General features: G+C 44.0%; 41 protein-coding genes, 2 tRNA genes and 1 pseudogene (2 of these 44 only partly in view). 17 read left to right on the top strand and 27 right to left on the bottom strand.

The window, feature by feature from the left end:
• The 9 genes and pseudogenes from JHU38_RS02430 to ileS all read right to left on the bottom strand — a co-directional run.
• Window positions 1-48, bottom strand: partial view of a TonB-dependent receptor gene (locus JHU38_RS02430; protein ID WP_107582612.1) — the start only. It extends 3,507 nt beyond the left edge of the window; only the first 48 of its 3,555 coding nucleotides appear in the window; its start codon is at window positions 46-48; its stop codon lies off the left edge, out of view.
• Window positions 49-216: 168 nt separating this feature from the next.
• Complete coding sequence (locus JHU38_RS02425) at window positions 217-1,434, bottom strand: FecR family protein (protein WP_107583158.1); 1,218 nt, start codon at window positions 1,432-1,434, stop codon at window positions 217-219.
• 102 nt (window positions 1,435-1,536) lie between these two features.
• Entirely contained in the window at window positions 1,537-2,205 is a 669-nt protein-coding gene (locus JHU38_RS02420) for an RNA polymerase sigma factor (RefSeq protein ID WP_232369807.1), read from the bottom strand.
• 282 nt (window positions 2,206-2,487) lie between these two features.
• Window positions 2,488-4,137, bottom strand: coding sequence for a dipeptidase (locus tag JHU38_RS02415; RefSeq protein WP_107582613.1), 1,650 nt, complete (start codon window positions 4,135-4,137; stop codon window positions 2,488-2,490).
• A 1-nt stretch (window position 4,138) separates the two neighbouring features.
• A complete protein-coding gene (gene nadC, locus JHU38_RS02410) occupies window positions 4,139-4,987 on the bottom strand; it encodes a carboxylating nicotinate-nucleotide diphosphorylase (protein WP_107582614.1) in 849 nt (282 codons plus the stop codon).
• A gap of 21 nt (window positions 4,988-5,008) precedes the next feature.
• Entirely contained in the window at window positions 5,009-5,842 is an 834-nt protein-coding gene (locus JHU38_RS12370) for a DUF4296 domain-containing protein (RefSeq protein ID WP_262897263.1), read from the bottom strand.
• Between the two features lie 60 nt (window positions 5,843-5,902).
• Window positions 5,903-6,523: pseudogene (locus JHU38_RS12365) on the bottom strand (lipoprotein signal peptidase); the annotation flags it as partial.
• Window positions 6,516-6,905 (bottom strand): TraR/DksA family transcriptional regulator, encoded by a 390-nt coding sequence (locus JHU38_RS02400; protein ID WP_107582616.1) that lies wholly within the window; start codon window positions 6,903-6,905, stop codon window positions 6,516-6,518. The gene JHU38_RS02400 and the pseudogene JHU38_RS12365, both read right to left, overlap by 8 nt.
• 94 nt (window positions 6,906-6,999) lie before the next feature.
• Entirely contained in the window at window positions 7,000-10,635 is a 3,636-nt protein-coding gene (ileS, locus tag JHU38_RS02395; RefSeq protein WP_107582617.1) for an isoleucine--tRNA ligase, read from the bottom strand.
• Between the two features lie 171 nt (window positions 10,636-10,806).
• On the opposite strand from ileS, the gene JHU38_RS02390 reads away from it, so the two are divergent.
• Entirely contained in the window at window positions 10,807-12,501 is a 1,695-nt protein-coding gene (locus JHU38_RS02390) for a putative transporter (RefSeq protein ID WP_107582618.1), read from the top strand.
• A gap of 585 nt (window positions 12,502-13,086) precedes the next feature.
• Here the strand turns inward: JHU38_RS02390 and JHU38_RS02385 are convergent.
• The 11 genes from JHU38_RS02385 to JHU38_RS02335 form a co-directional block, all read right to left on the bottom strand.
• Window positions 13,087-14,625 (bottom strand): calcineurin-like phosphoesterase C-terminal domain-containing protein, encoded by a 1,539-nt coding sequence (locus JHU38_RS02385; RefSeq protein ID WP_107582621.1) that lies wholly within the window; start codon window positions 14,623-14,625, stop codon window positions 13,087-13,089.
• A gap of 11 nt (window positions 14,626-14,636) precedes the next feature.
• Window positions 14,637-15,884 (bottom strand): BACON domain-containing protein, encoded by a 1,248-nt coding sequence (locus JHU38_RS02380; RefSeq protein WP_107582622.1) that lies wholly within the window; start codon window positions 15,882-15,884, stop codon window positions 14,637-14,639.
• Window positions 15,885-15,961: 77 nt separating this feature from the next.
• Window positions 15,962-17,737, bottom strand: a complete 1,776-nt coding sequence (locus tag JHU38_RS02375) for a RagB/SusD family nutrient uptake outer membrane protein (protein WP_107582623.1) — start codon at window positions 17,735-17,737, stop codon at window positions 15,962-15,964.
• Window positions 17,738-17,769: 32 nt separating this feature from the next.
• A complete protein-coding gene (locus JHU38_RS02370) occupies window positions 17,770-21,075 on the bottom strand; it encodes a SusC/RagA family TonB-linked outer membrane protein (protein ID WP_107582624.1) in 3,306 nt (1,101 codons plus the stop codon).
• A gap of 46 nt (window positions 21,076-21,121) precedes the next feature.
• Window positions 21,122-22,468, bottom strand: coding sequence for a sn-glycerol-1-phosphate dehydrogenase (locus tag JHU38_RS02365; RefSeq protein WP_107582625.1), 1,347 nt, complete (start codon window positions 22,466-22,468; stop codon window positions 21,122-21,124).
• A 68-nt stretch (window positions 22,469-22,536) separates the two neighbouring features.
• Complete coding sequence (locus tag JHU38_RS02360; protein ID WP_232369806.1) at window positions 22,537-23,730, bottom strand: hypothetical protein; 1,194 nt, start codon at window positions 23,728-23,730, stop codon at window positions 22,537-22,539.
• Window positions 23,731-24,016: 286 nt separating this feature from the next.
• Window positions 24,017-24,550, bottom strand: a complete 534-nt coding sequence (locus JHU38_RS02355) for a hypothetical protein (protein ID WP_107582626.1) — start codon at window positions 24,548-24,550, stop codon at window positions 24,017-24,019.
• A gap of 47 nt (window positions 24,551-24,597) precedes the next feature.
• A complete protein-coding gene (locus JHU38_RS02350) occupies window positions 24,598-25,662 on the bottom strand; it encodes a Gfo/Idh/MocA family protein (RefSeq protein WP_107582627.1) in 1,065 nt (354 codons plus the stop codon).
• A gap of 9 nt (window positions 25,663-25,671) precedes the next feature.
• A complete protein-coding gene (locus tag JHU38_RS02345) occupies window positions 25,672-26,739 on the bottom strand; it encodes a radical SAM protein (protein ID WP_107582628.1) in 1,068 nt (355 codons plus the stop codon).
• Window positions 26,740-27,104: 365 nt separating this feature from the next.
• Entirely contained in the window at window positions 27,105-27,923 is an 819-nt protein-coding gene (locus JHU38_RS02340) for a DUF4738 domain-containing protein (RefSeq protein ID WP_232369805.1), read from the bottom strand.
• A gap of 9 nt (window positions 27,924-27,932) precedes the next feature.
• Window positions 27,933-29,246 carry a UDP-glucose dehydrogenase family protein gene (locus JHU38_RS02335; protein WP_107582629.1) on the bottom strand — a complete coding sequence of 438 codons (1,314 nt, stop codon included), beginning with the start codon at window positions 29,244-29,246 and terminating at the stop codon, window positions 27,933-27,935.
• Window positions 29,247-29,450: 204 nt separating this feature from the next.
• On the opposite strand from JHU38_RS02335, the gene JHU38_RS02330 reads away from it, so the two are divergent.
• The 12 genes from JHU38_RS02330 to JHU38_RS02275 all read left to right on the top strand — a co-directional run bounded on the left by JHU38_RS02330 (window position 29,451) and on the right by JHU38_RS02275 (window position 41,404).
• A complete protein-coding gene (locus JHU38_RS02330; RefSeq protein WP_107583165.1) occupies window positions 29,451-30,545 on the top strand; it encodes an HU domain-containing protein in 1,095 nt (364 codons plus the stop codon).
• A gap of 21 nt (window positions 30,546-30,566) precedes the next feature.
• Entirely contained in the window at window positions 30,567-31,085 is a 519-nt protein-coding gene (locus tag JHU38_RS02325; RefSeq protein ID WP_107582630.1) for an FHA domain-containing protein, read from the top strand.
• A gap of 277 nt (window positions 31,086-31,362) precedes the next feature.
• The gene (gene hisH / locus JHU38_RS02320) at window positions 31,363-31,953 is read left to right on the top strand and encodes an imidazole glycerol phosphate synthase subunit HisH (RefSeq protein WP_107582631.1); all 591 of its coding nucleotides are present in this window, start codon (window positions 31,363-31,365) and stop codon (window positions 31,951-31,953) included.
• On the top strand, window positions 31,950-32,666 hold the full coding sequence (gene hisA / locus JHU38_RS02315) for a 1-(5-phosphoribosyl)-5-[(5-phosphoribosylamino)methylideneamino]imidazole-4-carboxamide isomerase (protein ID WP_107582632.1): 717 nt from the start codon (window positions 31,950-31,952) through the stop codon (window positions 32,664-32,666). Before hisH ends, hisA begins: the two co-directional genes overlap by 4 nt.
• Window positions 32,663-33,430: an imidazole glycerol phosphate synthase subunit HisF gene (gene hisF / locus JHU38_RS02310; protein WP_107582633.1), complete on the top strand. Its 768-nt coding sequence runs from the start codon at window positions 32,663-32,665 to the stop codon at window positions 33,428-33,430. The genes hisA and hisF overlap by 4 nt, the downstream gene beginning before the upstream one ends.
• A gap of 22 nt (window positions 33,431-33,452) precedes the next feature.
• The gene (gene hisIE / locus JHU38_RS02305; protein ID WP_107582634.1) at window positions 33,453-34,100 is read left to right on the top strand and encodes a bifunctional phosphoribosyl-AMP cyclohydrolase/phosphoribosyl-ATP diphosphatase HisIE; all 648 of its coding nucleotides are present in this window, start codon (window positions 33,453-33,455) and stop codon (window positions 34,098-34,100) included.
• A gap of 22 nt (window positions 34,101-34,122) precedes the next feature.
• Window positions 34,123-34,839, top strand: coding sequence for a cell division ATP-binding protein FtsE (locus tag JHU38_RS02300; RefSeq protein WP_107582635.1), 717 nt, complete (start codon window positions 34,123-34,125; stop codon window positions 34,837-34,839).
• A gap of 69 nt (window positions 34,840-34,908) precedes the next feature.
• Window positions 34,909-36,228 (top strand): aspartate kinase, encoded by a 1,320-nt coding sequence (locus JHU38_RS02295; protein WP_107582636.1) that lies wholly within the window; start codon window positions 34,909-34,911, stop codon window positions 36,226-36,228.
• A gap of 9 nt (window positions 36,229-36,237) precedes the next feature.
• Complete coding sequence (lysA, locus tag JHU38_RS02290; RefSeq protein WP_107582637.1) at window positions 36,238-37,395, top strand: diaminopimelate decarboxylase; 1,158 nt, start codon at window positions 36,238-36,240, stop codon at window positions 37,393-37,395.
• On the top strand, window positions 37,392-38,552 hold the full coding sequence (locus JHU38_RS02285) for a glycosyltransferase (RefSeq protein WP_107582638.1): 1,161 nt from the start codon (window positions 37,392-37,394) through the stop codon (window positions 38,550-38,552). Before lysA ends, JHU38_RS02285 begins: the two co-directional genes overlap by 4 nt.
• A gap of 37 nt (window positions 38,553-38,589) precedes the next feature.
• Window positions 38,590-39,363 (top strand): glycosyltransferase family protein, encoded by a 774-nt coding sequence (locus JHU38_RS02280; protein ID WP_107582639.1) that lies wholly within the window; start codon window positions 38,590-38,592, stop codon window positions 39,361-39,363.
• Between the two features lie 61 nt (window positions 39,364-39,424).
• Window positions 39,425-41,404, top strand: a complete 1,980-nt coding sequence (locus JHU38_RS02275) for a fructose-1,6-bisphosphatase (protein ID WP_107582640.1) — start codon at window positions 39,425-39,427, stop codon at window positions 41,402-41,404.
• A gap of 758 nt (window positions 41,405-42,162) precedes the next feature.
• On the opposite strand, the gene JHU38_RS02270 is transcribed toward JHU38_RS02275, so the two are convergent.
• Window positions 42,163-43,434, bottom strand: a complete 1,272-nt coding sequence (locus tag JHU38_RS02270) for a hypothetical protein (RefSeq protein WP_158267315.1) — start codon at window positions 43,432-43,434, stop codon at window positions 42,163-42,165.
• On the opposite strand from JHU38_RS02270, the gene JHU38_RS02265 reads away from it, so the two are divergent.
• Both JHU38_RS02265 and nifJ read left to right on the top strand, forming a co-directional pair.
• Complete coding sequence (locus tag JHU38_RS02265; RefSeq protein ID WP_107582642.1) at window positions 43,411-44,598, top strand: ATP-binding protein; 1,188 nt, start codon at window positions 43,411-43,413, stop codon at window positions 44,596-44,598. The two genes, JHU38_RS02270 and JHU38_RS02265, sit on opposite strands and share 24 nt — an antisense overlap.
• A 67-nt stretch (window positions 44,599-44,665) precedes the next feature.
• Window positions 44,666-48,253, top strand: coding sequence for a pyruvate:ferredoxin (flavodoxin) oxidoreductase (gene nifJ / locus JHU38_RS02260; protein ID WP_107582643.1), 3,588 nt, complete (start codon window positions 44,666-44,668; stop codon window positions 48,251-48,253).
• A 133-nt stretch (window positions 48,254-48,386) separates the two neighbouring features.
• Here the strand turns inward: nifJ and JHU38_RS02255 are convergent, their stop codons facing one another.
• From JHU38_RS02255 to JHU38_RS02240, 4 genes are read right to left on the bottom strand one after another with little or no spacing between them, the layout of a single operon-like run.
• Window positions 48,387-49,928, bottom strand: a complete 1,542-nt coding sequence (locus JHU38_RS02255) for a PKD-like family lipoprotein (protein ID WP_107582644.1) — start codon at window positions 49,926-49,928, stop codon at window positions 48,387-48,389.
• Window positions 49,929-49,947: 19 nt separating this feature from the next.
• A complete protein-coding gene (locus tag JHU38_RS02250; protein WP_107582645.1) occupies window positions 49,948-50,712 on the bottom strand; it encodes a DUF4843 domain-containing protein in 765 nt (254 codons plus the stop codon).
• A gap of 11 nt (window positions 50,713-50,723) precedes the next feature.
• The gene (locus tag JHU38_RS02245; protein ID WP_107582646.1) at window positions 50,724-52,247 is read right to left on the bottom strand and encodes a RagB/SusD family nutrient uptake outer membrane protein; all 1,524 of its coding nucleotides are present in this window, start codon (window positions 52,245-52,247) and stop codon (window positions 50,724-50,726) included.
• Between the two features lie 15 nt (window positions 52,248-52,262).
• Window positions 52,263-55,586, bottom strand: coding sequence for a SusC/RagA family TonB-linked outer membrane protein (locus JHU38_RS02240; protein WP_107582647.1), 3,324 nt, complete (start codon window positions 55,584-55,586; stop codon window positions 52,263-52,265).
• Window positions 55,587-55,805: 219 nt separating this feature from the next.
• On the opposite strand from JHU38_RS02240, the gene JHU38_RS02235 reads away from it, so the two are divergent.
• Both JHU38_RS02235 and JHU38_RS02230 read left to right on the top strand, forming a co-directional pair.
• Window positions 55,806-56,303, top strand: a complete 498-nt coding sequence (locus tag JHU38_RS02235; protein WP_207859292.1) for an RNA polymerase sigma-70 factor — start codon at window positions 55,806-55,808, stop codon at window positions 56,301-56,303.
• A 48-nt stretch (window positions 56,304-56,351) separates the two neighbouring features.
• Window positions 56,352-57,440: a FecR family protein gene (locus JHU38_RS02230; protein WP_107582649.1), complete on the top strand. Its 1,089-nt coding sequence runs from the start codon at window positions 56,352-56,354 to the stop codon at window positions 57,438-57,440.
• Window positions 57,441-57,520: 80 nt separating this feature from the next.
• Here JHU38_RS02230 and JHU38_RS02225 read toward each other — a convergent pair.
• A tRNA-Asp gene (locus JHU38_RS02225) sits at window positions 57,521-57,594 on the bottom strand.
• A 24-nt stretch (window positions 57,595-57,618) separates the two neighbouring features.
• A tRNA-Asp gene (locus JHU38_RS02220) sits at window positions 57,619-57,671 on the bottom strand (it continues 121 nt past the right edge of the window).

Genomic DNA, 57,671 nt, shown 5'->3' with positions numbered 1-57,671 from the left:
GAAGGTCGGTTTTTCACGTTTACTCCTCGTTTGAGAATATTTTTTCATATTTTGGTATTAAAGATTGGTGACAACTATAATGAGTTATTTTCAATTAACTTGAAAGCAGCCGTATGATATTTCTCAGGTATTGGCTATATTTTAAGATGGTTGTTTCTTTTTCATTTTTTATATTTTAAAGTTAAACATCTATTCGTTAGGTTTGATTTTCTTGTCTTATTCTTTAGGTTTGATATAAAAAACATCATTCCTTTTAACGATTTGCAAAGGCGTTGTTAAAGAGATTGTAGATAAAACATCTTCTATTGTACGATTCAAATCAAGATTACCATAGTACAATTCTTCTTTCAAATTACCACTCACTTCTATTTTCACGGCATAGTATCTGGCCAATGATTTTAATATATCGTTTAATTTTTGTCCATTAAAATTCATCAAATCATCTTTCCAACAAATATACTTATCAACATCTACCTGATCTACATTCACCTTTCCATGATCATTAGAAAGCCGCTGATTGGGAACTAAACGTGTTCTAACGGTATTCCCTATATTCACATCCACGCTACCTTGTACAAGAACAACTGCCGACTCGCTATCACTTGCGTAATCAGTCACGTTAAACGAAGTCCCCAATACCGTTACTTCTAAACGATTTGTCTTTACCACGAATGGATGAGCTACGTCTTTCTTAACTTCAAGATACACTTCACCTTGTACATTCAGAATTCTGTTTGTCGAAAAATTAGACGCGTAAGATATTAAAGAGCCAGAATTAATCCACAAAGTAGACCCATCAGGTAAGAAAAGCTTTGAGCGCTTCCCATACGGAACAACAATCTGATTTACAGAAACTTTCCCTAATCGAGAATCAGCGACTAACTGATCGTCTACACTTACGGCACCATCCTCTCCAACCTTAATTGAAGCATTGTTTTTATTTAATCCTACGACTTGCTTTCCATTTAAGAACACCTTCACTTGTTTAGAATGGTATAAAGAGTCCATTTCCAAAGCGATTGAATTATGCGTCGTATAAGTAGTCTGAGAACTAACCATCCAATAATATGTACACAAACAAAGTAAAAATACAGCAGCCACACTTGCAACAGACATCATCCATCGATAACGAAGAGACGTCGAATGTCTCGAAATAGGTGTCACTAAGTTGTGTGAATCTCCCTTGCGAGCCTTACTCATCATTACGTCAAAACTATGCGTTTTATAAGAGAGACTCGTATTTTTACCATCCTCAATCACTCTAACACCTCGAATAATAGTGATAGCTAAATCAATCTTAGCTTCACAACCTGGATATCTAAGTTTATAAGATTGCAAATCAAAACCATTGGCCAAAGTTCCATACTTTGTCCATTGAAACAGTTCGTCATCTAATAAAAATAATTCTATGTCTTTATAAGTATATTGAGTCATTTGCATCCCTCGTTTATTCTATGACAAATTAGAATGCACTTTTATACTCACAAGATATGTTCTTTTTATAAAAATATGCAAAATAAAAAGGCATAATGACTGTTACAACTGTACAGTAATTACTTGTAAAACAGATAAAAAAGAAACCATCGATGTTTCTTTGCGAATTTTTCCTATTGAGCGAAATAAAAGATTACGAGCTGACTGTACATGAATATCCATTATTTCTGAAATTTCTTCAAAACTCATTTCATGTACAAATCTAAGATAAATAATTTCCTTTTGACGACCAGTGAGTCCTTTCATAATACAATGTATTTCGTCAGAAAGCTGCTGAGCTTGATTAGAAAACATCTCATCATCAATGGTATAATTCAAATCAAAAGGAAAATCATAATCCTCAAGTGAACGAAGTTTAGAATGGCGAAGAAGTTGATTATAAATTTGATTTTTTAAAGCACGAAATAAAAAAGAGCGTAATTTGGTATTGTCATTTAACTCCATTTTTTTTTGATACAACTTAACAAACAAATCCTGAATCACATCTTCTACCATTTCATCATCACCCCCCACACGACGACCATACATTAACAAATCATCAAAGAATAGAAGATAGAGACGAGAAAAAGCTAATTCGTTTCCATCCAAAAAGTCCATCCAAAGAGTAATAATTTGTTGTTGTTCGCTAAGCGTCATAATTCCTTTTTTAAAACCGATACTAAAGTGATTTAAACTAATTGATGTTGAAAAACAACGTACAAATAGCCACATTTGTTATATTATGGGTGACCAAACTGATCTCATAACAAAATAACTATATACGCTGTATTGGACAAATATAGATATTTTTTTTCAGTTCTAAGCCAGTTGAGATAAAAAATAGAAATATTTCGGGGATCTCATCTTCCCGTTCATAGATAGTAGACATTAGCAGACTAAGATTCTATTTTTCAAAAAAAGATTAGCGAACAGCAACAAAACAAAATCCCTCGTATCCAAACTGATACGAGGGAGGAGTTAGAGATTAACAATCTACAGTATTACTGTGATTGATTATTTCTTTTCGGGAACCGCGAACTTTGTACCGGTCGCCTGAACCAGTTTTTTAGCAAAGGAAGTAGGATAACCGGGACGTTTCACCTTGGCTCCAAGCCCGGTATCCGTACGCAAGAATCGGCCATCTTTCGTTGGTTTTACAGCCATGTCATTGTATTTCACTATGAGATACACAGCCAATTCGTTCCAACGGTTGAGCATACGCTGCGCCTGGAGATTGCTGTAATCATTCAGATACTTCAGAGCCGCAGCCTTATCGGTAGTATAAAGCGCCTTAGCATGTGCTTCCACTTCTTCCTGCTGTACAAAATAACGATGTTCCAGACTGTCACGAACTGCTTTCAGCTCCGGAAATAGCAGACTGTAACGAGGATAAACCATATTGCTGACCCAATTACAAACCCAATAAGCATTTTTCATGGAGAATGTTACGGCGTCGACATCAGGCGTATTGTAGCACTCCGGTTGAACAGTATTGCCACAATAAACAGGCGTATAGGCAACCATATTGCCATCATCGTTGCCAAACCAAAGAACACCTCCTATCTCACGAGGCAACCATGAACGCATTTCGCTGACATAGGAGAAACCTGTCTGCTGGGTACTCGTAGGACGTTCATTGAAATAGCTCTTGCCATCCACTTTGAACGTCAATGGTGTTGGGCGGTAAGGCATTTGCCAGATTCCGCCACCAAAATCGAGGGTATCGGTAGCCAAAGGCGTACCTTCATAATGGTCGCGCATGGCCATTTGTACATCTTGAATACTCAGCTTATGATCAGGCACAACCCAAAGTGGCATATCCTCTGCATGAAGATCCTTGCCTTCTGCCCAAGGCAGATAGCGGTCGAAGCCACTCTTGAAGTGATTGAAGAAAGCCCAAACACGCGCGTCGCAGAAACGGCGACCGGAGAAATCAGGAGCAGCATAAACCATCTTCCATGAAAAATCAGCATCCTTGCCACTGAACCAACCTTTCTGACGAGCAAACTTAATAACATCCTTTGAATAAAGAACATTTTGTTTATCCTTCATGTTGAACTTGCCAATGCGGCTTTGGTTGGCGTGAGCGCATATCGCATTATCAGGAATGCGCTGCGCAACCCAAACTACGCCTTTAGAACCAGGGCCCTTACCCATCATTTCCATAATCCAGGCTTCATTAGGATCGCAGATTGTGAAGGTTTCGCCCTCGCTATTATAACCATAAGTCTCAGCCAATGTCGTCATGACATAAATGGCCTGACGAGCTGTTTTAGAACGTTGAAGCGCGATATAGATAAGACTGCCGTAGTCAAGAATACCCGTTGAATCGACCATCTCTTCACGCCCCCCATAGGTTGTCTCGCCTATCGTAACTTGATATTCATTAATGTTACCTATAACATTATAGGTTACAGGTGCTTCGGGTATCTGCCCATGATACACTTTGGTATCCCAATCATATACCTGACGCATTTCTCCTTTCTTATGGATTCCGGCAGGATAATGAGCCAGACCAATGAACATACCATAATCATCGGCATTGTATGTACAGATAACACTACCATTGACACTCGCCCCCTTGCCTACAATAAAATTGGTACAGGCCAGTGAATAACTTGCAACAAACAGCAAGCTTAGCATTAATAAATAAATTTTCTTCATATCAGCAAGCTTTAAAACTCATATCCAATCCCTTGACGCTATGGGTTAGCGCTCCAACGCTTATGAAATCAACACCCTGCTCAGCATAAGCCCTGAGCATTTCGAAAGTAATACCACCACTCGATTCGGTTTCAAAGCGATGGTTAACCAATTCGACCGCCTTCTTTGTATCTGCTACAGAGAAGTTATCGAGCATGATACGGTCAACGCCGCCATGATCAAGTACACGTTGAAGTTCTGCAAAATTACGAACTTCAATTTCAATCTTCAAATCAAGATTCTTATCTTTCAAATAAGCATGGCAACGATCAATGGCATTCTCTATTCCGCCGGCAAAATCGATATGATTATCTTTCAGAAGAATCATATCGAAAAGTCCAATTCGATGATTCATTCCCCCACCAATCTTTACAGCTTGCTTCTCTAACATGCGCAATCCCGGTGTTGTCTTCCGAGTATCAAGCACACGCGTTTGCGTTCCTTCAAGCTGTCGGACATACTTACGGGTCATTGTCGCGATGCCACTCATACGCTGCATGATATTAAGCATGAGACGCTCTGTCTGAAGCAAAGAACGTGTTTTACCGGCAACAATCATAGCTATATCACCTGGTTTCACATCACTGCCGTCTTCTATCAGCACGTTTACACGCAAAGTTGGATCAAAACGCGCAAAGACTTTCTTTGCCATTTCTATTCCTGCCAGTACACCTTCTTCCTTAATAAGCAAATGGGACTGGCCTTGCGCGTCTTCGGGGATACAGCATAAGGTTGTATGATCACCATCACCGATATCCTCCGCAAAAGCGAGATCAATCAGTTTGTCTTCTAATTCATCTACTGACAACATAATATTCTCTTCAATCTATAATTATTTCTCAAGTCTTATTTCTCTTTCTGTCATAGTACCTCCGTCTTGACTCCTTTTAGAAGACGCAGAATCATTGGGAACGGAACTACTTTGAGGTTTACTCTCTCTTTTCGCATGCATTCTTATCAACTGGATGTTCTGAATAAACATCAACTTCAAAGTGGATTGATTCTGGCTCACGCCTACGTTTCCATTAAGGAGAAAGAAACCACTGATCTGTTTAATGCCAAGCCGTCGATCGTCGCTGATACTCATGCTATAATGCGATGAACTGGAAACATGAACATTTTGTGTTGCAACACTGTCATTTTTAAACTCAACAACCATCACGCCGAGGCCATCACGCATGCCATCTTGGAAAAGGAACTGTGCGTCAAAATTCAGCATAATTCGATCTCCGGCATGGTATGCCGTATCTGTCTCAAACTTGAAATTATAAAGATTTGACGGTTTGATTGTTGAAAGTACTATCGACCGATCGCCATTCCATACATTCGCTGTGTCACCAGTAGACGTCAGAATAATGCTATTAGTGGAAGTGGCACCCAATCCCGCCGCTTCCAAGCTCATCCGATCCGATAGTTTCTGATAAATAGCATGGAGTAAATCTGCATGTCTCATATAATAGACCATCGAAGAATCAAAGTCTGCCTTCGTAATATCATATTTATGAAACACAGCCTGGCGGTATGACATTAAACTGGTTGTATCTGCGTCAGGAAGTTGAGCCATGCCGTCAGCAATATGATAGTCATATAAAATATCTTCCATCTTACCGGGCTGAATGTATTTTGAGGGAACACCTGGTTTACAAGAGACAACGAATTCTACCAAGATACATAGTAGAAATATGTTTTTCAACTTATCAATATTAGGCTTTTTAAAATGGAAGACCTCAGAAAGTGACTCCAGATCATGACGAAAAAAAAGCAACATGATTACAACGCCCACAGAAATACATGCGTCGGCAAAGTTAAAGACCGGCGAAAAGAAGATAAACTCTTCACCTCCTTTAAAAGGGACCCATTCCGGCCAGGTTGTAACAATCAATGGGAAATAGAACATATCAACCACCTTTCCCTGTAATAACGGCGCATACCCACTTCCAAAGTTGGTAAACTCTGAAATATAAAAGGGTGACGATGCGGTAAATATCTGGCCATAAAATACACAATCAAAGATATTTCCGGCCGCACCTGCAGTGATCAGCGCCAAACATAGCAAATAGCTTAAGCGATGGGTCGTCCTTGACAGTTTGATCATATACCAAATAAGAAACACAACTGCAACCAAACGCATGGATGTCAAGAATATCTTGTTGATAAAAGTCATACCATAGGCCATGCCGTTGTTCTCTATAAATGTAATATAAAACCAGTCAGTTACATGTATAGAATCACCTAAATGCATATTTGTCTTGACCTCTATTTTGATGAATTGATCAATAACGACAATTATAAACACCAAAATAAAGGCCAAAACAGAGTGTGAAAAAAGTTTCTTTGACTTATTCATTATTCTTTCTTGCATTCTTAGAGGCAACGCTCAACGTAGCATGAGGCACGATGCGGAGACGTTCTTTCGGAATCAGTTCGCCAGTAATACGATCAATTCCATACGTTTTGTTTTCGATTCGAATCAGGGCGGCCTCAAGCCCCTTAATAAACTTTTGCTGACGCTGTGCCAGTTGAATCATTTCCTCTTTACTTTGATTCGCTCCCCCCTCTTCCAGCATTTTATTATAAGTAGGCGAAGTGTCGTCTACTCCATTACCTTCTTGATTCATCAGCTGTTTCATCATCGACTGATAGTCGCGACGAGCAATCACTAATTTATCATTGATGATTTGGCGGAATTCGCCCAAATCCTCATCACTGTATCTTACTTTCGTTTCCATAAATATTAAGATTACATATTCAATGTTATAAATTTAGAGGTGTATGATTAGAAATGTAATAACAATCTCAAATCATGACACCTTTATTACCTATTTAATCTTTTTCTACTTTGATCTTTAATGTAAAATCATCAAATTCTGTTTCTACACCATCATTATCCGCAATCTTAATTGCATTGGCAAGAACCTGACTCTTTATCATATCACCGAATGACTCTATTGCGTCATTTGTTTCTTTACACGAAGCAATAGTAACTATAATGCGATCCGTTATCTCAAGTCCTGTCTCTTTACGAAGATTCTGAATTCGGTTAATCAATTCACGGGCCATGCCTTCACGCTTCAACTCATCAGTCAATTCCACCTCGAGTGCAACCGTCAAGTTGCCTTCATTACCAACTAACCATCCGGGAATATCTTCGCTAATAATTTCAACATCACTCAATTCAACCGCCACATGCTGTCCTTCGATATCAAAATCAATTGCTCCAGAAACTTCCAATGTTGCAATTTCATCCTGGCTCAGCGCATCCATTCTGGCCGCAACAAGCTTCATTAACTTGCCAAACTTCTTGCCCATTACGCGAAAGTTACATTTTACTTTCTTAACAAGAATACCTTGACCTTCAACGAATTTCAGTTCCTTGACATTCACCTCACTCTTAATCAAGTCGGCAACAGCCATGATATGATTCTTCTGTTCAGCGTCAACGGCTGGAACCATGATCTGTGCCAATGGTTGACGCACCTTGATATTAACTTTACGGCGTAGAGCAAGTGTCATGGAAGTAATCTTCTGTGCCATGCCCATCCGAATTTCGAGATCAGCATCTATTGCCGTTACATCTGCTGTTGGGAATTTATCAAGATGCACACTTTCCAGCTTTCCACCTAAATCATGATAAAGCTCATCTGCATAGAACGGCGCAAACGGTGCCAAAAGCTTAGTCACTACCATCAAACAAGTATAAAGAGTCTGGTAAGCAGATAGCTTGTCTTCACTCATATCCGTACCCCAGAAACGTTTACGGTTAAGGCGCACATACCAGTTGCTCAAGTCATCATTGACAAAAGTGTCGATCAGACGGCCTGCACGAGTCGGATCATAGCTCTCAAGTTCGTTCTCAACGTTCTTAATCAGAGTATTTACCTTCGAGATAATCCAACGATCAATCTCCGGACGCTTGTCCAACGCAATCAAAGGCAACTCGGGATCAAAACCGTCAACATTTGCATAAAGCGCAAAGAAGCTATAAGTATTATATAAAGTGCCAAAGAACTTACGACGAATTTCATCAACGCCGTTAGGATCAAACTTTAAGTTATCCCAAGGTTCAGAGTTAGTCACCATATAGAATCGGACAGGATCAGCACCATATTTCTCAATCATCTCAAAAGGATTGGTCACATTACCGACATGCTTGCTCATCTTATTTCCCTTGGCGTCTAATACCAGACCTGTGGAAATTACATTCTTAAAAGCAACGTGATCAAATACCATTGTAGATATAGCATGCAAGGTAAAGAACCAACCGCGTGTCTGGTCTACTCCCTCATTAATAAAATCTGCAGGATAGAATGCAGGGGGAATAGGAATTCCCTCGTAAGTAGAGGTAACTAACTGATGACGATATTCTGTCTCCTCCATACCTGTAGCTTTCAATCCCTTTTCCGCAATTTCGCCCTCAAAAGGATAATGCTGCTGGGCATAGGGCATAGCGCCAGAATCAAACCAAACATCGATCAGGTCGCTTTCGCGTTTCATCGGCTCACCCGCCTCGTTGACCAATACGATATTATCAACATACGGACGATGCAAGTCTATCTTATCATAATTTTCCTTAGAATAATCGCCAGGCACAAAACCATTGTTTTTCAAAGAATTCGCCTTCATCACGCCGGCAGCCACACTCTTTTCTATTTCTTGATACAATTCCTCCAGGCTACCTATACACTTTTCATTACGTTTATCATCACGCCAAATCGGAAGAGGTGTTCCCCAGAAACGAGAACGAGATAGATTCCAGTCATTCAGATTTTCCAGCCAATTGCCAAAACGACCCGTTCCGGTCGATTCCGGCTGCCAACGAATCCTTTTATTTAATTCTACCATTCGCTCTTTCTTGGCTGTGTCTTTAATAAACCAACTATCAAGCGGATAATAAAGAATCGGTTTATCAGTACGCCAACAATGCGGGTAGTTATGCACATGTTTCTCTATCTTGAATGCAGAGCCCTCCTGCTTCATCTCCATACAGATGACAACATTGAGGTCTTCATCCTTTTCACTTGCTTTTTTATCCCACACGCCATCCGGATTATACTTAGGATCATAAGAATTCTTAACATAATCGCCGGCATGATTTGAATAGGCTTTTACGTTAACACAGGCCTTTACGAAGTTTTCATCCAGATCTTCAATGAGATAATATTTACCTTGAAGATCAACCATGGGTCTCGTTTCGCCTTGTTTATTAATCAAGTATAAAGCCGGGATATTCGCGTCCTTTGCCACTTTAGCGTCATCAGCACCAAATGTAGGCGCAATGTGGACAATACCCGTACCATCTTCCGTGGTAACGTAATCGCCAAGAATCACTCGGAATGCCTCGCTATCCATTTCTACAAACCGGTCACGACCGTCCGCGCTTGTAAACACCTTTTCAGAATGTGCTGCCGCATATTTTTTCACGAAATCCGGCGCGAAGCTGTCAACCTTCTCGCAAGGCTTCACCCAAGGCATTAGTTGCCGATAATGAAGTCCCTCCAATTCGGTTCCCTTCACTCTGTCGACAATACGCCAAGGACATTGCTTTCTTTCTTTATCAAATGCTCCCAGTTCACTTCCTTTTACTTCTTGCTCAGGATCCAGATAAGCATGGACACGACTTTCTGCCATAACGAGCGTAACCGGCTCACCGTCATAAAGATTATACGTCTCCACCGCAACGTAATCAATCTTGGGGCCTACACACAATGCTACGTTCGACGCCAGTGTCCATGGTGTCGTCGTCCAAGCAATAAAATATGGCTTCCCATGATTAGTCCATTCGACTTTCGGATCCTTAATCAGAAATTGTGCTGTTACGGTCGTATCCTTTACGTCACGGTAGCATCCCGGCTGATTCAGCTCATGACTTGACAAGCCGGTACCGGCAGCCGGAGAATATGGTTGTATCGTATAGCCTTTGTACAACAAGCCTTTGTTATAAAGCTGCTTCAAAAGCCACCAAAGAGTTTCTATATATTTGTTGTCATAAGTAATATAGGGATTATCAATATCCACAAAGTATCCCATCTTCTCCGTCAGTTCACGCCATTCTGCCGTGAACTTCATCACGTTCTCACGACATTTTTTATTATAATCCTCTGTAGAGATATATTTTTCAGAAGCCTTGTTGTCAATATCTTTCTTTGTAATACCAAGTTCCTTCTCTACACCAAGTTCTACAGGCAGTCCATGCGTGTCCCATCCTGCTTTTCTCAGGACCTGATAACCACGCATCGTTTTATAACGATTGAATGTATCCTTGATGGCACGCGCCAGCACATGATGAATACCGGGATGGCCGTTTGCTGAAGGAGGACCTTCAAAGAAAATAAATTGCGGACATCCTTCGCGTTGATCTATTGATTTATGGAACACGTCTTTCTGTTCCCATGCTGCCAGTATTTCCTTGTTGGTTTGACTCAGATCCAAACCTCTATGCTCGGCAAATTTCTTAGCCATATTCTACTATCCTTACTTGATTAAAATAATGGGCGCAAAGGTAAGAAAAAAATATCTCAATGCCAAAATGAAGGAAAGAAAAGTGAAATGTGAAGCTACATTTTGCAAATTGAGTAGAAATATGTATTTTTGCACGCAAAATCATAATAACAATAAAACTGACAAAGTGAAATGGATTGGTTAATAAATCTTTTTACAACCCAAGACTCTGTAGCCCACATTGCGTTACTCTACTCTTTCGTTATCGCCGTCGGTGTCTTACTTGGAAAAGTAAAGATCGGCGGTATTTCTTTGGGAGTTACTTTCGTTTTATTTGCGGGAATCGTCGCCGGACACATTGGCTTTACGGCACCGACGAACATTCTTACTTTCGTACAAGACTTTGGCTTAATACTTTTTGTTTTTTGCATCGGCCTCCAAGTCGGCCCCGGCTTTTTCGAGAGCTTCCGCAAAGGTGGCGTGGCGCTCAACGGCCTTGCTTCAGCAATGATCATACTCAACATTCTGGTAATGTTCGGTTGTTACTATATTCTTTTTGACACCAGCGACATCAAAAATCTGCCTATGATGATAGGAACCTTGTATGGTGCCGTTACCAATACGCCCGGTCTCGGTGCGGCTAATGAGGCTTTGACGAGTATTTTCGGCAAAGGTGATGTTCCGCAAATCGCGTCAGGATATGCCTGTGCCTATCCTTTGGGTGTGCTAGGAATCATTGGTGCAACCATAGCTGTCAGATATATATGCCGAGTGAGACTCGAAGATGAGGAAAAAGCGCTCGAGGAACAAGAAGCGGAAAATCCCCATGCCAAGCCCCATCAGATGCACCTGAAAGTAACCAACGCTTATATTGCCGGCCGTACGTTGGGTGAAATTTCCGAATTCTTAAATCGCGACATGGTCTGTTCACGCTTGCTTCACGACGGTCAAGTGACCATCCCCACGCGTGATACCGTGTTTGCGCTCGATGACGAACTTTTCATTGTTTGTGCCGAAGCCGACTCCGAAGCAATCCAGGCATTCATCGGCCCCGCGCTCGATACTCCTTGGAATGTTGAAGCGGAAAAGCAGCCGATGATTTCAAAACGCATCGTAGTAACACGTCCATCCATGAATGGAAAGACACTGGGTAAAATGCACTTCAACAGTGTCTATGGTGTCAACGTAACCAGAATCACCCGTCAGGGCATGGATCTTTTTGCCAGCCGTGACCACCATTTCCATGTAGGCGACCGCATTATGGTCGTCGGCCCTGAAGACAACGTGAATCGTGTGGCCGAAATGATGGGCAACTCCATAAAGCGCTTAGACGCTCCCAACATCGCGACAATCTTTATCGGTATCTTGGTCGGAATCCTCTTCGGTAGCATTCCACTCTCAATGCCGGGCATGCCGGTACCCTTGAAGTTAGGTATTGCCGGTGGTCCGCTGATTATCGCCATCCTCATCGGGCGCTTTGGCTACCGCGTCAAACTCGTCACCTATACCACCACGTCAGCCAATATGATGCTGCGCGAATTCGGACTGGCCCTCTTCCTCGCCTCCGTCGGAATCAAGGCCGGAGCCGGTTTCTGGGACACCGTGATAGCGGGCGACGGTTTAAAATACGTATATACAGGCTTTTTAATAACCATCATTCCCATTTTAATTATCGGTCCGATTGCCCGAATGAAGTTCAAGTTCAACTATTTCACCATCATGGGTATGATTTCCGGAACCTACACCGACCCACCCGCACTCGCCTATGCCAACAGCATCTGCTCTAAAGAGGCGCCGGCCGTAGGCTATAGCACGGTCTATCCATTGAGTATGTTCCTCAGAATTTTCACGGCACAGATCATGGTCCTGTTCTTCTGCGGAGCCTGACCAAGCGGGCATTCCCCCTTTCATCATCATGCGTAATTGAAAGCCGGAAGGAAAGCAGCCATCAAGGCAGCGTATTCCTGACATATTTCAATTACGCATTTTTCTTTAATGGATTTCTTCACAACACATTTGTGATTATTGCCAACCCGGATAAACGCCACGGCAAACGGCGGCAGCCTTGCCGAGCTTCGGCAAGCGCCAAAGCAAAACAGATGTTAAATGCCGAGCTTCAGCAAACGCCAAAGCAAAACAGATGTTAAATTCCGGACTTCGGCAAACGCCAAAACAAAAACAGGTGTTAAATGCCGGACTTCGGCAAACGCCAAAACAAAACAGGTGTTAAATGCCGGACTTCGGCAAACGCCAAAGCAAAACAGGTGTTAAATGCCGAGCTTCAGCAAACGCCAAAGCAAAACAGATGTTAAACGCCGAAGCTCGGCAAACGACGGCTGCTTTCGGAGTGTCGGAGATGTAAGACGATATTTCGACAAGGGCTTCGACGGGAATCTTTTTGAGGCATAACCTTGCGCCAACTTATAAAGCTAATTATAAGACTAAATGGTGGAAAGTTATGCCTCGTTTGTATCATTTATAAATGTGTGCCGACTCCAAATCGTCGGTAAATACGGTTTGTTCATATTGGTTGCCATAGTTGTCAATGGCAACCACGCGCACCTTGGCCTCCGGATTCTTGAGCTTGTAGACGAAGTCATGGGTGGACGTCTGGCTGTAGGTGGCGGGATTACGTCCGACCACTCCGATATGATAAGCTTGTGCCCAAGCGTCGGTTTTGAAGTAATCGGCATACGACAACGTCATGTCACCACTGTAGAAGCCGTCTTCATACACCTGTATTTTCCAATTCGTGTCGTAGTTCCAAACGTTGGCAACGATATAGTCTCTTTTCAATTCGTAACCATACGTGCCATGGTCGCCGCCCCATGTGCCGTCTCCGTGGTGCAACCTGATTTGGAAACTTTTGTCGAACCTGGTACTCTTATAGTAGTTGTTGACGATTTTGTTTCCGTCAATCTCATACACCTGATAACCGTTGGGCGTTCCTTCCCCGCAGATATTCGAATGCCACCATGCGCCACATGCCGCACCGTGAATGCGCTCGGCGAAGTTGTAAGGCTTCGTTCCGTGGAAGTTTTCTTGGTAATGCGTATGTCCCGACAACATGAGCAGGTTGGCATAGCCTTCGAGAAGTTGCATCATCTGCGTACGATTCTTGTTGTTGGTCTGCCGCCATGGAATATGATAGTAGACCACGATCATCTTGTCTTTTGACACATATTGCAGGTCGCTTTTCATCCATGCCAGCACTTCATCGGTAATTCCGCCTTTATAGTCCTTGGAGGTGTTATAGAGAATGTTATCTAAGCAGATGAAGTGCACGTTGCCCCGATTAAACGAGTAATTGAGCGGACCGAAATTTTCACGGAAGGTTTTGGTAACGTCGTTCCCGCTCTTGCCCGATTCTTTGTCGTGGTTGCCTATGGTCACGAAGAAAGGCATGGAGGTGGACTGCAAAAGCACTCGCATGGAGTTGGTAAGTTCCGGATGCCCTTCATCGACGATATCGCCAAGACAGAGTCCGTAGATGGGGAGTTTGCTGCCGTCAACGGTCTGCTTAACGTCGGGCATCGTCTCCGTGCGAAAACGCTCCACGTCGCTGTTGCTTTTTACCTGCGGATCGGCCATGACGAGCAAGTTGAAATGGTTCTCGTCACCGCTCAGCCGGGTCAGCTTGAAATCATATTGCTTCTCGTTGCCCGTCAGTGATTTATAGAAAGCCGTAGAACTGGCCTTATACCCCTTGGGTATGGAGTAGCTCACATACAGCGCGCCACTTCGGCGTTTCATCTGATACCATCCTTTGTCATTGGTAACGACACTCTGAAAGCCATCGCTCACGACTACATCTGCGACTCCCGCTCCCCGATCGTCGATAATCTGTCCGTAGAGGTCGTTGCCGGCATTGGGCTTGAAGGTTCCTGAATTGCCTCCGTTGTCAGGCGGAGCGGGAGATGGCGTGTCACCGGGCGAACCGCACGAAGCAACCGGAAAAGTTATCATTACCAGCAGTGACAGCAAAAAGATATTCTTAATTTTATTCTTCATAATGCGTTTGATTATTTTACAGAAACTACGATATCGTCGATGGCAAAACGTTTATTGCCCTTGGTCGTGAAGATAATACGCGTATCGGCAGAGGCGTCGCGGATGGTGAACCGTACGTCCTCCCATTCACTGCCGGCCTTGGCCTTTACGTGCTTGTAAGTGTATGTGGCGATAGAAGGTGTTCCCGATCCTTCGAAGCTGATGACGAGGCTTCCGCCCTCCTCATCTACCCATTCGGCCACTCTTAAAGCCACTTCTACGTTGCTCTTGTCCTTGCCGAGCGCGCCAAAGGCCGGGGTCACGATCTTTCCTACAGCGCTTGCCGTACCAAGCTTGATATACCCGGGACGCTCATATACCTTGGAGCCTTCCCAATCTTCGAGTCCCTTGGAGATAAGATAAGAATGGGCCATTGTGGCAAAGAGGTCGTTGGAACCGTCCTGGTTGGCTGTGCGTGACTGCAAGTTGCCAAGTGGCTCGGGAGGAATGTTCTTGCCGTTGCCGTCTTTAATCCATGTCGGCATCGTTCCGGGGTGTCCCCCAACGAAGTCTCCGCCATAGACGCAAAGGTCGAAATGCTGTTCAAGTATAATTCGGTCGTTCACCGTCGTATTTAAACTGACGGGCGCAACGTCCGCCTGATCCGTGCTGATGGTGACCGTGAGTTTTCCTGATCTGGCAGGCGTGCCGCCGATGGGAATGGAGAATGTCCCGGTGGCGGCCTCAAGTGTTATGGTTTCGTCTTCCACGGTCAGTCCTTCGGCAGCTTCCCCGCCAAGACTGACGTGAAGCCCGAGCTTCATGCCCTTATAACCGTACTCGTAAGGAATATTGACGGATACGCCTGTGGCAGACTGCCCCACCTGCAGGGAAGAGGAAAGGCTGGCCGTACCCAGCTTGAAGGGATGTCCCTCTTCTTGCTCACAGTTCACGACAAGTGTCTTTCCGGCGGCAGACAACTGAAAGGAGGCTTGCCGCGCCGCGCCTGTGTTGTGGGCCGCTGAGACGATAATCCGTTCACGCGTCCGGCCGTCGCCTTCGCCATTGCTCTTGCTGAACGAAAGCCACTGGACCTCCGTCGTAATCTGCCATGCGCCCGAAGCGCATACAGTGAAAGTCCGCCCATCTTCCGCGCTTGAGAAGTACAACCGGTCGTCACTTCCCAAAAGAATCGACTCGCTGTTGTCACTGCACGCCCCCAGAACAGCTATGAGTGCCATTGTACACACTACATATTTGAATATGCTGTATTTTTTCATACTGATTGTTTGCTAAATGGTTTGTCAAAAAGTTTTCTTTAGTCCTTTTACGCATCGGACTCGAATGAATCAAGGCCTCATTCCCATCCGTAGTTCTGCTTGAGATTAGGGTTCTTGACCCGTGCCGCCGTCGGGATGGGATGCACGTATTTCTTATTCTCCCAGACATTGTCGTTGGCGACATAGAGGCGACCATCCTTAAAGGTATAGAAACGAGTCTTGCTCAAATCTATGTACGTGACGTTCTTGTCTTTCTTGCCCGGAGCCTTGTCTACGACCATAAGGTCGGGAGTGCCATCGCCGTCGGTATCTACTGCTCGGTTTTTCTCTCCGATATAGATGGACCCTAAGCTCTTGGTGAGCATCTCTCCTTCTTTCCATCGCATGAGATCGTCGTAACGTAGCCCGGCGGCTTCAAAGAAGAGTTCAATAGCACGCTCACGACGGATTTCCAGAATCCATTTGTCGTTCACCATTTCGTTATAATAGCTTATGAGGTAAGGGTCGGCGGCGGCAGGCACGCTACCATTGACGCCGGCACGCTCACGGAGAGGACGTATGGTCTGATTCCAAACCTTTTCGGTCATTTGCCCCAGTTCGGCTTTAGCTTCCGCCTCGTTGAGCAAAATTTCCGCGTAGCGAATCACGGGAACCGCGTTGCTGCAATGGTTGGTCACTTCATAATACGTGCCGTCCATATTGTACTTGATAACTTGATATCCGGTCATCGTGACACTCCAATTAGGGGCGGCTGCTATCTGCACTCCGTTGTTATTGGCCTTTGTATAACCCGGAGCCATCATCACTTGAGCCAGCCGGCAATCACGGTTGGCGCAGTTTTCCACAAAAGTCTTGGTGGAATAATCAGGTGAGTCGGTAAACCGGCTGCCATCACGATTAAGATAAGTGTTGACAAACTCCTGTGTAGGCGACCAGCGGTTCGACAGATTCCCGGAAGACACGAATATCTGCGTCAGGTTATGGAGCGAGCTGAGGTCGGCGCTATATTCCTTTGCCCAAATCACCTCTTGCCTGACGGGCGTTTCCTGTTGGAAAACGTGTCGGTAATCGGTTTCAGGTTTACCCGTATTATAGAGTTTAAATTGTCCCGAATCTATGATTTTCTCGGAAGCGTCGATACATTCCCTAAGGTATCTTTGGAACGCGTTCTGCTCCTTCCAGGGCTGACCGGTGGAGGGGTTGACTGCATGATATTTGCGGTAAGTACCCTCAAAGAGGCATATACGCGACTTCATGGCAAGAGCCATCCACGGTGTAACGGTGGTCTCGCTGCGATTCGTGATATGATCACAGGCGTAGTTGATGTCCCGGAGCACACTGTCCATAACAACCTCTCGGTCGTCACGGAGCTTGTAGAGAGCCGTCGTATCCTTGGCATCTATCGTATGGTTGTACCAAGGCACGTCGCCATAAGTCTTCACTTTTTCAAAGTAGAAAAGCGCACGCCAGAATCGTGCAATGCCACGGTAGTGATTAATCACTTCAACAGGGCATTCTGCCTTACCCATATGCTCCAAGAAGTAGTTGACACGGAAGAGGTCTTTCCAGGCGCCTATCGTCCAGCCGGACATCTGGCTTGCGGTGAAATTCTTTTGAAGAAGAGCGTCGGTGGTGTTGCGGGCCAGATAGTCGCATGTGGATCCGCCTGTGGTCAGTCCCTCAGCGCCAGGGGTCATATTGAGGTATAGCCCGTTGGCATAGAGCTGGAGTTGTTCTTCGTTGGCGAAGAACCGCTCCGAATCCATCCTGGAGATAGGCTTCTTGTCTAAGTAGTCGTCACAAGAGCTGCAAGACAACGCGACGAGTGCCAGGCATATATATATCTTTTTCATATAGTTATTATTTCTATGTGTAGTTATTTTGATTAGAAAGTGATGTTGAGTCCCAAAGACAGACTCTTGAGCATAGGATAGCTGTAACCGTCGCCGGCTACGCCTGTCTGTCCGTTCCACCCGGAGGCATCGCCTGAACTGATTACTTCAGGATCGAAATTCTTGGCCCACTTATGCAACGGTGTGATGGTAAGGAGGTTTTCACCCGAAACATAGACCATGAGATTGGTGAGGCCTATCCTTGAGACGAGGCTGCGCTGGAAGGTGTAAGACAAGCTGACGGTCTTTAAGCGCAGGTAAGCCGCATTCTGCAGATAACGGTTATTTCTGCGGGCAAGAGTACCTTTGCCGTCTTCCGCGATATAGCCGCGCAGACGGGGCCAATAAGCCGTAGGATTGGTTATATTTCCGTTTTCGTCGACTCCAGCACGGTTGGCCGCGTTCTGCCAAGGCAGGTCATATCCATAGACGCGCGCGTAATTACCCCAGAAGAGGCCTGCCTCGCTGTTTGGGTACCAGTCGCGTTTGCCCACTCCCTGCCAGAACATAGATATTCCAACACCTTTCCAGTCGGCACCGTAGCTGAAACTATAGCAATAGCGAGGCGTAGTGTTGCCTATTTTGATAAAGTCACCATGATTTTCCAACGTGTTATTGCCTATATCTATCTTCTTATCATCATTAATATCTCTGAACTTCAAGTCACCTGCTTCCCATACCTGACCTGAACGGTTATAATTGTGGAGCCAGCTCTGGTCCGGGGAGTTCTGCACGTCCTCTTTGCTCTGGAAGAATCCAAGGCAGTCGAAACCCCATATTTCACCCACTTCCTTACCTTTATAATATGAGGTGATGGTATTCGTGGTAGCGGTATATTTCGTAATTTTGCTATTGGCATTCCACAGGGCGGCTTTGACATGATAGTTGAGAGGGCTACCGGCCACCATTACACGGTCTCTCCATCCGAGGCTGATTTCCCATCCGTCGGTGCGCATATCCGCGTTATTGCCTTTGGGAGCACTGTTACCGTATACCGCGGGAAGCTCATCGCCGACGACATACATGTCCTTCGTATTCTTGCGGTAGATATCAAATGAAAAGGTGAACCGGTTCTTGAACATGTCAATGTCGACACCCAAGTTATAGGTGATGACCTTTTCCCAAGTAAGTCCACTCGGCACCGGTGCGGGCGCCTGTGTATAGTTGGCAAGTTTCCCGTTGATAACGCTGGTACCGCGGCTGATACTCATAGTGGAAAGATACTGATAGGGAGATACAAGTCCGTTACCGGCCTCTCCTACCGAGACACGCAACTTGAGGTTGTCGAGGAAACGCTTGCGCAGCGATTCCATCCAAGGCTCTTCGCTGATGCGCCATCCCAAGGAGGCTGAAGGAAAGAAGCCCCACTGCTGGTTAGTCGGGAACTTAGAACTGCCGTCATAACGTCCGCTTGTTTCAAACAAATAACGTCCTTTCCAATTATAGTTCAAACGATAGAATAAGCCTACAAATGCCCAATCATAGGAGCCATTGTCATTAATATAATAGGTATCGCCATCCGCGAAATTGAAGTTAGGCATGTCCGGCTCCAGCAACCCCTGGCGCATAACACGCGTAGAGCGATACATCTCCTGTTCGAGATTCCAGCCACCCATGGCCTTGAGATTATGTCCACCGAGAAGTTTCGGAGTATAGGTAAGGGTGGCGCTACCGGCCATGTATTCCGTGTCGTAGTAGCGATGTTCAAGATGGCTATAGTTATACCATGACCATTTTTCCGTGGGTGATATCATGGCATCGTAAACATTGCCTACTTGCTCCCGGCGCTGATGATTACGCTTGTAGGTGAAGTCCGCTTTACCTTGGAGCACGTCTTTGACGATGTCGGCATAGAGCGTTGTCGTATTGGCGACGTTAGACCATTTGTTCCGGCGCCACGAGGTTCCTTCCGCAAATCCCGCATAACCTGTATATACAGCAGCCTGCGTCCAAGTACCATCGGTGTTGCGGAGCGTGGCAACGGGGAACCCCTGTGTCTCTATCTGCCGCTGGATGGGGATTCGGGTATCCAGGTTGTTGCGGTCGTAAGCGTACATGACGATAGGCTCATGGTAATCCTGCAAAAATACGTCGGTATTATTCTCCAAACGAAGCCAGCGATTGATTTTCAGCATGCCTTTCGCACGGATATTATAGCGGTTGAAATGCTCATTGCCAACCTTGTAGATACCGTTATTGCCGTTATATCTGCCACTGACGTAAAAAGTGGCGCGATCAGAACCGCCACTGATGGATACATTGTGCTGGGTGGCGAAGTTATTGTTGCGATAAAGGGCGCCAAACCAGTCGGTATTACCATAGTATTCGTAATAACCGTTGTCATTGGTACGCTGTTTTTCAAGCAACGGATTGGCATTGCGCCGCTGCAATTCCGAATACCATTCGCTCCAACTTCTATTATGGGCATTGAACACATTATTGATAGTGCTGGGCTCGGTTCCCCGATATCCCATGTAAGCCTCATAGAAATCGTTAGTCCATTGTAGCCCGTTAGTGACGACATCATATTTTACGGTGCGGCGTACCAGCGATACCTGACCGGAATATTTCACGACGGTTTTTCCGGCTTTCGCACTTTTGGTAGTGACAAGAATGACACCGAAAGCTCCGCGTGCACCGTAGACAGCTGCCGACGACGCGTCTTTCAGCACGGAAACGCTCTCCACGTCGTCGGGGTTAACCTGCGAAAGGCTTCCTTCCACCCCGTCGATGAGTACGAGCGCGGAACCACCGGCTCCGATGGAGTTCACGTTGCCACGAATATGGATATTACCGCCACGGGTGGAACGTCCGTCCGCCTGTGTAATGGTAAGCCCTGGAATTTGTCCTTGTAGTGACCGTGTTATGTTGGTATTGGCACGGTTCTCCACAACATCGCCGGACACTTTATCTATTGCGCCTACAATGTCTCGTTTCTTTTGTACGCCATAACCCACCACGACGAGTTCGTCGAGCGAGCTGACACTTTCTTTCAGCATAATGGCCATATGCCCTCCTGAAGCACGGAGGCTCTGTGCCAAATACCCCACGTATGACACTTTCAACAGATCGCCCTTTTGGGCCTGAACCGAAAAGTTACCGTCCACATCAGTGACGGCGCCTTGTTTCGTAGAAGTGTTTTGCACGGTAACACCAATGAGCGGATTGCCATTGGTATCCGTTACAGTACCTTTGACGAGGGACTGTGCTTGGATGGTCATCGCATTAATCAGTAATGCCAAAAGAGCTATGAATCGGAAGCGTCTTGTGTTTCTTCCTACATTTTTGTACTTTTTCATTGCTTATTCAGTTAGATTAAAGTAATCGGATTTTTAAACGGCGGACTTATTTTATTTCCCATATTCCTCCCTTGCCGAAAAGAGCGTCGGTCCATTTGTCAAGCAGACACATGCGGAGGCCCTGGTCGAGGATGGTGTAACGACGACGTATTTTCTGGGCAAGGATAACGCTGTCACGCATGCGTCGACGGTTGAGTCCAATGTCTTCCGGCTGTGTCGGGGCACCAACGAGACGCAACCTGCGTATCGCCTCCTCTACAGGAATGAGCTGACATTCCAGTCTCCGCCGGGTTTCCGGCCATTTTTCCTTAAACGTGGTCAATTCACGTCGTAGACTATCATGGTCAACATACTTTGCCTTCACCTCCGTAGCCCCGAGCATGGGGAAGTCGGTAGATTGAAACATCCGGACGGCTTCCTGTTCCTGTTCTTCAAGCCCGGGCCATGCCTTTACACATGCCTCCACGTCTATACCTTCGACATCGGTTTTGAGCAGCTCACGGTAGAAAAAAAGTGAAGCAAGAGTACCCAACGCCACCTGAAAGCCGTGCGAGGGCGCCTTACCATCAGCCATCACATAATGCTGCATATTGAGCAGATGTGAGAACTGGTGGTCGGCTCCGCTGGCAGGGCGGCTCGATTTAGGATAGGCCTGCATGGCAAAACCGCCGAGCAGAAGCCCTTCCATCAGCTTGGCGATGTCTTCAGGACAGCCTTCGCGAGCACCTTGAGGATTGGATAGCGCGTCGTGCAGTCCATCCTGCGCAATGGAGAACGCTACGGGGTCTATAGGCTCCACCCCTATCGCGTCGGCAAGAAGCCAATCGGCCCCTGCCGGAATTTTGGCAAAAAGGTCTGCATATCCACTGGCAGTCATGTCGGCCGGTGCTCGAGAAATAATATCAATGTCGGCAATGATGGCAATGGGGGCCGTACACGGAAAGGTGGTCTTGCATCCATCCTTCGTGATAGAAGCTCCAAAAGCAATATAGCCATCCATCGAGGCTGCCGTGGCAACAACCATGTAACGACGGTTGTTGTGATAAGACGACAGCTTCGTAAGATCATTGACAGTGCCGGAGCCAACGGCTATTGGAATAGCATCGGTTCCAGCAAGGACACCATCGAGAATTTCAATGTATTTCCACTCTGCGTGCATGTCGGGATAATCAAGAATAACAGGAACATCCGTCGGAATTCCTTCATCGCGTAGCATCGTGTCAACCGCGTTACCCGCGACATCATAAGTGGTCTTGTCAGCTATTACGACTGCTCTTTTGCCCGGGAAAAAATCCCGGAAGACGCGTGCGGTCTCTTTAATAGCACCCTGCCTGAGGACGAGGGCATAGGTTTGGGTAGCCTTTTCGAGGGCTAAATCTAAGCTCTTGCTCATGATTTTGTCTTTATTTAAGGTTTTATATTGATGATTGGTCTGTAGTTTTTTCTTCTCTGAAAAATATGTTAAGGCTTTACTCTGACAAAGGGCTTGAGCGTCTCCGGCCTGTAGCGGTAAAGTTCAAGCCAGCCACCATGCCCGCCCTTACTGTTTCTATCAGGATGGAGAAAATAAAAATAGCCGTCACCCATGGCCTGCATACCCATGCTCCCATAGCGGAATCGCCATCCATACACTCCCGAAGCGGCATCGTACAAGCCTGTCTTGCTGAGTTGTACGACCAGACCACGCTCCCCGCCATGTCCTGTAAGGTATTTACGGCTGGGTTTCACGGTATTATCGATAGCAAAGAGCTGATAGTTGGGAAATTGTTGTTTCGTTCCTTTATACACCGCCATGAACCACTGGTCGGATTCGGGGTCATATTCTAAATTCTGCACTCCGTAATTAGTGTTACCCGTATAGGCAAAATAAGTGGCGGCCGGTTTTGCGGGCCCCTCCGTGTGCATGCGGTTCAGGTCGAGTGGACGAGCATGGCGCATAACAGAAGGCCAAGGATATTGTAATAGCACCTGATAGTCATTATCGGTGCGCTGTATATCGCCATAGACACCCAGCGCCACGGTGAGAAACGGCTTACCACCCTTTTTACCAAACCGGGGACCGAAGGAGATACCGTCGATTCCACTGCAACCATACACATGCTTGTGAGTAGTCCCATTAACGGTTGCGGTGCCCTCATACAGCTTTTTTACGGTAGGAAGACATACGGTACGCATGACACCGTCGCGTAATCCATCCATACCGGTACGCGTTATTTTATCTACGTCAAAGACCGCGACATAAAACTGAGTAGCAGATTCTCGGTGTCCCGCACTTTTGTCACTGATGTCGCGGCCTATCTCGTCGTTCTTGTATTCCAGAGAACCATAAACTTTACCGTCCTGTGGATTATAGGCTATACACCCTAAGTGGCCTAACAGGCCGCTGACAGATCCGACAACACGACCTTTCAGGTCTAATTTCACGAGCTGAGTGGTGTAAGAGAGATAAAAATAACGGCGTTCCTTATCCATGGCGACTCCCTGAATATGAAAGTTTCCTTGCGCCTCGACGGGGATGCTGTCCGGCAGAGAGTCAGCTTTAGGGCCGGCCATTGTGGGAATGGCGAATACCCATAACAATATGAACACGCCCTTGGTCAAAGAGCTATGATAAAACAGCCCCTTTGTTTTATTTACATAAAATTTAGGTTTCATATACGAATGGCATTATTAACAAATGAAGCAAATTACATTTTCGTAAAGCAAATAGATAAAAAGATTATTCTTTCATTGCGAAACAAAATTATATATTCATCATGAAAAAAGCAAATTTATTTTGCTCCGTTATTCTTTTTTAACAAAGTCCGGTGTCAAGAGAGTTTAGCCGTCGCACTTTTAATGGAAATACATTGCAACAGAGGGCAAAATAAAATAACGGCACTTGGTCAAGATATAATCTTTCCAAGTGCCGTTATTAAATAGAATATTTTTGAATTTGCCGCTATTCTTCGGGCAAAACGAGTCCCGGCTTGAAAGTTACTTTTGTCTTTTTGCCTACAGCAAGGTTTACCTGCCCGTCGTATGCAAGGAATTCTTCTTCGCACTTCATGGAAGAACCCGCATAATACACCTTCAGATGATAATTGCCCGGCAGCAGATTGCTCATTTTAAATTTGACATCGTAGTCGCAGATACAGTCTGCCCGTTCCTCGAAGTCTACTTTGTGATACACGATGATCGTGATTTGATTGGCTTGGTTGACTACATTCACCCTCCTTTCTCTAATAATACAATTATCCTTTACATCTTCAATCAAACATTGGGCAGAGCCGTCTTTCCCGAGTTCGATGTTGAATGTTGCCGACTCCACGTAATTGGAAGCGAAGACAGCACTGCGAGTGTCGGTTTCGGACAAAGTTAATTTACATTCCGAGTTTGCGACATCATATACTTTTAATGCGTCGAGGGTAATATGCTCTGAAGAACATGCTGACAATCCTATGAGACATATCAGACTATAAAATATCTTTTTCATAATTATATGTAATATGTTATTATCTATTATATAAATGTAATTGTCGGTTATTTATTACTTGTATATTCCTTTATTTCAGCCATTAGCGAATAAACGTGCTTGACACTTTCCAAACCAAAGGCGTTATCATCCTCGTATCTGTTTTCAACCATGTCGGCAAATGTCTTAATCTCAGAGAAGAATCCCTGCGAGACGAGTTGATTATTGCCCATAGTTGGAACAAAGCCGTTTCTTCCGTACAGATTGACAACAGCGGCATTGTTTCGAAAGACTTTTTCCAATGGAACCCCAAATATCGAAGAGCGTCTGAGAGAAAAATCAAGTTTCTCCATTCTGTCTAATATATACAACCCTTTGTCCGTACTAATACTTAACTGCTCCTGCGCGTCTTGCCAAGAATAGTCTGTTGAAAGTTCCAGCATACCTGTTACATCTTGGTGGTCCAACATAAGAAATAAAGTCTGTCCGCCATCTTTACTACTTATTATATCTACCATCTTTACCTTTGCTTTGCCAAAGAGAAACGTAGCATAGTCGAGCGGATGGATAAACAAATCAAGCAAAGCATCACCTTCCGGATACAATCCTGTCAGATAACGATAATGGTAATGCCGCTTGCCATCACTTTTCAACCGTTTTCGCAGAATTTGGGTAGCAGGGGCAAAGCGCCTTTGCAATCCAACCATGATATGTTTTGAACCATACAGTTTAACGGTATCTACCAGTGATTTCAACTCTTCTTCATCCCTGCAAGGTGGTTTCTCTATGAATAAGGATTTGCCTGCTTTGATGACCTCACTCGCTATTTGAAAATGTGAATGTGGATCGGCAGCCACAAAGACGCCTGAAACCGTATCATCATTCAGAATATCTTGCAAAGAAGTGGTGCCCTTGACTCCTTTATACTTTTGAGAAATCAACCTCGCCTTTTTCTCAAAAGTACAACAAACATATTTCAGCGGTAGCTGAAGGTACTGCATGACGGGCAACAGATTGCTGACGCAATGATTGCCCAAACCTACAAGCGCGTATTGCCGGGTGTAGATATGGCTCAACTCACTCATACTACGCATACTTTTATATCTGCCGATGATGTTTTCTAAATATCCCATACTTTCTGCCTATGCGGTTATTTTCTTGAAATGCTTTTTATAAGTGACATACCTGTTGTTTGTCCATTGATATTTCCCATAAAACAACTCAATCATTCGTTTGGGCAATATTCTTTCTAAGTTTCTCAACAGGATAATATCATACTTCCGATGGTAGTTAATCCAACACTGATTACATTCCTTGGAATGCCGGCATTGAATTTTAGAGGTCTTTTGCGAGTTGAATATCTCATCAAGCGTGTTCTCATGTATATTCCCCAAAATTACATTTAAGTTTTGACACAAGGGAACATCGCCATTGGAGTGGACGACCAACTCACTAAAAATGCTATGACACCGAAGTTTCAATCTGCTATTCTTCCACTCGTCATACAGCGCGACAAAGTCAAAGTTTTCGTCCGTCAGGTGTATGGAAGATGGTATCCGGCTGATGAAATCCATATCATCGGCTTCCATCAGATCTTTTGTTGTGTCGAAAAATGACATCGTACTGTAAATACCGATGCGCACGTCGATACCATATTTCCTGGCAATGCCTATAACATGCTTCATATCTTCAAACGAATTCCAGGGGGAAAGGCAGAACATCAGAGAGACAGGCACCAGGTCCTTGCATGCCTCTACCACTTCAATAACTTTGTCATACCCATCCCGTCCACGCATATAGCGATAAGTTTCCTTATTGCCGTCAAGCGAAATATACAGATGCTTGGGATGATGGTTTTTCACGGATGATATGATCTTGTTCGCCGCAAGGCAATTAGACAGCAATGTGTAGTTAGGATGATGCGTGTCAAACCATCCCAGAATCTTATCGGCTTCGGGATGCAGAATGAATTCTCCTCCTTCCAAGCCTACCATCGTGCGCTTTGTCACGCATTTGCTGTTCATTATATTGATTATATCATCCAAACTTAAATTTTCGATCGGTTTCTTCCATATAGAACAGTGCTTGCAACGAGACTGGCAGCTTGTCGTGGAATATATCATCAGAGAGGTGAGTTCCTTATGCTGTTTGCGTATCATATTGTTGACAAATACTATTCCATGACGGATATAGTCATAAATACTATACATTCTTTCTTTTTGGCTTTGTCTTTTATAGAAAAGAGCGAAAACCGATAAAAAGACTGCACGGAATTTACGATTTTATCCTTATTTTCCATCTTCGCATACCCATGAGCCGCAAAGCGGACGACAACTGCCGTTTAAGTATAATGACGGAGTTCTTCGTATCGCTCTCATTATCAAGCAGTTTGCTTCTACTTCGACTTTCAGTGATCAGTCGCGCCGCAAAAGCATAGCTTTTACCGTGCAAAAGCTATGCTTTTACACGCTCAAAGCTGCCCTTTTAGCGCGTAAAAGGGCTGCTTTGAAAAATCAAATCAATACATATTGGAAATACAATGCTTTTGCATTTCCGAAATAGAAAAGAAAACTACTTAAACTTTCATCTGCATACGACCTGACAAATTGATGGTAATTTCTATGAGATAGCTTGTCGGACTATCGGGAACCACCACATAAGCCATGAAATGAAAGCCCGAAGCGTCGGCACGTTGATACTGCAAATCACTCAATACACTTTGTCGAAGAACTTGCGATGGAACAAGTGAGGCAAAATCCTTTTTATAAAAATCTTTTGAAAAAACCTGGGTCGCGCCTCGGAAAAGGCTCAGGTGAATAATATTATCGAAATAAACATTGCCTACTTCTACTCCATCACTGTTATACGCATCTTTCACTACTTTATAAGAAGTAGGGTTCACCTGCACATAATAATGGTAATGGTCTGAACCGTAAAGTATAACCGAATCTTTCTTGATCAGCTTTTTCTGATTCAACACCGATTTCTTCACTTGTTCAAACTGAGCAAGAAAAGATGGGTCTTCAGTCTTTACAAGGCGGATAATGTCACCACCTTGATTCTTGAACTCAAACAGATGGGGTGTCTGTTTTACGATAGCATAGGTGGTCAAATCATTTGGGCTACCCATCATCAATGTATCTCCGATAATCTTGAAATACTCAGGAATCGACATTGAATCAGGATAATAAATCGTATCGCCCTTGGCTCTGAAAGTCAAACTCTCATCGTCTTCATTCATCCATATACCTTGTAACATCGTTTTGGCTTTCAGATTCTCTTCTACATCACCGGTTGTCCTTGCCTTTTGTTCTCCACAAGAGACCACTATTAATGAAGATACAGACAGTATGAACACAAGGCCTGTCTTCATCAAATCATTAAACCTTCTCATGGACATACATTATTTCAAGCCGATACAATGGTAGTCAAAACCCGCTTCTGCCAATTCCTGTCGGTCATAAATATTACGTCCATCAATAATCAGGCGGTTTTTCATCGTCTTTGCAACCACATCCCAACTGGGCAATCTGAACTCTTTCCACTCTGTCAGAAGCAAAAGCGCGTCTGCTCCAAGTGTAGCCTCGTACATATCACGGCAATAAACAATGCGATCGCCTATTCTTCTCTTACACTCCTCCATGGCAACGGGATCGTAAGCTCTGACGTGGCAGCCGGCTTTAAGCAAACTATCAATCATAACAAGGGCCGTAGATTCACGCATATCGTCGGTTTCGGGTTTAAAAGAAAGCCCCCAAAGAGCTATTGTCTTACCATCCAATTGCGGGATATAACGCTGTAATTTGTCAAAAAGTACTCGCTTCTGATTTTCATTCACACGCTCCACAGCTTTCAACACCTCCATAGAATATCCCTTGTCATCAGCCGTCTTGATCAGTGCCTTCACGTCTTTTGGAAAGCAACTGCCTCCATAGCCGCAACCTGCATAGAGAAATTTCCGGCCGATACGTGTATCACTGCCGATACCCTGACGAACCATATTCACGTCGGCCCCAACCCGTTCACACAGATTGGCAATGTCGTTCATAAAGGAAATGCGCGTGGCAAGCATGGAATTAGCTGCGTATTTAGTCATTTCGGCACTGGGTATATCCATAAAAATGACACGGAAGTTATTAATAAGGAAAGGCTTATACAATTTTGTCAACAACCGTTTGGCCTCTTCGCTCTCAACACCAACAACCACACGGTCAGGACTCATGAAATCTTTGATGGCGTTTCCTTCTTTCAGAAATTCAGGATTGCTGGCCACATCAAACGCTACGTTGACCCCACGTTTATCGAGCTCGGCCTGAATCGTGGCTTTCACCTTTTCGGCCGTTCCAACAGGAACAGTACTTTTTGTAACTACCACCACATATTTATTCAGGTTTTGCCCTATCGTTTCAGCCACCTGCAATACATATTTCAAATCGGCCGAGCCGTCTTCATCCGGTGGTGTGCCAACCGCTGAGAAAATAATCTCTTGATCCGCTATGATATCAGCTAATGATGTTGTAAATTTCAGACGCCCGGCTTTGTAATTCTTTAAGACCAACTCGTCAAGGCCGGGCTCATAGATGGGAATGTCACCATTTTGCAATCGCAAAATCTTCTGCTCATCAAGGTCTACACAAGTTACATTAGCTCCCGTTTCAGCAAAGCAAGCACCGCTTACCAGCCCTACATACCCCGTACCAACAATTGCAATATTCATGTTAGTTGTTTGTTATTTTTAATAAAACAATTACCGAAAAAAGGCTAATTGTCCTTGTTTTATACACTTTCCACTTACTATATGTTATACAAATGTAATCCATTCAAATGACTTTACAAAATTATCAATATAAAAAAAGTTCTATCGCCGCATTTTTTTTTGAAACGCTTGCATTATATAAAGAAAAGCCTTAATTTTGCAATCGTGATTGAAATTGATAAACACATAGAGATATTACTGCTTGACAACGAATGCGTAATCATTCCAGGATTCGGAGGATTTACGACCCATTACGTGCCGGCCAGATATGACGACAGAGACAATATGTTTCTGCCGCCAATTCGTACAATCGGTTTCAATCCACAACTCCGTATCAATGATTCTCTTCTCGTACAATCCTATGTGGAATGCTACGACATCAGTTATCCTGAAGCCTTAAAAAAAATAGAGGCAGAAGTGGATAAACTAAAGACTATTCTTAATTCGAAGGGCGAATATACTTTTTCTGATATCGGCACGATTACGTTGAACAACGATGGTAACTACGAGTTCACGCCATGCGAATCAGGACTGCTCACGCCGGAACTTTACGGTCTTTCTTCTTATGAATTCAAAACTCGGGCAGCACTTGCTACTGTCGAAAATGAATTAAAAATAACAGAAATAAGAGGTCATGAAAGCAAAGCAGCCGAGAAACCGGATACAGAACAGACTTCAAGACCTGTTTTACCATTTGCGGCTACCACAACCTCATTGCAGGAGGAAAATGATAAAACGCAGGAGTCGAATACCAGAACACATTTTATATATAGTGCGATCCGCAATATTGCCGTAGCATGTTTGGCCGCGGTTGTTATGATTCTGATATCCAGCCCACTTGACAACAATAAGCAGTCGGTGGTAAGCAGCGGTAGTATTGATACAAACCTGTTATATCGGCTACTGCCCAAGAATGTGAGTATGGCTCCTTCGCCATTAAAACTCGCTGCGCCTCAAACCAATAAAAACTTTCAAACAGCAGGGCCTGACAAACAGATAACCGAGACAAAAGAAGCTCAACCTTCTTCATATTATACTTTAGTATTAGCCAGTAAAGTAAGCAAAACCAACGCGAAAGCCTTTACAGAACTATTACATAAAAACGGATATGAGGAAGCACAGGTTATCATTACCAAAAAGAATGTAAAGGTTGTTTTCGGTCATTACACAACAGAGCGTGACGCATATCGAATGGTCAACAAGCTACATGGATTAAAATATTTTAAAGACTGCTGGGTCACACGCATTCGTCAATCATAAAATCACATTTTATCAATCATCATGAAACGAGTTCGTTGCCCCAAATGCGATAATTACATCACCTTCGACGAAACAAAATACCAAGAAGGGCAATCGTTGGTTTTTCAATGTCCGGATTGCGGGAAGCAGTTTGGTATCAGGCTGGGAGTTTCCAAATTGAGAAACATACAAAAAGAAGAGAATCCGGACGAAATGGACAACAAAGAAGGCTACGGTTCAATTGTCGTCATCGAAAATATCTTCCACTACAAGCAAGTGATCCCCCTAAAGTTAGGCGACAATGGTATTGGCAGATATATGAAAGGCCAGAAAATCAACTGCCCTATCGAAACCAACGACCCCAGTATTGATATGACTCATTGTTTCATCAACGTGGGTTACGATAAGTTTGGCAAGTTGCAATATATTCTACGCGACGGTCCAAGCTATACGGGCACTTTTGTCGATAATGAAATTCTGGGCAATAAAGAGCGTCGGGTAATCACCGACGGCACATTGTTTACAATCGGGGCTACGAGCATTATCCTGCGAGCTGTTTAGATTCGCCGGGCTAAAGCTCTTTCATCTCTCCCCTATCATTTCTTTGACCTATCACAAAAAGAATTAATAATTCTTTAATCTGAAATAAAACGACTATCTTTGCAAGCTATGAACTGCGCTTTTGATCAATGATTTTGGAAGATCGTCTTTTACGTTTAGATTATGAAACCGACAGCGATATTATGTCTGCATTGTCCTGACAAGCAAAGCTTTATTTCTGAAATTAAAAGTCTATCGCAGATTATGAATTAAGAATAAGATTATTATCTTCAGTTAAATGGAAATTGCCATCGTAAAATATAACGCAGGAAATATCTACTCGGTTGTAAACGCACTACGGCGGCTGGAGATAGAACCGTTGCTGACAGATAACCCAGACTTATTAGCGCAGGCAGACAAAGTTATTTTTCCGGGACAAGGTAACGCCGGAGAAGCGATGGCCTACCTCCGGAAGCACCATTTAGATCAGGTAATACGGGAGTTGCGACAACCCGTGTTGGGAATTTGTGTAGGTCAGCAGCTATTATGCCGACATTCAGAAGAAGGAGACACTGATTGCCTGGGGATTTTTGATGTCGATGTCAAACGCTTTCACCCTAAGCGGCACGAAGATAAAGTACCGGCTGTGGGCTGGCAGGAAATCCGTACGAATGATAACGTACTGTTCAAGCACGTCCCGGAGCACGTCTATACTTATTTTGTACATAGCTACTATGTACCTCTATGTGCGTCAACCATAGCTGAGGCCGACTATATTGTCCCTTATTCTGCCTGCCTGCACAAGGATAATTATTATACTTGTCAGTTTCATCCGGAGAAAAGTGGGAAAACAGGTGAGCAGATTCTCCAAAATTTCCTTAGTCTATGAAAATGGAACTTATCCCTGCAATAGATCTGATCAACGGTCAATGTGTTAGACTAACCAAAGGTGATTACAATCGGAAAAAAGTCTATCATGCCGATCCTGTGGCAATGGCAAAACAATTTGAGGCATTGGGCTTTAAGCGTTTGCACGTTGTAGATCTGGATGGAGCAAGGTCACGACACATCGTTAATGACTCTATATTGAAGCAGATTGTCCAAACGACACATTTGCAGGTGGACTTCGGAGGTGGCATTCAAACCCATAGGGATATAGAAAAGGCCTTTGACGCCGGTGCCACAATGGTTACCGTGAGCAGTATTGCTGTCATGAATCCTGAATTGACCTTTGAGTGGATAAAAAAATATGGTGCCGACAGACTGATACTTGGAGCAGATGTCAGAGATGGGAAAATATCAATCAATGGTTGGCAAGACAATTCTGAGATGGAACTGTTTGCCTTTCTGAACCAATTTGTAAACAAAGGCGTACGCAATGTGCTCTGTACCGATATCAGTAAGGATGGAACTCTACAGGGACCGACTATAACTCTCTACCGGCAAATCATGAAAGTCTATCCCAACCTGCACTTGATTGCAAGTGGGGGGATAGCAGACAACGAAGATCTGGAAGAACTGGAACAAGCAGGTATACCCGCGGCAGTCTTCGGAAAAGCTTTTTATGAGGGAAAAATCGATATTCAACGATTAGGTTTATGAAAGGTATTGCAAAACGAATTATTCCTTGTCTTGATGTCAAAAACGGCGAGACAGTCAAGGGGACTCATTTCGTAAACCTGCGAAGTGCCGGAGATCCTGTGGGGTTAGGACAACTCTATAGCAATGCAGGTGCCGACGAACTGGTTTTTCTGGATATCACGGCGAGCGTCGAAGGACGAAAGACTTTTACGGAAATGGTATCTCGTGTAGCCTCAACCATCAATATTCCATTTACTGTTGGTGGAGGAATCAACGAACTGAGCGATGTAGACCGACTACTAAATGCCGGCGCGGACAAAATAAGTATCAATAGCGCCGCTCTTCTCCATCCCATGCTGATTGACGAAATTACACATTATTATGGCTCACAAGTCTGTGTATGCGCAATTGACGCACGGCCGGACATTGACGGCTGGCATTGCTATTTGAAAGGTGGACGTGAACGGACAGAAAGAAATCTCTTTGATTGGGCAAAAGAGGTGGCTGACCGTGGAGCTGGAGAAATACTCTTTACCAGCATGGAGCATGACGGCGTGAAACATGGCTTTGCCAATGAGGCTCTTGCGCATCTCGCCGACATCGTTGACATTCCAATCATTGCCAGTGGAGGCGCGGGGAAGATGGAACATTTCAGAGACGTTTTTACCTTAGGCAAGGCCGACGCGGCCTTAGCGGCCAGTGTCTTTCATTTTGGCGAAATCAAGATTCCAGACTTGAAACAATATCTGCTACAAGAAGGAATAAACGTGCGCCCTACGGTTTAAACTCACAAAATAGAAGAAGTACATGATAATAGATTTTAAGAAAATGAACGGTCTTGTCCCAGCCATCATTCAAGATGTCACTACCAAAAATGTATTGATGCTTGGCTTCATGAATGAGACCGCATATCAAAAGACCATGGAAACTCAAAAGGTTACCTTCTGGAGTAGAACCCGGCAGTGCCTATGGACCAAAGGTGAAACCAGTGGGAATTATCTGAATTTAGTAGATATCAAGGTGGATTGCGATAACGACACATTACTTGTCAGCGTACAGCCGGATGGACCAACCTGTCATAAGGGAACCGCCACTTGCTGGGGGGAAGACAACGAATATAATCCGATTCTCTTCCTTAGTGAATTGCAGGATTTTATCAACCAACGCTATAGAGAAATGCCGGAAGAGAGTTATACGACCAGTCTTTTCAAGAAAGGAACCAACAGAATGGCACAAAAGCTGGGGGAAGAGGCTCTTGAAACCATCATCGAAGCAACGGCCGGGACAAATGAAAAACTAATTTACGAAACCTCGGATATGCTCTATCATCTCATCGTCCTGCTGACAAGCAAAGGACTGAGGATTGAAGAGGTCGCAAAGGAACTGATGAAACGCCATCATCCTGCTTGGGATAAAGCGCGCAGGGCGGCAAAAAGTAAAAGAGAAATAGATTAATAATAAAAAAATAATAAAGATCATGTTAGTCAATTATAAGAAAGTAAATATCTATCAAGCCGATAGCCTCATTTTAAAAGAGGTGGACTTTCAGGCTTCAGAAGGAGAATTTATATATATAATAGGTAAAGTTGGCTCAGGAAAAAGTAGCCTGCTCAAAACATTGTATTGTGAACTTGACTTGGTGGAAGACGAAGCTGACGAAGCAGAAGTACTCGGAAGGAAGTTGGTAGGGCTGAAACGCAAGGAAGTTCCCGCGCTCCGGCGCGAAATGGGAATCATCTTTCAGGACTTCCAACTGCTTCACGATCGTTCTGTACGCAAGAACTTGCAGTTTGTACTAAAAGCGACGGACTGGAAAGACAAGAAAGAGATAGACCAACGTATTGAAGATGTACTCACGGAAGTGGGACTTCGTGATAAAATAGACCAAATGCCACATGAGTTGTCCGGTGGAGAACAACAGCGTATTGCCATCGCCCGGGCTCTATTAAACAAGCCTAAAATCATCATTGCCGACGAACCTACAGGCAATCTGGATCCAGAGACAGCAAGCAGTATTATTCAATTGCTGAAGAATGTAACAACAACAGGTACAGCGGTCATTATGTCTACCCACAATATACCTATGCTTGACAGATATCCGGGTATTGTATATAGATGCCAAGATGGAACCATCCGCGATGTAACGGGTGAGTTCAACAAGATGAATCTTTTAGAAGATTCGCCTGAAGATTAATGATTCCAGAAGATTAATAAGACGAAAAGCATTAAAGTCCGGTTAAATTTATTAATAAGTTTAGAGATTATGAAGGTAATGAAATTTGGAGGAACATCGGTAGGCTCTCCAGAACGTATGAAGAGTGTGTCCTCATTAATCACCCAAAGTGGCGAACCTACATTTGTTGTGCTTTCTGCCATGAGCGGAACAACCAATTCTCTCATTGAAATCAGTGATTACCTCTACAAGAAAAATCCAGAAGGAGCTAATGAAATCATTAATTCTTTAGAAAACAAGTATCTTAAACATGCAGATGAATTATATACCACCGATGAATATAAGCAAAAAACAAAAGAATTTCTGAAAGAAGAGTTCAATCTTTTACGCTCATCTACCAAGGACTTATTCACTTCTTTTGAAGAGAAATGTATTGTAGCCCAAGGAGAAATTATCAGCACAACAATGGTCGTGAATTATCTGAACGAAATAGGCATCAAAGCCGTGTTGCTAAACGCGCTTGATTTCATGCGAACAGATAAGAACTCAGAGCCCGATCCACAATACATCAAAGAAAAACTTGAAGAGCTCATGGTGGCAAATGAAGGCTATCAAATATACATCACTCAAGGATTTATCTGTCGCAATGCTTATGGAGAAATAGATAATCTGCTCCGTGGTGGCTCTGATTATACAGCGTCATTAATAGGAGCTGCTCTGAACGCAGAAGAAATTGATATATGGACTGATATCGACGGTATGCATAATAACGACCCAAGAGTCGTGGACAAGACCGAAGCCGTAAAACAACTCAACTTTGAAGAAGCGGCTGAATTAGCATACTTTGGGGCCAAAATCCTCCACCCCACTTGCGTGCAACCTGCCAAATATGCCAGCATACCTGTAAGGTTGAAGAATACGATGTCCCCTGACGCAGAGGGCACCATTATTAACAATGTATTGGTTAAAGGTAAAATCAAAGCCGTAGCCGCAAAGGATAATATTACAGCTATCAAGATAAAATCCAGCCGAATGCTGTTGGCGACCGGCTTTCTACGTAAAGTCTTTGAGATATTTGAAAGCTATCAGACACCCATTGACATGATTACAACCAGCGAAGTTGGTGTATCAATGAGTATCGACAACGACTCCCACCTAACAGATATCGTCGATGAATTGAAAAAGTACGGAACAGTAACTGTTGATACTGACATGTGCATTATCTGCGTTGTTGGAGATCTTGATTGGAGTAACCTTGGATTTGAAACCATCGTTCTCGATGCCCTAAAGGATATTCCTGTCAGAATGATTTCGTACGGTGGAAGCAATTACAACATCTCATTCCTTATCAAAGAAATCGACAAGAAACAGGCTCTCCAAAATTTAAGTAACGTTTTATTCAATAATTAAAGGAATTATATGAGTAATGGATTCCCTGTAGATAAGTTTCAAAATCTTGAAACTCCATTTTACTATTATGATACTCAATTATTGCGTCAAACCTTGGCTGTAATCAATAAGGAAGTTGCTAAATACCGGAACTTTCAAGTGCATTACGCCGTCAAGGCAAATGCTAATCCCAAAATTTTGAAAAGCATCTGTCAAGCCGGTTTGGGAGCCGACTGTGTCAGCGGAGGTGAAATCCAAGCTGCTCTTACAGCCGGCTTTCAGCCCGATAAAATTGTTTATGCGGGTGTAGGCAAAAGCGACTGGGAGATCAATTTAGGACTTGATCATGACATATTTTGCTTTAACGTTGAAAGTGAAGCTGAACTTGACGTTATCAACGAACTGGCCGGAGAACGCGACAAAACAGCTCACATAGCGTTACGAATCAACCCGAATATTGGCGCACATACACATGCCAACATTATTACAGGACTTTCCGAGAACAAGTTCGGTATCGATATGGGCGACATGGAACCCATCATCGACAAGATGAGCGAGATGAAACATGTAACATTTGTTGGTCTCCATTTTCACATTGGCAGTCAGATCCTTGACATGGACGATTTCAAAGCTCTTTGCAATCGTATTAATGAACTTCAAGAAAAGCTTGAACAACACCATATTAGTATTAAAAATATTAATGTTGGCGGCGGATTAGGCGTTAGCTATGTTCAGCCCGAACAGGAATCTATCGCTGATTTCCACAACTATTTTGCCACCTATGCCCACCACTTGAAACTACATGACGGTCAGATTCTTCACTTTGAATTAGGCCGGTCTGTCGTTGCTCAAATGGGCAGTCTCATTGCTCGCACACTTTATATCAAACAAGGAACATCCAAGCAGTTCGCTATTCTTGACGCAGGAATGACCGATCTCATTCGCCCGGCTCTGTATCAAGCCTATCACAAAATAGAAAACATATCCAACAATGAGCCCAAAGAGACTTACGATGTGGTAGGGCCTATTTGCGAATCCAGTGATGTTTTTGCCAAAGCCATTGATCTTAACAAAACAAAACGAGGTGACTTTATTGCCATACGATCAGCCGGAGCGTATGGTGAAATCATGGCCAGCCAATACAACTGCCGTCGCCTACCTATCGGTTATCTAACAGAAGACCTATGATCTTTGATTTATTCACGATTATATGCTGTGTTGCAGCATTTTTAGTTTCACTTATCTCCATCTTCGCTACCCCTTTCTTCAGAATCCTAAGCATCGTGCCCAGGATTCAATCAAGTAACGAAGATGAAGAACGTGCGACGGAATATCCCCCGGTTTCTATCGTTCTTTATTCACATGATTTAGCCCACGAGCTTGAACATAACCTTTCTTTATTTCTTCATCAGAACTATGAGGGAACTTATAAAGTAATTGTCGTGATCGACAAAGGAGACGCTGAGGCCGAAGACATACTTAAACGGTATGCCCATGAGCCTCATTTATATACAACGTATATTCCCGATACTTCGAGATACATGAGCAGAAAGAAACTGGCAATTACCATAGGCGTAAAAGCGGCCAAGTCCGACTGGGTGATTATTACGGCACCTACTTGTCGTCCTGCTGACTCCCTATGGCTTTCAAGCATCGCCCGAAAGTGCCGGATTGATAAGAATCTGGTCGTTTCTTTCACCCAATATACTGATAATACTACCACGCTGAAACGTTTTTATCACCTTCTAACCGAAAGCTACCTATTGCGACGCGCGTTTAAGGGTATTGCATTCAATACAGACAGTCCCTGCGTCGCTTTCAGAAAGAAAGACTTTATTGGTGGCAATGGCTTTCTGGGTAATCTGCAGTATAACTGTGGCGAATATAGCTTTATAGTAAATAAATACGCAGCGTTCAAAACGACAGCCATTCATCTCGATTCAGCCCATCCACTTATAGAAGATTTTACTTCTCCAAAGGCTTGGAAGCATAAGCGTCTTTACTACAACGCCATACGGCATGCTCTGCTCCGACGTCACAGCTATCATGCCATGTTTAACTTTGACATGACAATGCTGCATCTTAGTCTCCTCGTCAACATTACACTGATAATTCTCGCCATCATCATACAAAATTGGATTGTAGCCGGAAGTTCTGCTTTCATGCTAATTATCTGGATATTCTTCCATACGCTATTTGGTAAAAAGGCTGCCAATCATTTTGGGGTTGAAATCAGTGTGGGAAGCATTGTTCCTTTACTCATTTACGTTGTTTGGTATCATCTGTTGCTTATGATTCGACTTCATGCCGCAGATAAAAATGATTTTACCACACACAAATTGTAATACCGGCTCATAACAAATTTGACGTAGAAAACTAAAGATGAATATTACAATCATAAGCTTCGTCTCATCAAAGGATCCTATTTATCCTTTATTCGTATCGACAATCATTCACAGTTTGTCGAATGAAGCCAAGGTGAATACGGACGATCACCCCGATGTCGTGCATATTTTAGGAGCTTGGAATCCCAAGGTTTTCAAGAAACTAAAGCATTATGTCGCGCTCAAAATTCCCGTAGTCTACTCACCATTGAGTGGAATAACACCTTGGATGATTGCCGCGAAGCGGCGCAAAATCGGAAGCTTACTACAGTTCTACCAACAAAAACAGGCCGTGAGAAAAGCAAATAGCGTTGTCGCTTTTAGCCGGTCGGAAGCAAAGGCCATGGCCAAATGGAGGAAAAAGGAAAATCTATGCGAACTTCGTAATAGTATTATCACCCACCGATATCCATCCTCTACACTCGCCGCAGAACTCCTTGCCCACTATCAACAAGTCATAGCCTCTCACGACCGGCATATCCGCCTTCAGATTGAAGACCAAGTACAAAAGCTAAAGATTGAAGATGAAAACATCAACATACTACTCCAGAAGATTCTTTACTTAAAATACCAGCAGCACCGTGGGTATATTCCAATACCCTTGTTGCAAGACCTGACTCAGAATCTTATTGAGCGAGAGATGGATGAGGACTCTTTCATTCAGACGATAAAAGACTTGAAACTTCTTAAATTTGTTTCTTTCCTGCAAAACAAGATGGCGCAGGAATGTGGCCTTACAGAAGGCTATATGCCCGTCCCGCTCAAGGAATAGAAAATCTCTATAGGCTTTATTATAAACAAATGACTACGCCCCCCCTTCATCACATCAGGCTATGTACGATATAGAAAAAGATTTACACTACTTAGAATTACTCTCTCAATCATTCCCGACGATTGCAGACGCCAGTACAGAAATCATCAATCTTTCTGCCATTCTAAACCTTCCCAAAGGCACCGAACACTTTTTGGCCGATATTCATGGCGAATACCAGGCTTTCCAGCATGTTTTGAAGAATGCCTCCGGCAATATCAAACGTAAAGTTAACGAGCTCTTCGGCAATACCCTGCGAGAGCAGGATAAACGTGAACTGTGTACGCTCATTTACTATCCCGAACAGAAATTGGAATTGGTGAAAGCTAATGAGCCTTATCTCAAGGATTGGTATCACATCACGCTCCACCAGCTGGTGGCCGTCTGCCGCGACGTCTCCAGCAAATATACCCGTAGCAAGGTGCGCAAGTCTCTGCCCGCAGAATTCAGCTACATCATTCAGGAGCTACTGCACGAGCGCACGGAGGACAGTAACAAGACGGCCTATGTCAATGGAATCATCTATACCATTATTTCTACAGGCCGCGCCGACGATTTCATCATCGCTATAGCCAACGTCATTCAGCGTCTGGCCATTGACCAGCTCCATATTCTCGGCGACATCTATGACCGCGGCCCGGGTGCCCATATCATTATGGACACACTGCGCCACTATCATAGTTGGGATATCCAATGGGGCAATCACGACATTCTTTGGATGGGAGCCTGCGTCGGCAACGACGCCTGCATCTGCAATGTCATCCGTCTGTCGCTTCGCTATGCCAACCTGACGACACTCGAAGAGGGCTACGGTATAAACCTGATGCCACTGGCCACTTTCGCCATGGAGACCTACGGTGACGATCCCTGTGAGGAATTTGTGCCCCGGCTGAGTGGCGGAGCCAAGGAAATTGACGAGAAGACGCTGCGACTCTCGGCACTCATGCACAAGGCTATCTCCGTCATACAATTCAAGGAAGAAGCCAAAATATTTGAACGCCATCCTGAATGGGGCATGGAAAATCGGGAACTTTTCAACTTCATCGACTACGAGAAAGGAACCATCATGCTTGACGGGACAGAATATCCACTCAGCAGTAACAACTTCCCAACGATCGACCCCAAGCACCCCAATGAACTTACTTTCGAGGAAAAACAACTCATGGGTAAGCTCCACCACTCTTTCAAGGCTTGCGAAAAACTACACAAGCATATTGGTGTCATGCTCAGCCATGGCTGTATGTATGCCGTCTACAACAACAACCTGCTCTTCCATGCCTCTATTCCCTTAAATGCCGACGGTACGCTGAAGGAAGTTGAAATCTATCCGGGACGCAGCTATTCGGGCCGTTCGCTAATGTACCATACCGGCATGATGATTCGCACTGCTTTTCAAAATGATTCCGACCCACAGGAAAAGGAGTATGCCATCGACTATTTTCTCTATCTGTGGTGCGGCCCCGACAGCCCGCTCTTCGACAAGAGCAAGATGGCTACTTTCGAACGCTATTTCATCAAAGACGAAGCCACCCACAAAGAAGAAAAAGGCCACTATTTCAAACTCCGTGACGACGAAGCTGTCGTCGATGGCATCTTAGACGCTTTCGGCGTGACGGGGGCCAACCGGCATATCATCAACGGTCATGTACCCGTGCATGCCATGGATGGCGAGAATCCTATCAAAGCCAACGGCAAACTCATGGTCATCGATGGCGGCTTCTCGCAAGCCTATCACAAAGAGACAGGCATTGCCGGCTATACGCTTGTCTACCATAGTCGGGGCTTCCAGCTGGTGCAACACGAACCGTTCACAGACACCAAGGATGCCATTCAGCGCGGCACCGACATCAAGAGCACTACGGTTCTCGTCGAAATGAGCGCCCACCGCATGCTCGTCGCCGATACCGACAAAGGCGCGGAACTGCGTCGGCAAGTGAGCGACTTGCGGGAATTGCTTTATGCCTACCGCCACGGATTTATAAAAGAACGGGCTACAAAATGAAATAACTCCAATCTGCCGCAACAAACACTTCCCCCATATCGAAAACCCTTTCTCTCTGCCGATTTCCATATCCTTTTAAAGGCCGGGGCGGAATAAGTTTTTCTAAAGTCAGTAGCGTTTAATGCTTAATTGCCAAGGCGGAACGTCCCGGCAAGTGACGGCAGAGAAAGCCGGCCGCACCGGTGATGAAGTCTCCGGCTTCATCACTTGTAAGCCCATCCAATTATATTGATTCAGCGTTTCCGTGATTTTTGTCAGAAAAAACTACCTGATTTTAACACTTCTACAATACATCATCTAAGTGTCGGCACGCCGAAAAAGGCCTTCGCTTTGCCGATTTTGATGCCCTTTTATGCCTAAAGTGATCCTTTTACCGGCTCAAAGCACAGCGATTACGCCGCTAAAGCATAGCTTTTAGCCGATGAAAGGGCCGCGATTACGGCCTAAAAGCATAGTGATTAAGGGTAAAAAAACGAAGAGAAAATACCCTTAAAAGTACAATATACTGATAACTAGCGTTTTATAAACTTGCTCTACAATCGCTTATTTTCGTCCTTCTCTTTTCTTTTTCAAAATAACGCCACTTTTTTGATGGTATATGTAAAGATAATTCAGGGTGCGGTAGATATCATCGATACTTGTAAACCTGTCCCCATTAATTTTCTACTGCCCCCAAACGACGGCAGACTTGCAGAACCTCTGCAAACGTCACGACAAATCAAACCTTTCTACTGCCCCTGCAAATAAGCCTCAATATATCAATCGATGATATCAACGCGCCCTTCTAAAACATTTAGCATCATCCATCCTTTACGATGAATCTTTGAATAAAGATGTAGGGCAACATGCCCCATCGTGCGGCGAAGATTCAGTTCCACCATTGGATTGATTCTGCCATCTTTCAATATCATCATGTCAATCCCTAAAGGACCTATGTAGTTGCCTGCAAGTTGCCGTTTTAATTCCAACATGATAGATTTTATTAAACGATCCAATAGATTCAGGTCGGTATAAGCTGCCAAATACAATCGCTTATTTTGTTCTGTATCTAACAGACTTCCAAGATAAATTCCATTCTGTGCCTTGAAAATACTAAGTCCCAGATAGTGTATATCATCGGGAAGCATATCGAACTCAATCCCAAAGTCAACAACCTTATCGGCCCAATAGGGTTCCATCATGATACTTCCCTGGGTGCGGATAATGTTTTTAATCCAGTTTTCCTGATGGATTTCTACATATACGTTATTCTCGCCATCATGAGACAAAGGATTGCGAGAAGGTTCCAACAAGCGTACTCCTCGCCCGCTACTGCTCCATGGTGCCTTCACGACATAGCGACAATCAGGCTGGAGCACACGATATAGCAAAGTATAGTCAGAAAACAGTCGGACTTCTACCGTGGTATGAGGCGTGTTCTGAAATTTAGGAATAAGATTCTCTGCCGTCCAGAAACGTGCGCTCATATTTCGTATTTTTTCTAAATACGAATCATCCGGCAATACAGAAGCTAACAAAGGCTGAATGGTAAGGAGATCCATTCGCAGCTTTTTATCCGCTCCCCAGCTATCAACCTTTGTAATGCGAGCCCCCCATTCGTCCGCTGCCAACATTTCCGGGGTAATAAAAGTCGCGTTTCGCCGGCCAACAATATTGTTTTTCGATATCCCAAGATTAGAACAACGGGCTTCGGCCTTATCGATATTATCAACAAGAATCAAATCATCATGGTCCGCCCAAATCACAGGGAGAAAATCAAAAGTCCGTTTTAACTGCGCAACAGCTTTGGGTAGCGTAAAACGACAGAGATTGGCAGCAAGAGAAAGATCATGCTCAGGATTAAATACATGTAATTTCACACGACAAAGATAGCAAAACTCCACTTCAGCACAGGCTTTCCATGAAAGAATAATAAAAAATAATCGTTTTTTGCAATCCGGAGTTTGCAATTTCACAAAATAGTTACTATCTTTGCATGGATAATTAACAATAAGCCGAAGCATTATATGGAAGCCTTTTTTCGGACTCACTCTTATTTAGTAGAGCATACAGACGCCAAGGTCCGTCGTACCCTCATGGACGAGATTAATTGGAACGATCGTATGATTGGAATAAAAGGCACTCGTGGTGTTGGTAAAACCACGTTCTTACTGCAATTTGCCAAGGAAAAATACGGAGCACATGACAGAAGATGTCTATACATCAATATGAATAACTTCTATTTCCAAGGGCGGGGTATTGCCGATTTCGCAGCCGATTTCGTGAATCATAACGGCAAAGTTTTGTTAATTGATCAAGTCTTCAAGCAGCCCAATTGGAGTATGGAACTTCGGAAATGCTACGATTTGTTTCCCAATCTTCAGATTGTATTTACAGGTTCCAGCGTGATGCGACTGAAAGACGAAAACCCGGAGCTCAATGGCATTGTCAAAAGCTATAACCTACGAGGATTCTCGTTTCGTGAGTTTCTTAACCTTCATACAGGCAACTCTTTCCGCGCCTATTCACTCCAAGAGATTCTTCAGTCGCACGAGCAAATTATCAAGAACATATTACCTAAAGTGAGTCCGTCGGCTTATTTCATGGATTATATTCACCATGGCTTTTACCCTTTCTTTCTGGAGCAACGCAATTTCTCTGAAAATTTGCTGAAAACAATGAATATGATGACCGAAGTTGACATTCTGCTCATCAAACAGATAGAACTAAAGTATCTTACAAAAATCAAGAAACTTTTCTATTTATTGGCCGTCGACGGTTCAAAGGTTCCTAATATCAGCAATTTAGCACATGAAATAGAAACCAGCCGGGCTACGGTAATGAACTACATCAAGTATTTGGCCGACGCCCGACTTATCAATATCATTTATCCTGTGGGGGAAGATTTCCCCAAAAAACCCGGTAAAATCATGATGCACAACTCGAATCTGATGTATGCTATCTATCCGATTCAAGCTGACACGCAAGATTTGATGGAAACTTTCTTCGTTAATTCACTTTGGAAAGATCATGTTGTGAACCAAGGCAACAAAGAACATTTCTTTATCGTTGATGAAAACATGAAGTTCCGCATCTGTGACGCGCAACACGATCAAAAGATCCGCTACAATTTGGATACGATCTATGCGCGCTACAACACAGAGATTGGAAAAGAAAACCAAATTCCACTTTGGCTTTTAGGCTTTCTGTATTAAATTAAAAAGATACTTTACATTAAAGCAACAAAGACATTTATATACATTCATTTTAATTTAAATAAAAATGGCTAAAGAAAAAAAGTTTATGACGTGTGATGGTAACACTGCTGCTGCACATGTGAGCTATATGTTCACCGAAGTAGCTGCCATCTACCCTATTACTCCGTCATCTCCAATGGCAGAGCATGTTGATGAATGGGCAGCCAAGGGGCGTAAGAACCTTTTTGGTCAAACTGTTTCCATTCAGGAAATGGAATCCGAAGCCGGCGCCGCCGGCGCTGTCCATGGCTCACTTCAGGCAGGTGCGCTCACATCTACCTACACAGCTTCTCAAGGTCTGCTGCTGATGATACCTAATATGTATAAGATTGCCGGTGAATTGCTGCCATGCGTATTCAACGTGTCAGCCCGCACATTGGCTTCTCATTCTCTCTGTATTTTTGGTGATCATCAAGACGTGATGGCCTGCCGCCAGACAGGTTTTGGTATGTTCTGCTCCGGTTCTGTGCAGGAAGTAATGGATCTTTCTGCCGTTCCTCATCTTGCGACTCTGAAAACCAGTGTTCCCTTCATTAACTTCTTCGACGGTTTCCGCACATCCCATGAGTATCATAAAGTTGAAGCCATGGACATGGAAGATATACGTCCATTAGTTGATATGGAGTCCGTTAAGCGTTTCCGCGACCGAGCCCTCACTCCTGAGCGCCCTGTCACACGAGGCACGGCAGAGAATCCCGAAACGTTCTTTACGCATCGTGAGGCCTCAAACCAATACTATGAGGCTATTCCCGAAGTCGTAGAGAGCTATCTCGGTGAGATTTCCAAGATTACCGGTCGTGAATATCACTTATTCAACTACTATGGCGCAGAAGACGCAGAGAACGTAATCATCCTGATGGGTTCTGCCACAGAGCCGGCTCGCGAAGCAATCGATTATCTTAATAAGCAAGGCAAGAAGGTCGGCATGGTCGCAGTTCACCTCTACCGTCCTTTCTCCGTAGACTTCCTGAAGAAAACTCTTCCTGCCACCGTCAAGCGTATTGCCGTTCTCGACCGTACAAAGGAGCCGGGAGCAGAGGGAGAACCGTTGTATCTTGACGTTAAGTCCGCCCTCTACAATGCCGAGCGCAAGCCATTGATTGTTGGCGGTCGCTATGGTCTCGGTTCGGCCGATACAACTCCGGCCAAAATCGTTGCCGTATTCAAGAATCTTGAATTGCCAACCCCAAAAGACCACTTTACGGTTGGTATTGTTGATGATGTTACATTCACTTCGCTTCCTGAAGAAGAGGAAATTCCAATGGGTGGCGACAGCTTGTTCGAGGCGAAGTTCTTCGGTCTTGGTTCTGACGGAACCGTTGGCGCCAACAAGAACTCCGTGCAGATCATCGGTAACAACACCAATAAGTATTGTCAGGCATACTTCTCTTACGACTCAAAGAAGTCCGGTGGTTTCACTTGTTCCCATCTCCGTTTCGGCGACGAGCCCATCCACTCTGCTTACTTGGTAAATACACCGAATTTCGTGGCCTGCCATGTTCAGGCTTATCTGCACATGTACGACGTGACCCGTGGCTTGCGCAAGAACGGAACATTCCTGCTGAATACGATCTTTGACGGTGAGGAACTGATCAACTTCATTCCTAACAAGGTAAAACGTTGTTTTGCAAAAAACAATATCAAAGTTTACTACATCAACGCTTCCAAGATAGGCCAGGAAATCGGCTTGGGTAACCGTACCAATACTATCTTGCAGTCTGCGTTCTTCCGTATTACAGGTGTTATCCCTGTAGAGCTTGCTGTTGAGCAGATGAAGGCTTTCATCGTGAAATCTTATGGCAAGAAAGGTGAAGATATCGTCAACATGAACTACGCGGCTGTCGACCGTGGCGGCGAATACAAGGAACTGGCAATCGACCCGGCTTGGGCTAACCTGGCTGACGACAACAACAACATTGACGACGCTCCCGATTTCATCAAAGAGATTGTCCGCCCAATGAACGCGCAGGCCGGTGATCTTCTGAAGGTTTCAGACTTTGTCAAATTCGACACCGTCGACGGTACCTGGCAGAATGGAACTTCAGCCTATGAGAAACGTGGTGTGGAAGCGTTTACCCCTGTTTGGAACTCAGACAACTGCATCCAGTGTAACAAGTGTGCTTACGTTTGTCCTCACGCTTGTATCCGGCCATTCGTTTTAGATGAGCAGGAAGCAGCCAAATTCGACGGTAAGACGATCGACGTACTTGCTCCTAAGACTTTGAAAGGAATGAATTTCCGCATACAGGTTTCCGTACTCGACTGTCTTGGTTGCGGCAACTGTGCAGATGTCTGCCCGGGCAAGAAGGGTGAGAAGGCTCTGAAGATGGCCCCATTCAATGTCGATGATCCGGATATGATCAAAGAGTCGCAGACTTGGAATTACCTTATAAAGAACGTAACATCGAAGCAACATCTCGTAGACATCAAGCAAAACCCGAAGAACTCACAGTTTGCCCAACCGTTGTTCGAGTTCTCCGGAGCATGCTCAGGTTGTGGTGAAACTCCGTACGTGAAGTTGATTTCCCAACTCTATGGCGACCGCGAGATGATTGCCAATGCCACAGGCTGTTCTTCGATCTATTCCGCTTCCGTGCCCTCTACGCCATATACGACGAATGCCAACGGTCAGGGTCCCGCATTCGACAATTCTCTGTTTGAGGATTTCTGCGAATTTGGTTTAGGCATGGCACTTGGCAACAAGAAGATGAAGGAGCGTATCGTGAAGCTGCTTCATGACGCGATGGCTCACGAAGATAATCCGGCAGAGTTCAAGGCTGCCGCAGAGAAATGGATTGCAGGCAAAGACGATGCCGACGCTTCCAAGGAAGCCGCCGCTGAACTCAAGCCTCTTATCGCTGCCGGCGCTGAAGCAGGTTGTCCTATCTGCGCAGAACTCAAGACTCTCGACCACTATCTCGTAAAACGCAGCCAATGGATTATCGGTGGCGACGGCGCTTCCTACGATATCGGTTACGGAGGTCTCGACCATGTGCTCGCTTCGGGTGAAGACGTAAATATTCTCGTTCTTGACACCGAGGTTTACTCGAACACCGGTGGGCAGAGCTCCAAGTCGACCCCGCTTGGCGCCATCGCGCAATTTGCCGCCCAAGGCAAGCGTATCCGCAAAAAAGATCTCGGCCTGATGCAGACAACCTATGGCTATGTCTACGTCGCACAGATTGCGATGGGAGCCGACAACGCGCAAACGCTAAAAGCCATCCGCGAAGCGGAAGCATATCCCGGTCCGTCTTTGATCATTGCTTACGCACCCTGTATCAACCATGGTATCAAGGGTACCAAGAAGATGAAGAGAAGCATGGGTACCAGCCAGCGTGAAGAAGAACTGGCCGTCGCATGCGGCTACTGGCACTTGTGGCGCTACGATCCACGTCTTGCAGACGAAGGCAAAAACCCGTTCCAGCTTGATTCCAAGGCTCCGAAGTGGGAAGATTTCCAAGACTTCCTCATGGGTGAAGTTCGCTACTCTTCTGTGGCAAAGGCTTATCCTGCGGAAGCTGCCGAACTCTTCTCGCAGGCAGAGAAGATGGCCAAGTTGCGCTATCAAGCTTATGTTCGTAAGAGCAAGGAAGACTGGTCTGAAGAAATCTAATCGAAAGCGCTTGTTCTTCTACGAAGTAAGAACAAATTAAACTATACGTAAAAAGGCAATCTTGAATTGGATTGCTTTTTTTGTCATTTACACCCGTATCTGAACTGGTTTTAGTAAAAACATAAATGAGAAACTATTGATCCAGCGTCGGGGCCATCTGGTAAGCATCGTCAGCGCCAACGGTCGGCGAGAGATAATCAACGCCCTTCAGTTTGCCTTTACCTTCAATAACTATTGCGGGGGCGCCGTCCGGTTCGCCACCTACAATCTTATACATACGCAGCTTATAGGTATTATCCTTCTGGGTACCCACTATCAGATAATCAAATCCGTCGTCGCCTTTCAGGTAACGATTGCTAAGATAAGTGATCTGTTCATCCGAAGGCAATCCACTAAACAACAGTTCCTTTTCAGGACTTGTACCTGCGAGATCGAAGCTATAGACTTTATTAGCGTCTACTCCATAAGCAATAACGGCGATATTGGCATTCACTGCCCGGCAAGTGGCTTTGGAAAAATGTGTATCAGGATCAAGTGTCCTTACTTGTGTGAGCGTGGGCGTTCTGTTGGGACAAGCGATATAGTAGAGACGTTTCTGCGAAGGATTATCCCTGCGCTGCAGAAGGAAGTAAATGGTCTCGCCTCCCGCGCACGAAACACCACACGACAGACAGTCGTAATCCGGGTTGATAACCGTATAGCCTTCCGCGGTGCTTTCGATGGCGTGATTTCCGTTGTTATAATCAGTAAACTGAATGGCATGTTGCTGCTCATTCCAGAAGAGCATCCCTGAAAAGAGAGAGGGAATCGTAATGACGTGTGTACTCCCACCATTGCCCGACAAAGGACCAAAAATACCGGAACCACCCGCGAAGCCGCCATGTCCGGCCCCGTAAATACCGTTGCCGGTAACATAGAAAGAGTTGAACATGCCACTGAACGAACGATAGGGTATCACGCCTGTAACCGTTTCATAAAAGCAATTAGAGTTGTCCATGACGATTTCGCCGTCCATCGCCCTGATCCAGGCTACTTTGTCGGCCTCGGTGGTCACGCAGATTAAATTGGCGCTTTCCTTTCGGCCTGTTTCCTGATCAAGATACTCCTTTCCATAATTCACGTCAAGCGCCCGAGGCTTTCCAAGCAAAGGCTTTCCCTGTACCTTAGTCAGAACATCGTTGATCAATTCTCCTTTATCATTATTGTAAACATCATAATCGGTGTTCCCGTCAGCGGTTTCTTTTAGGATGACAAAACCTTTTGCCAATAGTGACGCCACGTGTACGGAAGTCTTAACATTCCGGCTATAGCCGGTCGACTTAGAAGTGACAACAAGAACAAAGACATAGGTCCCGTCAGACAACGCGACGTGATAGTCAAGCTGACGCGTGTCAGCTATTTTCTTGGCATGAATCTCCATATATTTGCCATCAACGATTTGGCTCGTTTTCTGCGGTTTGAAATAAAACCACTTGTATTCAAGATCGTTTTCCGCGAAACTCGACTCCACTGTTGGAGCAACCGAGAATGGCGCATTGGTGAAAGAGGTCACATGGTAACTGTCAGACAGCCCGGTTATACGAATATATATTTGATCGTTTCCGTAAGTGGAATCGTCTTTCACACAAGCGGCGAGAGACATCAGGATAAATATAAAAAGAATGGTCTTTTTCATTTTGATAATTGTTTAGATATCACTTTTGAAACTGTACGAGAGCTCCATTGGCTTCTGTCAAAGGCGGTAGCCCCACTTCCTGCTGCTTAGCGTTAAACTCATTAAGCAGCCTCTGAAACTTATTAGCCCAATACTGGAGAAAGCCTTGATCGGCAGAGTAATCCTCTATTCCTAATTTATGCAGATATTCTTCATCCCACTTCTTATCAGAGTTGTCAATCATGAACTGATGCTTCACCGTTCCGTAAGTCCCAAACATATAGTCCATGAACGACGTCCAATTGGTAGGCTTCACTAATCTGTCGGATATTGTGAGTAGTTTATAGCTAAATTCCTTGTATCCGGATTTAAAGAGATGATTATCCTTTATTTCGATGCGAAGCTTGTAATCAGCTTGCGTCAAAGACGGATCTTTGAGCACCACGACAGGCACACGTGCCTTCGTAGCACCTCCCTTGATCACATAAAAACGAGCGAGTCCTGCGTCGTCGAACCTCAGATAATGCTTGCCTGCCACCGCGTCATTATTCCCCGTAGGTACTTGCATCAGCTCTATTTTCCGGTCTTCTGCGGCAACAAATCCTATGGTCTTAACCGTGAACCAAATCGTGTCACTGGTCAACTGTTTATTATATACGAATGAATAGGAAGCCAAAGAGTCGTTCCTCGTCATATATTCAAAATTGAGACGTGACTGACTGTCTCCGTAAAGTGGTAATTCTTTCTCACATGAAGCCAATACACAGCCTCCTATAAGACAGATCATATACAGATAGTTTCTCATATTTGCAAATATTAATGGGTAGATGGATAAAGGGTAGGATCAAACTCCGATTCCGGTAGCGGGAGAATGTACTGGTCTTCGCCCATAGGCGATTTCCCCCAAGGAATGGAGGTTAATCCTAAGCGCTTATAGGTGTAGAACATTACGCCCTCACCATAAAACTCTCTGAGATACTCTTTGACTACCTCGGCATGTACCGCATCTAAAGTCGTGAAGTCATCAGTTATCTTTACGTTGTGCGACTGTATATAGTCCTTATAGAGGCGGTTTGCCTCAGTCAGGTCAGCCGTCGTTTCCATAGCGATGAGATACATTTCCGAAAGGCGGATAAGAGGCATTATTTGCAGTTTCGCGTGCAGAATATTAAGATCAGTCTGCTTTGCCACATCGTAATAATATTTTTTTAAAGTGGGAATACGAGTACCATAGGCATTGGCGGTATTTCTTTCCCACACATAAAGATACCGATTGTTACTGGCAGTACCCTGTCCTTGATAGAGCTGCCTGTTAAGTTTGGCTTCTGAAATATAAAGTGTAGTCTTAGTGTCAATTTGAACAGAAGGGTCTCCACCGATAATATTCACAGAATAGTTCATCAACTTATTATTGGCCAAAGCAAACAGACACTCACTTGGCAAAGCGAAATATTTCTTGTCAATATCTTCCATTCCTGACAACTTTACTACTTTTTGTCCCTTTACTTCACTTTCTATAACCTCTTTAGCCAATTTATAAGCCATACCTGTATCACCTGTATACAAGTAAATACGGGCTTTAAGAGCTTTCACTGCCCAATAATTGAAACGCATACGCCTGAAAGTCAGAAAATCATCTTCTACGGGAAGGGACTTCTCTGACGAACCTTCAAGCTGGCTGAAAGAATATTCTCTGGCCGGATCATACTTAGTAAACAACTCTTCAGCTATATCCAAATCCGCTATCAGCTTAGCCACATAGTTATTGTAACTGTAATATGGCGGTATACTCTTGATGTCAGAAGTTTCCGAATAAGGCAAAGAAACTGTCTTTTGAGGCTTTGAAGGCATTTGTCCAAACAGACGTAGGATATCAAATTGACAGAAAGCCCGTATGGCATGAGCCTCTGCATAGATGATGTTACGAGACTGCTCATTAGATATCGTACTCTTATTATTATCCAAGTTTTGAATAATAGCGTTAGCTTGAGTTACGACATTAAACAGTCCGCCATAAATGGATTTAATAGAAGAACGAGCTCTCGCGTCTGTGTATTGATGATTATGAAGCATCTTGAGTGCGGGTAGCCCTTGTTCCGAAGGTTCATCCCAAATACAAGCTAAGCATTCGATATCGGCCATTGTAAGGCTCATGCCGTAAAGGTTTTGCGAAGCCATAGCCGTATAACAACCCGCCAAAGCTCCTTTATAGCCCTTATAGGTGGAGAATATATCTTTAGCCCGTTCCTGTGAATCGGATTTTACGTCTAACCAATCAGAACAAGAAACCGACATGAATACGCATAGAGCTAAAAGTGATATTAAATTGAATCTTTTCATTTTTTCTTTAAATCGTTAGAATGTCAATGTTATTGTTCCTTGTATATTGCGTGCATACGGATAAGAGGTTCCACGCTCATATTTTACAGAAGACCAGTAGGCTAAATCTGAAGCATTGATGGCAAAAAGAATGGATTCAAGCCCGGACCGCTTCCGCAACCATTTGGAATTCCATCTATATTGTAGGCTTACAGATTGTAATTCGAGCACATTATCATCAAACACGTAACGTGAAGTCGCGTGTGTATCTTCAAAAGAGAATCCTTTAAAGAACGTATTATCCCCTTCTTTCAGCCACCGGGAACCCAACACCCGATAGTCTACGTTCTTCTTAGCAACATCATAGAGACTGACCTCCACTCGATTACGCAAGGTCTGGTTATAACGCTTTCCGCCCCAATGATAACCAAAAGAAACATTGAGCGTAAAGTTGTTCCACATGACCATGGTATGGAAGTTTCCTCTATACAGAGGCTCTGACGGTCCTAAATAAACCTTGTCCGAGGCGTTCCATCGGCTGGTTACGTTACCGTCCTTATCATAAAAGACCTCTTCACCCGAGCTGGGGTTTATACCGGCCGACCTCACAGCGTAAATGGCATTCATAGGACGACCGACATAAAAGAGATTGCTCACATCCACATTCTGAGCAAGGTATTGCTTATTCTGCTCTATGATCGCATCAGACAGTTTGGAGATTTTATTTTTGTTATTCACAAGCTGGGCACCAACCAGCCAATTGAACTTCCTTTTGTAGTCGCGTATGATATAGGCCTGTAAAGAAGCCTCTATGCCAACATTTTTTAATTCTCCTATATTGGCAATATAGGAAGGAAAGCCCATTGATAAGGGAAGGTCCATTGAAGAGAGCAGATTACCTGTCTTTTTCGTATACAGATCGATCTGTCCGTGTATTCGATTTTTCAACAGACCGAATTCTATGCCTATATTTAATTCGTTGGTTTTCTGCCATGTCAGTGCACTGTTTCCAAGTCCCATCATCTGTGCGGATGCCCAGTTCAGATATCTGCTTCCCGATACATATTTATAAGTCGTATATACACTCTCCGTCGCAAAGTCTTGAGAGCCTGTCACACCATAAGAAGCTTTCAACCTTAAATAGTTTACAAACTTATTATCATAGAGCCACTTTTCATTGTGCAGATTCCATCCTACCCCAGCACTCCAGAATGGCGCAAACCTTTTATCGCTACCAAACTTAGAACTGCCATCTACTCTATATGAGAGATCAATATAATATCTCCCATCGTAGGTATAATTTGCATTACCGGTTAAACCCACAAGACGTATGGTAGTATTATCACTTTTCGGAGCGCTGTTTTGTTCATATTGCAAAGCATTTCCTATATTATTCAAATCGTCATTCGTAAAGCCTTCTGCCGTGAAGCTTCGTGATCTGATATCCTCATTAGATATGGAATAATTGAGACCGACATACAGCTGGTGTTTCTTCCGCAAAGTCTTGGTATAACTCAAGGTAATATCTCCACTATACAGATTGTCAGTCCCTACTCCATAAGTATACTTTCCTTTTCGCATGGAACCGCTCGCCGTATTATATACAGGAGTATTGAAAGTGGAATGCTCGGCTGGCAAGAAGAGGTCAGAACTGCTTCTACGAGTAGAAACTCCCAACTTCGCACGTATACGGAGACTATCCCATATAGACCATTCTACTGAGAAATTATTGATAAATTCAAAATATTCCGACTGATCTTTACTGTTAAGGGTAGCGTCATAAAGCGGATTTCCTATCTTAGTGGAAGAATGGTTAAGGTCATAGAAATCTTTTACTATATTGCCTTTTTCATCATAGGGATTATTATAAGGCTGCATATCTACATAATTTTGGAAGTTTCCATATTTCCCATTGTTTGACAGATTAGATGCAATATTGGTATAATTGCGGAATATAAGATTCTTTACCGAATATAATAAGGTAATGTCTCCGGTCAGAGTCCGACGTGAAGATCCTTTCATAGCCCCCTCTATATCATTATAACCCAACGATGCTCCCCAACGGAATTCATTGGCGCCACCATCTAATTGCAGATTATATCGCTGTCCCACTCCATTTCGCAGCGGCTTGCTCATCCAGTCTATATCGGTACCGGAAAGCACTTTTTTTAGCGTCTCGGCATAATAGTTGTCAAGTAAAAATTGGTTTTCAGGATTATACAAGTTGGTATACAGTCCGATGGTTTTCTCTAATTGCAGCTTCTCGGCAGCATTCAGCATATGATATGAACTTAAATCCGGAACTTCCAATGATATACCTGCTTTGGCCGTAACGCGTAATTTCCCTGCTTGGGGCGATTTCGTAATGATCACGATCACGCCATTGGCGCCGCGGCTTCCATAAATCGCTGTAGCTGCCGCGTCTTTCAGTATATTAATACTTTCTATCTGTTCATCATTATAATCCATCAATTTGGAAAGCGATATTTCAAATCCATCCATAATGACAAGTGGCGCATTCACGGTCTGTGAAACATTTGAATTGAATTCTTCCACATTCATGGGCAATGAAGAACTGCCACGGATATTCAGATTGGGCAGTACATTCGGATTGCTACCAGCCGTATTGTTTATAGGAAAGTTGATACTGGCATCGAGATTACGAAGTGTCTGCATCAAGTTTGTACTACGGTACATGACAATTTGCTCCTTTCCTATTTCTGTTACAGATCCCGTATAACTTTCTTTGGCTTTTTTGAAGATACCTGTAACTACCACCTCAGCGATGTTCTTAGTATCGGTCTCCATATAAATTTTCTGATTCATCTGAAGAGGCACCACGATTGTTTTCATTCCGAGATACGATACAGATATTCGTTCTTTACCACTGGCATTCTTCAGATTGATCGTAAATTTGCCTTCGATATTTGTCACAACTTTCTCGTCTCTCCCATCCACACTGATCTGCGCCCCGATAACAGGCTGCTTGGTAGATGCTTCATAAACATAGCCCACAAAAGTCTGTACTCTGTCCATAGAAACCGGTTTAGCCTGTTGACCAACCACAATATTGACTATTTTTCCATCTACTTTGTAAACCAAGGGCGTAACTCTAAGTACATAATCCAACACTTCAAAGAATCGGGCATTAGTAACACTTCCGTTCACTTTGTACTTACGTACATCATCATAGGTGAAAAGAAACTTGTAATCGGACGCTTTTTCCAATCTAAGAAGCACCGAGGGTAGGTCTTCGTTGCTAAATTTCATCGACAATCCCGACTCTTTCTGAGCCCAAGAAGGCAATGCTGTCAACAAACCTACAAGCATCATCAGTAGCAATGTGTTTTTTTTCATCATAATCACTTGTAAATTCAAAATTAATACTTCCCATGGTAATTTACACGTTTTTTATACGTTTGAGTGCCGGGAAAAGGGCACGACCTACCCATAAAAATGCAAAAATCATATTTAAAGGGCCTTTTCTCCTTACATTATTTGATCATAGAAAAGCAAAAAATAAGGTTCTCTACAAGTTTTTCATCCGTTTTAAATATATTTGCAATGAGTTTATTGGAAATGGAACATAAGAACGACTTTGACAAAATATATCGGCTTTACTATCCTAAACTATTTTACTTCATCCGCCAATACATCGACGATGATGACGACTGTCATGACTTAGCAAACAGCGTGTTTGAAAACGCATGGAAATGCTTTGGCTCACTGCAAGCCGAAACTATTAAATCTTATCTCTATACCAGTGCCCGGAATAAAAGCATTGATTATTTACGACATCAAAAACAACATCGTAGATACGCCCAATTCGTAAGCAAGATGTCTCAATATTATATAGAATCAAATGAGTTTGATTTACAACGGGATAAAGAAGAACTGATCACCCAGATACTGGACTATCTCGGAGAACCTACAGGGCGCATACTACGGGCTTGCTACATAGAGCAAAAGAAATACAAAGAAGTAGCTTTTGAAATGCAGATCAGCATAAGTACCGTAAAAAAACACATGGTAAAAGCACTGAAGATGATCCGCGAGAAATGGGGAGAAATAAAATGAGTCAGGAGCATAACCTTATCTGCTTTTCAAACGTATTCATTATATTATATGGCAATCAATAACGAACACAAAGAAGACATGGAACGTATTCTGGTCGAAATGGCAGAAGACGGACTTGATAGTGAGCACCTTGCAGAACTGGAAGATGATCCGGCATTCCACGAAAGTTGTCAAAATTTCTTTAATTTACAGACCGTAATCAGACAAAAATATCATCCTATCGACGTAGAACGATATTTACGCATTTTCCATCATACCCGCTCTTCCCGTCTTCTCTTTCTCCGTCTCCTGTCCTATGCAGCCTGTGCAGCCGCAGCCATCATCTGCTTTTTGCTACTGAACTCGCGTTTCCCAACCTCTCATCAAGCCGTAACGACCTCTATATATTCTGCCCAAAAGCCCCAGCAAGTAACTTTAAACTATGGCGGAAAGCCTCATACCACAGTTCCGAAGCAAGGGAACACGGCAGTGATAATACCAGAAGATTACCTGCTATCTACAGCTGAAACACAGCAAGTTTTGCTTAATGTTCCTTACGGGAACTGTGCTACCGTCACCATGCCCGATGGTTCTGTGGCCTACCTCCATGCGGGGAGCAGCCTTACTTTTGCCACTCACCCCCTAAACAACAAACGTGTGGCGAAACTTAAAGGTGAAGCATATCTCAAGATAAAGCACGATCCTTCGCACCCTTTTATCATTCTCACCGGACATACGCAAACTACCGTGTTGGGCACGGAACTCAACATCTGCGTTACAGATGATAACAAAACTATCGTTACGCTCATAACGGGCAAAGCAAAAGTATCATCTGAAAGTAAGACCTTTACCATGGCTCCCGGGCAACAGGCTACCGTGACAGGGAAAGATATCATCACACGGGAAGTAGACGTAGCTCCTTTTACCAATTGGCGTGATGGCTATTTCTATTTTGACAATGTACCATTGAAAGACATCATGGAAACTATCGGGAAACACTATAATATGACAGTGATTTTTAAGAATACCTCCGCCATGCACTACAAGACCCATTTTGTGACAGAACGCTCTAAAAATATAGACGCTGTAGTCAATTGGATCAATCAAATGGACAAAGTGAAAGTATCTCTTAATAATGGCCAGATTATCATAGATTGACTATCCTTTTTCCCAATTCTCATCTATATTTATAGCCCTTAAACTAAAAAAGTATATCAAGGAAGACTTGATACACTCTGCGGTGCGTACGAGACTCGAACTCGTGACCTCCTGCGTGACAGGCAGGCATTCTAACCAACTGAACTAACGCACCAATGTGCGAAATAAGAAAGGCTTGCGGTGCGTACGAGACTCGAACTCGTGACCTCCTGCGTGACAGGCAGGCATTCT

Origin of the sequence: Prevotella illustrans (assembly GCF_017426725.1) — a bacterium.
GTDB lineage: Bacteria > Bacteroidota > Bacteroidia > Bacteroidales > Bacteroidaceae > Prevotella > Prevotella illustrans.
This window is presented reverse-complemented; position numbering and strand designations above follow the sequence as displayed.

Bases quoted from the DNA above. Each gene is read 5' to 3' on its own strand.
- JHU38_RS02340 (WP_232369805.1), bottom strand. From the start codon at position 27,923: ATGAGAAGGTTTAATGATTTGATGAAGACAGGCCTTGTGTTCATACTG.
- JHU38_RS02375 (WP_107582623.1), bottom strand. From the start codon at position 17,737: ATGAAAAAGATATATATATGCCTGGCACTCGTCGCGTTGTCTTGCAGC.
- JHU38_RS02400 (WP_107582616.1), bottom strand. From the start codon at position 6,905: ATGGAAACGAAAGTAAGATACAGTGATGAGGATTTGGGCGAATTCCGC.
- JHU38_RS02300 (WP_107582635.1), top strand. From the start codon at position 34,123: ATGTTAGTCAATTATAAGAAAGTAAATATCTATCAAGCCGATAGCCTC.
- JHU38_RS02345 (WP_107582628.1), bottom strand. From the start codon at position 26,739: ATGTATAGTATTTATGACTATATCCGTCATGGAATAGTATTTGTCAAC.
- JHU38_RS02280 (WP_107582639.1), top strand. From the start codon at position 38,590: ATGAATATTACAATCATAAGCTTCGTCTCATCAAAGGATCCTATTTAT.
- JHU38_RS02360 (WP_232369806.1), bottom strand. From the start codon at position 23,730: ATGAAACCTAAATTTTATGTAAATAAAACAAAGGGGCTGTTTTATCAT.
- JHU38_RS02275 (WP_107582640.1), top strand. From the start codon at position 39,425: ATGTACGATATAGAAAAAGATTTACACTACTTAGAATTACTCTCTCAA.
- ileS (WP_107582617.1), bottom strand. From the start codon at position 10,635: ATGGCTAAGAAATTTGCCGAGCATAGAGGTTTGGATCTGAGTCAAACC.
- JHU38_RS02350 (WP_107582627.1), bottom strand. From the start codon at position 25,662: ATGGGATATTTAGAAAACATCATCGGCAGATATAAAAGTATGCGTAGT.
- JHU38_RS02250 (WP_107582645.1), bottom strand. From the start codon at position 50,712: ATGAGAAACTATCTGTATATGATCTGTCTTATAGGAGGCTGTGTATTG.
- JHU38_RS02245 (WP_107582646.1), bottom strand. From the start codon at position 52,247: ATGAAAAGATTCAATTTAATATCACTTTTAGCTCTATGCGTATTCATG.
- nadC (WP_107582614.1), bottom strand. From the start codon at position 4,987: ATGTTGTCAGTAGATGAATTAGAAGACAAACTGATTGATCTCGCTTTT.
- hisA (WP_107582632.1), top strand. From the start codon at position 31,950: ATGAAAATGGAACTTATCCCTGCAATAGATCTGATCAACGGTCAATGT.
- JHU38_RS02415 (WP_107582613.1), bottom strand. From the start codon at position 4,137: ATGAAGAAAATTTATTTATTAATGCTAAGCTTGCTGTTTGTTGCAAGT.
- hisF (WP_107582633.1), top strand. From the start codon at position 32,663: ATGAAAGGTATTGCAAAACGAATTATTCCTTGTCTTGATGTCAAAAAC.
- JHU38_RS02420 (WP_232369807.1), bottom strand. From the start codon at position 2,205: ATGTGGCTATTTGTACGTTGTTTTTCAACATCAATTAGTTTAAATCAC.
- hisH (WP_107582631.1), top strand. From the start codon at position 31,363: ATGGAAATTGCCATCGTAAAATATAACGCAGGAAATATCTACTCGGTT.
- nifJ (WP_107582643.1), top strand. From the start codon at position 44,666: ATGGCTAAAGAAAAAAAGTTTATGACGTGTGATGGTAACACTGCTGCT.
- JHU38_RS02390 (WP_107582618.1), top strand. From the start codon at position 10,807: ATGGATTGGTTAATAAATCTTTTTACAACCCAAGACTCTGTAGCCCAC.
- JHU38_RS02385 (WP_107582621.1), bottom strand. From the start codon at position 14,625: ATGAAGAATAAAATTAAGAATATCTTTTTGCTGTCACTGCTGGTAATG.
- JHU38_RS02325 (WP_107582630.1), top strand. From the start codon at position 30,567: ATGAAACGAGTTCGTTGCCCCAAATGCGATAATTACATCACCTTCGAC.
- JHU38_RS02355 (WP_107582626.1), bottom strand. From the start codon at position 24,550: ATGAAAAAGATATTTTATAGTCTGATATGTCTCATAGGATTGTCAGCA.
- JHU38_RS02265 (WP_107582642.1), top strand. From the start codon at position 43,411: ATGGAAGCCTTTTTTCGGACTCACTCTTATTTAGTAGAGCATACAGAC.
- JHU38_RS02380 (WP_107582622.1), bottom strand. From the start codon at position 15,884: ATGAAAAAATACAGCATATTCAAATATGTAGTGTGTACAATGGCACTC.
- JHU38_RS02365 (WP_107582625.1), bottom strand. From the start codon at position 22,468: ATGAGCAAGAGCTTAGATTTAGCCCTCGAAAAGGCTACCCAAACCTAT.
- hisIE (WP_107582634.1), top strand. From the start codon at position 33,453: ATGATAATAGATTTTAAGAAAATGAACGGTCTTGTCCCAGCCATCATT.
- JHU38_RS02255 (WP_107582644.1), bottom strand. From the start codon at position 49,928: ATGAAAAAGACCATTCTTTTTATATTTATCCTGATGTCTCTCGCCGCT.
- JHU38_RS02335 (WP_107582629.1), bottom strand. From the start codon at position 29,246: ATGAATATTGCAATTGTTGGTACGGGGTATGTAGGGCTGGTAAGCGGT.
- JHU38_RS02370 (WP_107582624.1), bottom strand. From the start codon at position 21,075: ATGAAAAAGTACAAAAATGTAGGAAGAAACACAAGACGCTTCCGATTC.
- JHU38_RS02230 (WP_107582649.1), top strand. From the start codon at position 56,352: ATGGCAATCAATAACGAACACAAAGAAGACATGGAACGTATTCTGGTC.
- JHU38_RS02235 (WP_207859292.1), top strand. From the start codon at position 55,806: ATGGAACATAAGAACGACTTTGACAAAATATATCGGCTTTACTATCCT.
- JHU38_RS02285 (WP_107582638.1), top strand. From the start codon at position 37,392: ATGATCTTTGATTTATTCACGATTATATGCTGTGTTGCAGCATTTTTA.
- JHU38_RS02295 (WP_107582636.1), top strand. From the start codon at position 34,909: ATGAAGGTAATGAAATTTGGAGGAACATCGGTAGGCTCTCCAGAACGT.
- lysA (WP_107582637.1), top strand. From the start codon at position 36,238: ATGAGTAATGGATTCCCTGTAGATAAGTTTCAAAATCTTGAAACTCCA.
- JHU38_RS02240 (WP_107582647.1), bottom strand. From the start codon at position 55,586: ATGATGAAAAAAAACACATTGCTACTGATGATGCTTGTAGGTTTGTTG.
- JHU38_RS02425 (WP_107583158.1), bottom strand. From the start codon at position 1,434: ATGACTCAATATACTTATAAAGACATAGAATTATTTTTATTAGATGAC.